Annotated in this window: 62 protein-coding genes (1 of these 62 cut by a window edge); 22 read left to right on the top strand and 40 right to left on the bottom strand. The window is 39.4% G+C overall.

The window, feature by feature from the left end:
* Positions 1-523: the 3' portion of a metallophosphoesterase gene (locus tag BK583_RS05150; RefSeq protein WP_051667609.1), read on the top strand. Its footprint begins 323 nt before the window's first position; only the last 523 of its 846 coding nucleotides appear in the window; its start codon lies beyond the left edge, outside the window; it ends in the stop codon at positions 521-523.
* A gap of 44 nt (positions 524-567) precedes the next feature.
* Here the strand turns inward: BK583_RS05150 and BK583_RS05145 are convergent, their stop codons facing one another.
* The 5 genes from BK583_RS05145 to BK583_RS05125 form a co-directional block, all read right to left on the bottom strand.
* Positions 568-1,209 (bottom strand): type 1 glutamine amidotransferase domain-containing protein, encoded by a 642-nt coding sequence (locus BK583_RS05145; RefSeq protein WP_038486041.1) that lies wholly within the window; start codon positions 1,207-1,209, stop codon positions 568-570.
* A gap of 183 nt (positions 1,210-1,392) precedes the next feature.
* Positions 1,393-2,202: a sugar-phosphatase gene (gene yidA, locus BK583_RS05140; protein WP_055736473.1), complete on the bottom strand. Its 810-nt coding sequence runs from the start codon at positions 2,200-2,202 to the stop codon at positions 1,393-1,395.
* A 32-nt stretch (positions 2,203-2,234) separates the two neighbouring features.
* On the bottom strand, positions 2,235-3,173 hold the full coding sequence (locus BK583_RS05135) for a ribose-phosphate diphosphokinase (protein ID WP_038486043.1): 939 nt from the start codon (positions 3,171-3,173) through the stop codon (positions 2,235-2,237).
* 125 nt (positions 3,174-3,298) lie between these two features.
* A complete protein-coding gene (locus BK583_RS05130; RefSeq protein ID WP_055736474.1) occupies positions 3,299-4,396 on the bottom strand; it encodes a Gfo/Idh/MocA family protein in 1,098 nt (365 codons plus the stop codon).
* A 143-nt stretch (positions 4,397-4,539) separates the two neighbouring features.
* On the bottom strand, positions 4,540-5,169 hold the full coding sequence (locus tag BK583_RS05125) for a D-Ala-D-Ala carboxypeptidase family metallohydrolase (RefSeq protein ID WP_055736475.1): 630 nt from the start codon (positions 5,167-5,169) through the stop codon (positions 4,540-4,542).
* Positions 5,170-5,322: 153 nt separating this feature from the next.
* On the opposite strand from BK583_RS05125, the gene BK583_RS05120 reads away from it, so the two are divergent.
* Positions 5,323-5,652 (top strand): SCP2 sterol-binding domain-containing protein, encoded by a 330-nt coding sequence (locus BK583_RS05120; RefSeq protein WP_055736476.1) that lies wholly within the window; start codon positions 5,323-5,325, stop codon positions 5,650-5,652.
* 51 nt (positions 5,653-5,703) lie between these two features.
* Here BK583_RS05120 and BK583_RS05115 read toward each other — a convergent pair whose 3' ends face one another.
* Both BK583_RS05115 and BK583_RS05110 read right to left on the bottom strand, forming a co-directional pair.
* Positions 5,704-5,886: a CsbD family protein gene (locus BK583_RS05115; RefSeq protein ID WP_055736477.1), complete on the bottom strand. Its 183-nt coding sequence runs from the start codon at positions 5,884-5,886 to the stop codon at positions 5,704-5,706.
* A 63-nt stretch (positions 5,887-5,949) separates the two neighbouring features.
* Positions 5,950-6,912: a Gfo/Idh/MocA family protein gene (locus BK583_RS05110; RefSeq protein WP_055736478.1), complete on the bottom strand. Its 963-nt coding sequence runs from the start codon at positions 6,910-6,912 to the stop codon at positions 5,950-5,952.
* Between the two features lie 166 nt (positions 6,913-7,078).
* Here BK583_RS05110 and BK583_RS05105 point away from each other — a divergent pair, with 166 nt between their 5' ends.
* The 4 genes from BK583_RS05105 to BK583_RS05090 all read left to right on the top strand — a co-directional run bounded on the left by BK583_RS05105 (position 7,079) and on the right by BK583_RS05090 (position 11,532).
* Positions 7,079-7,327 (top strand): YuzB family protein, encoded by a 249-nt coding sequence (locus BK583_RS05105; protein ID WP_038482813.1) that lies wholly within the window; start codon positions 7,079-7,081, stop codon positions 7,325-7,327.
* Positions 7,328-7,459: 132 nt separating this feature from the next.
* Positions 7,460-9,208 carry a LytS/YhcK type 5TM receptor domain-containing protein gene (locus BK583_RS05100; protein WP_055736479.1) on the top strand — a complete coding sequence of 583 codons (1,749 nt, stop codon included), beginning with the start codon at positions 7,460-7,462 and terminating at the stop codon, positions 9,206-9,208.
* The gene (locus BK583_RS05095; protein ID WP_055736480.1) at positions 9,208-9,942 is read left to right on the top strand and encodes a LytR/AlgR family response regulator transcription factor; all 735 of its coding nucleotides are present in this window, start codon (positions 9,208-9,210) and stop codon (positions 9,940-9,942) included. Before BK583_RS05100 ends, BK583_RS05095 begins: the two co-directional genes overlap by 1 nt.
* A 138-nt stretch (positions 9,943-10,080) precedes the next feature.
* A complete protein-coding gene (locus BK583_RS05090) occupies positions 10,081-11,532 on the top strand; it encodes a carbon starvation CstA family protein (protein ID WP_055736481.1) in 1,452 nt (483 codons plus the stop codon).
* A gap of 33 nt (positions 11,533-11,565) precedes the next feature.
* On the opposite strand, the gene BK583_RS05085 is transcribed toward BK583_RS05090, so the two are convergent.
* The 6 genes from BK583_RS05085 to BK583_RS05055 all read right to left on the bottom strand — a co-directional run bounded on the left by BK583_RS05085 (position 11,566) and on the right by BK583_RS05055 (position 20,964).
* Positions 11,566-13,221, bottom strand: a complete 1,656-nt coding sequence (locus tag BK583_RS05085) for an alpha-keto acid decarboxylase family protein (protein ID WP_078440053.1) — start codon at positions 13,219-13,221, stop codon at positions 11,566-11,568.
* A gap of 858 nt (positions 13,222-14,079) precedes the next feature.
* The gene (gene guaA, locus BK583_RS05075; RefSeq protein WP_055736484.1) at positions 14,080-15,627 is read right to left on the bottom strand and encodes a glutamine-hydrolyzing GMP synthase; all 1,548 of its coding nucleotides are present in this window, start codon (positions 15,625-15,627) and stop codon (positions 14,080-14,082) included.
* 205 nt (positions 15,628-15,832) lie between these two features.
* Positions 15,833-18,013, bottom strand: coding sequence for a transglutaminase TgpA family protein (locus tag BK583_RS05070; RefSeq protein WP_055736485.1), 2,181 nt, complete (start codon positions 18,011-18,013; stop codon positions 15,833-15,835).
* Positions 18,003-19,187, bottom strand: coding sequence for a DUF58 domain-containing protein (locus tag BK583_RS05065; RefSeq protein WP_038482832.1), 1,185 nt, complete (start codon positions 19,185-19,187; stop codon positions 18,003-18,005). Before BK583_RS05065 ends, BK583_RS05070 begins: the two co-directional genes overlap by 11 nt.
* Positions 19,184-20,152, bottom strand: coding sequence for an AAA family ATPase (locus tag BK583_RS05060; protein WP_038482835.1), 969 nt, complete (start codon positions 20,150-20,152; stop codon positions 19,184-19,186). The genes BK583_RS05065 and BK583_RS05060 overlap by 4 nt, the downstream gene beginning before the upstream one ends.
* Before the next feature lie 254 nt (positions 20,153-20,406).
* Positions 20,407-20,964, bottom strand: coding sequence for a thioredoxin family protein (locus BK583_RS05055; protein WP_038482838.1), 558 nt, complete (start codon positions 20,962-20,964; stop codon positions 20,407-20,409).
* A 160-nt stretch (positions 20,965-21,124) separates the two neighbouring features.
* Here BK583_RS05055 and BK583_RS05050 point away from each other — a divergent pair, with 160 nt between their 5' ends.
* Together BK583_RS05050 and BK583_RS05045 are read left to right on the top strand one after the other, a co-directional pair.
* Positions 21,125-22,072: a metallophosphoesterase gene (locus BK583_RS05050; RefSeq protein WP_055736486.1), complete on the top strand. Its 948-nt coding sequence runs from the start codon at positions 21,125-21,127 to the stop codon at positions 22,070-22,072.
* An 83-nt stretch (positions 22,073-22,155) separates the two neighbouring features.
* Positions 22,156-22,401 (top strand): hypothetical protein, encoded by a 246-nt coding sequence (locus BK583_RS05045; RefSeq protein WP_051667612.1) that lies wholly within the window; start codon positions 22,156-22,158, stop codon positions 22,399-22,401.
* A gap of 33 nt (positions 22,402-22,434) precedes the next feature.
* Here BK583_RS05045 and BK583_RS05040 read toward each other — a convergent pair whose 3' ends face one another.
* The 8 genes from BK583_RS05040 to BK583_RS05005 all read right to left on the bottom strand — a co-directional run bounded on the left by BK583_RS05040 (position 22,435) and on the right by BK583_RS05005 (position 29,827).
* Positions 22,435-22,686 (bottom strand): hypothetical protein, encoded by a 252-nt coding sequence (locus BK583_RS05040; protein WP_236702404.1) that lies wholly within the window; start codon positions 22,684-22,686, stop codon positions 22,435-22,437.
* Between the two features lie 71 nt (positions 22,687-22,757).
* Positions 22,758-24,734, bottom strand: a complete 1,977-nt coding sequence (locus tag BK583_RS05035) for a penicillin-binding transpeptidase domain-containing protein (protein ID WP_055736488.1) — start codon at positions 24,732-24,734, stop codon at positions 22,758-22,760.
* A 193-nt stretch (positions 24,735-24,927) separates the two neighbouring features.
* On the bottom strand, positions 24,928-25,503 hold the full coding sequence (locus tag BK583_RS05030) for a nitroreductase family protein (RefSeq protein WP_055736489.1): 576 nt from the start codon (positions 25,501-25,503) through the stop codon (positions 24,928-24,930).
* Positions 25,504-25,633: 130 nt separating this feature from the next.
* Positions 25,634-26,425: an ectoine/hydroxyectoine ABC transporter ATP-binding protein EhuA gene (gene ehuA, locus BK583_RS05025; protein WP_038482848.1), complete on the bottom strand. Its 792-nt coding sequence runs from the start codon at positions 26,423-26,425 to the stop codon at positions 25,634-25,636.
* The gene (gene ehuD, locus BK583_RS05020) at positions 26,422-27,105 is read right to left on the bottom strand and encodes an ectoine/hydroxyectoine ABC transporter permease subunit EhuD (protein WP_055736490.1); all 684 of its coding nucleotides are present in this window, start codon (positions 27,103-27,105) and stop codon (positions 26,422-26,424) included. Before ehuD ends, ehuA begins: the two co-directional genes overlap by 4 nt.
* Positions 27,102-27,773 (bottom strand): ectoine/hydroxyectoine ABC transporter permease subunit EhuC, encoded by a 672-nt coding sequence (ehuC, locus tag BK583_RS05015; RefSeq protein ID WP_038482854.1) that lies wholly within the window; start codon positions 27,771-27,773, stop codon positions 27,102-27,104. The genes ehuD and ehuC overlap by 4 nt, the downstream gene beginning before the upstream one ends.
* A 77-nt stretch (positions 27,774-27,850) precedes the next feature.
* The gene (ehuB, locus tag BK583_RS05010; protein ID WP_038482857.1) at positions 27,851-28,705 is read right to left on the bottom strand and encodes an ectoine/hydroxyectoine ABC transporter substrate-binding protein EhuB; all 855 of its coding nucleotides are present in this window, start codon (positions 28,703-28,705) and stop codon (positions 27,851-27,853) included.
* Positions 28,706-29,029: 324 nt separating this feature from the next.
* On the bottom strand, positions 29,030-29,827 hold the full coding sequence (locus BK583_RS05005; protein ID WP_055736491.1) for a DUF6612 family protein: 798 nt from the start codon (positions 29,825-29,827) through the stop codon (positions 29,030-29,032).
* A gap of 235 nt (positions 29,828-30,062) precedes the next feature.
* Here BK583_RS05005 and BK583_RS05000 point away from each other — a divergent pair, with 235 nt between their 5' ends.
* The 6 genes from BK583_RS05000 (at position 30,063) to BK583_RS04980 (ending at position 35,195) form a co-directional block, all read left to right on the top strand.
* Positions 30,063-31,019: a glycosyltransferase family 2 protein gene (locus BK583_RS05000; RefSeq protein ID WP_038482863.1), complete on the top strand. Its 957-nt coding sequence runs from the start codon at positions 30,063-30,065 to the stop codon at positions 31,017-31,019.
* A complete protein-coding gene (locus BK583_RS04995) occupies positions 30,982-31,422 on the top strand; it encodes a GtrA family protein (RefSeq protein WP_078440049.1) in 441 nt (146 codons plus the stop codon). Before BK583_RS05000 ends, BK583_RS04995 begins: the two co-directional genes overlap by 38 nt.
* The gene (locus BK583_RS04990; protein ID WP_055736492.1) at positions 31,412-33,997 is read left to right on the top strand and encodes a YfhO family protein; all 2,586 of its coding nucleotides are present in this window, start codon (positions 31,412-31,414) and stop codon (positions 33,995-33,997) included. Before BK583_RS04995 ends, BK583_RS04990 begins: the two co-directional genes overlap by 11 nt.
* Before the next feature lie 123 nt (positions 33,998-34,120).
* Entirely contained in the window at positions 34,121-34,285 is a 165-nt protein-coding gene (locus tag BK583_RS20645; RefSeq protein WP_158318542.1) for a hypothetical protein, read from the top strand.
* A 91-nt stretch (positions 34,286-34,376) separates the two neighbouring features.
* Positions 34,377-34,556 (top strand): hypothetical protein, encoded by a 180-nt coding sequence (locus BK583_RS04985; RefSeq protein ID WP_038482870.1) that lies wholly within the window; start codon positions 34,377-34,379, stop codon positions 34,554-34,556.
* Positions 34,557-34,655: 99 nt separating this feature from the next.
* Positions 34,656-35,195, top strand: a complete 540-nt coding sequence (locus BK583_RS04980; RefSeq protein ID WP_038482873.1) for a ferritin-like domain-containing protein — start codon at positions 34,656-34,658, stop codon at positions 35,193-35,195.
* A 15-nt stretch (positions 35,196-35,210) separates the two neighbouring features.
* Here the strand turns inward: BK583_RS04980 and fdhD are convergent, their stop codons facing one another.
* From fdhD to fdhF, 3 genes are read right to left on the bottom strand one after another with little or no spacing between them, the layout of a single operon-like run.
* Positions 35,211-36,017 (bottom strand): formate dehydrogenase accessory sulfurtransferase FdhD, encoded by an 807-nt coding sequence (fdhD, locus tag BK583_RS04975; protein ID WP_055736493.1) that lies wholly within the window; start codon positions 36,015-36,017, stop codon positions 35,211-35,213.
* 2 nt (positions 36,018-36,019) lie between these two features.
* Entirely contained in the window at positions 36,020-36,667 is a 648-nt protein-coding gene (locus tag BK583_RS04970; RefSeq protein ID WP_055736494.1) for a helical membrane plugin domain-containing protein, read from the bottom strand.
* Positions 36,660-39,614, bottom strand: coding sequence for a formate dehydrogenase subunit alpha (gene fdhF, locus BK583_RS04965; RefSeq protein ID WP_055736495.1), 2,955 nt, complete (start codon positions 39,612-39,614; stop codon positions 36,660-36,662). Before fdhF ends, BK583_RS04970 begins: the two co-directional genes overlap by 8 nt.
* Positions 39,615-39,775: 161 nt before the next feature.
* Between fdhF and BK583_RS04960 the strand changes: the two genes are divergently transcribed.
* A complete protein-coding gene (locus BK583_RS04960; RefSeq protein WP_055736496.1) occupies positions 39,776-40,585 on the top strand; it encodes a formate/nitrite transporter family protein in 810 nt (269 codons plus the stop codon).
* Positions 40,586-40,601: 16 nt separating this feature from the next.
* Here BK583_RS04960 and moaD read toward each other — a convergent pair whose 3' ends face one another.
* The 5 genes from moaD to moaA are packed head-to-tail and all read right to left on the bottom strand — an operon-like array spanning position 40,602 to position 44,054.
* Positions 40,602-40,841 (bottom strand): molybdopterin converting factor subunit 1, encoded by a 240-nt coding sequence (gene moaD, locus BK583_RS04955; protein WP_055736497.1) that lies wholly within the window; start codon positions 40,839-40,841, stop codon positions 40,602-40,604.
* Positions 40,838-41,284, bottom strand: coding sequence for a molybdenum cofactor biosynthesis protein MoaE (locus BK583_RS04950; protein WP_038482890.1), 447 nt, complete (start codon positions 41,282-41,284; stop codon positions 40,838-40,840). The genes moaD and BK583_RS04950 overlap by 4 nt, the downstream gene beginning before the upstream one ends.
* Entirely contained in the window at positions 41,272-41,790 is a 519-nt protein-coding gene (mobB, locus tag BK583_RS04945) for a molybdopterin-guanine dinucleotide biosynthesis protein B (protein WP_055736498.1), read from the bottom strand. The genes BK583_RS04950 and mobB overlap by 13 nt, the downstream gene beginning before the upstream one ends.
* The gene (locus BK583_RS04940) at positions 41,766-43,037 is read right to left on the bottom strand and encodes a molybdopterin molybdotransferase MoeA (protein ID WP_055736499.1); all 1,272 of its coding nucleotides are present in this window, start codon (positions 43,035-43,037) and stop codon (positions 41,766-41,768) included. Before BK583_RS04940 ends, mobB begins: the two co-directional genes overlap by 25 nt.
* Positions 43,038-43,040: 3 nt before the next feature.
* Positions 43,041-44,054 carry a GTP 3',8-cyclase MoaA gene (gene moaA / locus BK583_RS04935; RefSeq protein WP_055736500.1) on the bottom strand — a complete coding sequence of 338 codons (1,014 nt, stop codon included), beginning with the start codon at positions 44,052-44,054 and terminating at the stop codon, positions 43,041-43,043.
* Between the two features lie 94 nt (positions 44,055-44,148).
* Here moaA and BK583_RS04930 point away from each other — a divergent pair, with 94 nt between their 5' ends.
* Genes BK583_RS04930 through moaC form a run of 3 tightly spaced genes read left to right on the top strand, consistent with a single transcriptional unit; the run spans position 44,149 to position 45,717 of the window.
* The gene (locus BK583_RS04930; protein ID WP_236702405.1) at positions 44,149-44,640 is read left to right on the top strand and encodes a MogA/MoaB family molybdenum cofactor biosynthesis protein; all 492 of its coding nucleotides are present in this window, start codon (positions 44,149-44,151) and stop codon (positions 44,638-44,640) included.
* Entirely contained in the window at positions 44,637-45,203 is a 567-nt protein-coding gene (locus BK583_RS04925; protein ID WP_055736501.1) for a molybdenum cofactor guanylyltransferase, read from the top strand. The genes BK583_RS04930 and BK583_RS04925 overlap by 4 nt, the downstream gene beginning before the upstream one ends.
* A 1-nt stretch (position 45,204) precedes the next feature.
* Positions 45,205-45,717, top strand: a complete 513-nt coding sequence (moaC, locus tag BK583_RS04920) for a cyclic pyranopterin monophosphate synthase MoaC (protein ID WP_038482907.1) — start codon at positions 45,205-45,207, stop codon at positions 45,715-45,717.
* Here the strand turns inward: moaC and BK583_RS04915 are convergent, their stop codons facing one another.
* Positions 45,718-47,157: a 4-hydroxyphenylacetate 3-hydroxylase family protein gene (locus BK583_RS04915; RefSeq protein ID WP_038482910.1), complete on the bottom strand. Its 1,440-nt coding sequence runs from the start codon at positions 47,155-47,157 to the stop codon at positions 45,718-45,720.
* Between the two features lie 156 nt (positions 47,158-47,313).
* Between BK583_RS04915 and BK583_RS04910 the strand changes: the two genes are divergently transcribed.
* Both BK583_RS04910 and BK583_RS04905 read left to right on the top strand, forming a co-directional pair.
* Positions 47,314-48,132, top strand: coding sequence for an alpha/beta fold hydrolase (locus BK583_RS04910; protein ID WP_055736502.1), 819 nt, complete (start codon positions 47,314-47,316; stop codon positions 48,130-48,132).
* Positions 48,133-48,274: 142 nt separating this feature from the next.
* Positions 48,275-48,949, top strand: a complete 675-nt coding sequence (locus tag BK583_RS04905) for a queuosine precursor transporter (protein ID WP_055736503.1) — start codon at positions 48,275-48,277, stop codon at positions 48,947-48,949.
* 28 nt (positions 48,950-48,977) lie between these two features.
* Here BK583_RS04905 and BK583_RS04900 read toward each other — a convergent pair whose 3' ends face one another.
* From BK583_RS04900 to BK583_RS21385, 6 genes are all read right to left on the bottom strand, one after another.
* Positions 48,978-49,331, bottom strand: a complete 354-nt coding sequence (locus BK583_RS04900; protein ID WP_055736504.1) for a hypothetical protein — start codon at positions 49,329-49,331, stop codon at positions 48,978-48,980.
* A 252-nt stretch (positions 49,332-49,583) separates the two neighbouring features.
* On the bottom strand, positions 49,584-49,733 hold the full coding sequence (locus BK583_RS20640; protein WP_160319291.1) for a hypothetical protein: 150 nt from the start codon (positions 49,731-49,733) through the stop codon (positions 49,584-49,586).
* A gap of 473 nt (positions 49,734-50,206) precedes the next feature.
* Positions 50,207-50,719 (bottom strand): YfbU family protein, encoded by a 513-nt coding sequence (locus BK583_RS04895; protein WP_055736505.1) that lies wholly within the window; start codon positions 50,717-50,719, stop codon positions 50,207-50,209.
* Positions 50,720-50,973: 254 nt separating this feature from the next.
* Positions 50,974-51,318, bottom strand: coding sequence for a hypothetical protein (locus BK583_RS04890; protein WP_055736506.1), 345 nt, complete (start codon positions 51,316-51,318; stop codon positions 50,974-50,976).
* Between the two features lie 253 nt (positions 51,319-51,571).
* On the bottom strand, positions 51,572-52,942 hold the full coding sequence (locus BK583_RS04885; RefSeq protein ID WP_055736507.1) for a metallophosphoesterase family protein: 1,371 nt from the start codon (positions 52,940-52,942) through the stop codon (positions 51,572-51,574).
* A gap of 239 nt (positions 52,943-53,181) precedes the next feature.
* Positions 53,182-53,298, bottom strand: coding sequence for a dUTP diphosphatase (locus tag BK583_RS21385; protein WP_367576383.1), 117 nt, complete (start codon positions 53,296-53,298; stop codon positions 53,182-53,184).
* A 1,038-nt stretch (positions 53,299-54,336) separates the two neighbouring features.
* On the opposite strand from BK583_RS21385, the gene BK583_RS04875 reads away from it, so the two are divergent.
* Positions 54,337-54,702 carry a hypothetical protein gene (locus BK583_RS04875; protein WP_055736509.1) on the top strand — a complete coding sequence of 122 codons (366 nt, stop codon included), beginning with the start codon at positions 54,337-54,339 and terminating at the stop codon, positions 54,700-54,702.
* A gap of 135 nt (positions 54,703-54,837) precedes the next feature.
* Positions 54,838-55,197 carry a DUF3021 family protein gene (locus tag BK583_RS04870; RefSeq protein WP_078440047.1) on the top strand — a complete coding sequence of 120 codons (360 nt, stop codon included), beginning with the start codon at positions 54,838-54,840 and terminating at the stop codon, positions 55,195-55,197.
* 182 nt (positions 55,198-55,379) lie between these two features.
* Here the strand turns inward: BK583_RS04870 and BK583_RS21165 are convergent, their stop codons facing one another.
* The 4 genes from BK583_RS21165 to BK583_RS04860 all read right to left on the bottom strand — a co-directional run bounded on the left by BK583_RS21165 (position 55,380) and on the right by BK583_RS04860 (position 57,423).
* Positions 55,380-55,583, bottom strand: coding sequence for a hypothetical protein (locus tag BK583_RS21165; RefSeq protein WP_055736511.1), 204 nt, complete (start codon positions 55,581-55,583; stop codon positions 55,380-55,382).
* Positions 55,571-55,798, bottom strand: coding sequence for an FtsK/SpoIIIE domain-containing protein (locus BK583_RS21160; RefSeq protein ID WP_245804414.1), 228 nt, complete (start codon positions 55,796-55,798; stop codon positions 55,571-55,573). The genes BK583_RS21165 and BK583_RS21160 overlap by 13 nt, the downstream gene beginning before the upstream one ends.
* Positions 55,799-55,811: 13 nt before the next feature.
* Positions 55,812-56,216: a hypothetical protein gene (locus tag BK583_RS21155; RefSeq protein WP_055736513.1), complete on the bottom strand. Its 405-nt coding sequence runs from the start codon at positions 56,214-56,216 to the stop codon at positions 55,812-55,814.
* Between the two features lie 412 nt (positions 56,217-56,628).
* The gene (locus BK583_RS04860; RefSeq protein WP_055736514.1) at positions 56,629-57,423 is read right to left on the bottom strand and encodes a hypothetical protein; all 795 of its coding nucleotides are present in this window, start codon (positions 57,421-57,423) and stop codon (positions 56,629-56,631) included.
* Positions 57,424-57,671 lie beyond the last annotated feature (248 nt).

Raw genomic sequence — 57,671 nt, 5'->3', positions numbered from 1 at the left:
AACCTATTATGTAACCGGTAACCATGAATGGCGCTTAGGTATTGTTGAGGAGTTAGAAGAGACACTTGTTGAGATCGGCGTAACGGTTTTAAGAAACGAAGCATTCACAATAGAGCATGAAGGGTTTTCTTTTCAACTAGTCGGTATAGATGATCCTGATTCTAGAGGAACGGCATCTCCAGAAGAGATTGTAAAGGACTTGTTGAATGAAGCGATTCCATCTAGTGCAACAGATTCATTCACAATACTCTTATCCCACCGACCTGAAGTATTTTCTATCTATCAAGATACACATGCTGATTTGGTGTTTTCAGGTCATGCTCATGGAGGACAAGTTCGACTTCCACTTATCGGTGGTATCCTTGCTCCTGGGCAGGGGCTATTCCCTGACTATAGTGAAGGAATATATGAAGAAAAGAATACAAAAATGATTGTAAGTAGAGGCTTAGGAAACAGCCTTTTCCCCCTTCGTTTATTTAACCGACCTGAAGTCATTCGAATTGATTTACAGCCACCTTCTTAGGTAATCAAAAACACACTCCGATGTTTAACGGAGTGTGTTTTCAGTTAGATAGCTTTGATAAACTGCTTTGCAGTCTCAATGGATGATTGTGGATTTTGACCTGTTACAAGCTTCCCATCAGTATATACATTTTCTTCCCAATCACCTTTCCCTACGAATTGTGCGCCTTCTTTTCTCAGACGGGTTTCTAATAGGAATGGCATTTGATTGACTAATTCAACGCCTTCTTCTTCTGTGTTTGTGAAGGAAGTTACTTTTCGGTTTTCAACAAGGAATTGTCCATTTTCGAGCAATACACCTGTTAAAGCTGCCGGTCCGTGACAAACAGCGCCAATCACTTTATCTGCTTCATAAAAGTCACGTAGTAACTGCTGGAGTTTTGGATTGTCCGCTAAATCAAACATCGCCCCATGCCCACCAGGCATAAAGATACCATCATAATCAGCTGATTGTATGTCATCTAATGAGACGGTTCGTTTCAGCATTTCTGCTAATTCATGCCATTGTTCAGGAATAGTGCCATTCTCTAAGCTGGCATCGTCAATTGGTGACTCGCCACCCTTTGGACTTGCAACTGTTACATGGTAACCGGCTTTAGTAAATTCTTCATACGGCTCTGTAAACTCCGATAACCAAATTCCTGCAAACTGTTCATTATTCATTTTAGCGCCGTTTGTTACGACCATTAGTAGTTGTTTTGTACTCAAGATGACCTCTCCCTTTTCTTATGCTACTCTTCTCTTCCCTTACCGTTTCTTCATTAAACAATAAAAAGAATTCATGCTAAATGTTAAGCCTCTCCTCACCTGCAATTACATAAAAAAAGAGATGCTATTAAGGTTAGAAACCTTAACGAACATCTCTCTCCGTTAATTTAACACGTTCATTCGGATGGCATGTGCAACGCCATCTTCGTTATTTGACTTTGTAATAAAGTCAGCAGCTTCCTTTAATTCGGGGATGGCATTTTCCATTGCTACGCCACAGCCTGCGAATTGTATCATCGACAAGTCATTTCCATTGTCACCAATGCACATCACTTCTTCTCGGGTGATGCCAAGCTTCCTTGCCAGGTGTTTGACCGCATTCCCTTTACTTGCCTCTGGATGGAGAATTTCCAAGAAAAAAGGAGCGCTTTGCACCATTTCATAACGTTCTTTTAACGAATCTGGAATTGCCGCTTTTGTTTCCTCGAGTCGAGATGGTTCATCAATGAACATGACCTTTGGTATGACAATATCGTTATCCAGTTCTTCCTTTGTTCGAAAACTTAAAGGCACTTGTGTAACGTACGATTCGTAAATGGTATAAGGTGAAACATCCTTATCAAATGTGTATAACTTAGCTTGATCAAAGAAATGCATCGGTGTTTGAAGAGCTCTCGCTGTAGCAGACAATTCAAGTAAATCTTCATAATCTAATGTTAGGGAGACAACATTTTCATTTGTATGCGTGTTTTGTACAAGTGAACCGTTGTAGGCAATCACATAATCATCTTCATCCGTCAATTCTAATTCTTTTAAATAACGTGTAACTCCCCCAATAGGTCTCCCTGTACATAAAACAACCGTTACTCCTGCTGCTTTAGCCTCTTGTAACGCAGCTTTTACTGCTGGTGTTACGTGATGTTGATCATTTAACAATGTTCCATCCATATCAATGGCAATTAATTTATACATCTCTCTACTCCACTCCTTATTTACGAGCGAACTTATTGAAACAACGTGCTAACAGATTGTTCCTTATAAATTCGATAGATCGCATCAGCTAGCAAACCGGCCATTGATAAAATGGTCATATTATCAAGCTGTTTTTCTATAGGTAATTCAATCGTATTCGTCACAACAATTTCTTTTATTGGTGCAATGGCTAGCCGCTCGATTGCTGGTCCTGTCAACACTGGATGGGTACAACATGTGTACACATCTTTCGCACCGTTTTCCACCAAAGAATGGGCAGCTAATGTTACCGTTGCTGCTGTATCAATGAGATCATCAATAATAATGGCATCCATTCCTTTTACTTCACCTACGATGTCAATTGCTTGAGCAAACCCTGGTTCAGGTTGACGCTTATCGACAAAAGCAATTGGTGCATCAATATATTCGGCTAGCTTTCTTGCTCTTCCTAAACCTGATGTATTTGGAGCAACGACAACAGGATTCACAAGATTTTTCTTGATATAATGCTGTGCCAGCAGCGGTATTCCTTGCAGTGGATCCACAGGAATATTAAAGAAACCTTGAATTTGGGGAGCATGTAAATCGACTGTAACAACTCGGTCTGCTCCCGCAGTTTCAAGCAGATTCGCAATAAGCTTTGCAGCTATTGGCTCCCGAGAACGGGCTTTTCGATCCTGTCTAGCATACCCAAAGTAAGGGATCACAACATTAATTTCCCCTGCTGAAGCTCGTTTTAATGCATCAATCATAATGAGTAATTCAATCACATGCTCATTTCCGGGCTGAGAAGTTGATTGTAAAATAAATACCTTAGCCCCACGTACACTTTCTTGAATATGAATTTGCACTTCACCGTCACTAAAGCGATTCACTGTGCATTCCCCTATTGTACAACCAAGTTGATCGGCAACTTCTTGCGTTAACAATGGGTTTGATTGAATGGTAAACAGTTTAAATTTATCGTTCATCACATAACTCACGAGACCGCCTCCTACTCGTCCTAAAATCGTCTTAATTGTAGCTTACTTTCGAACGGAATACAAAGTGTTGCACTAAAAAAAGCGTTCCTCTAATAAGAAGAACACTTTCACTCTTAAAAACCTCTTGTCGTCATAGACAATGGCAATAATTCGGGGATGCTACACGTACTTATCATTTGATAATGCTTTTCTTCTCTCGACGAACGTAAAATGCCATGCATCGCTTCAAGCACATGATAAGCTAGTGCATCACTCGCACGATGCGCACGCTTTTCCTTAATTGCCGCAACCATATCGACCACACCCAGACCCCGACTATTTTCTTGAAAACCATACGTAAGCGGTACTTCTTGAAACGCAACCTCCCCTTGTTTCTTGAAGAAGAGAGGCCCTCCAAATGTATTTGGATCTGGCAATATGAGAGAACCTCTTGTGCCGTGTATTTCTAAATTGGGTGTCTGTGATCCCCATACATCAAAGCTCGTAATGAGCGTTCCGATTGTTCCATTCTCAAAGTCTACTATACTAGACAAATGTGTCTCTACCTCTACTTGCATTGTTTCACCAAAACGAGGAAGGGACGTAATTTTACGTTCCTCAAATGCCTTTCCTGTAGAGGATGTAAGTCGCTTGATCGGACCTAGTATGGATACAAGTGCTGTTAAGTAATAAGGACCCATATCGAATAAAGGACCCGCCCCTTCTTTATAAAAGAAGTCCGGGTTCGGATGCCAGCTCTCAGGTCCATGACTCATCATAAATCCATTAGCAGATACTGGTTTACCAATCCACCCATCTTCTATAAGTTTTTTTGCAGTCTGAAGCCCGCCCCCTAAAAAGGTATCTGGAGCAGCACCTAAATAAAGATTTTTTTCTCGAGCTAGTTTTCTAAGCTCATCAGCTTCTTCTAAAGATAAGGCTAACGGCTTTTCACCATATGCATGTTTTCCAGCTTCTAATGCTCGTTTATGAACGGCGTAATGCGCAGATGGAATCGTTAAGTTAATAACAAGCTCAATTCGCTCATCTTGAAAGAAATCGTCCATTGATAAAGCTTCTATTCCTTCGTAATCAGCTGCTTTTTGAGTTGCTTGAGCAATATTTAAATCCGTACAGGCAATAATTTGTATATCATCAAACCGATTATTTAATTGAAAATAGATATCGCTAATATTCCCACAACCAACTACTCCAGCTTTTATAACGCTCACGTAAAATCCACTCCCTTAAAATGCTAACGTTTATTATAGCGCTTTCAAGAACAAACAACAATAACACATATCGTATACACAAAAAAGCACTAGGAGACGCCTGTCCATTAGACATACGTCTCTCTAGTACTTTTCTTCATTGCTTACGGCCAGTAGTAGCCTCCACCCGTTGTTTCTGCTCGACTGTCAACGTGAGTAAACGTCTGATAAATAATAATGCCGCTAAACCCACAAGTCCGTGCAGTATTCGCTTTTCTTGTTGGTGTTGTTGACGATGAGACATCTGCTGCTGACCCATATAGATGTTGACTGTTACTAGCTCCACCTACACTGGAATTATGACTGCGACTACGGAAACCCGAATTAATCGTTAATGGAATATTTCCTAACTTACGCCTCTTTGCCTCAAGTTTATACATCAACCGACGAATATTTTCTTGTACTTGAGTAGCTGATACCGCGCCTCCTGAAAACCTTGATCCATCTCGTGAATGAAACTCACTCCAGTTAAAATGTCTAGTTGAGCCATCAGCAGCTTCAAGGTTGTTTAACGCAGTATGCGTTTGTGGACCTGCCACCCCATCAGCAGATAAATTGTAGCTTGCTTGAAACCGGCGAACAGCTCCTTCTGTTGCTGGTCCAAATTGACCATCAACAGTAATATGAGTTCGGCTTGATGAAGCAGCTGCATAGCCAGCTACCCGAATTTGTAATTCTCGAACGTCATTACCACTCATGCCATTTCTTAATGTTCTCGTCCATTGATATGCCATTTCTTTACCCCTCTTCTTTTTGTTTTCGCAAGCGCCTGCTGTTTTTTAAAGAGAAGTAAATAGAGAAAAATAAAACGAAGTAAAAAACTTTTCACCTTCCTTTCTTTACGATATAATGAATGAATAATCATTCATATAAAAGGGAGTTTTTGCATGACGACAGAAGAAAAGTTATATGCCCTTGCAGATCAAATAAACAATGACCCTGTGCACATTCGTGATCTTAATCGCACGTATCAATTTGAACTAAAACCCGAAGCTCGTTATAGTGTGTTGTTTTCCAATGGGATGGTAACGGTTGAGAAAGAACCTATAAAAAAGGAGGAAGCTTGTACGTTGAAATTGAGCGAAACGAATTTGCACAAGCTATTAGAGGGAAATTGGAATCCTACTGTCGCTTATATGACTGGACAATTAAAAGTAGAAGGCGACGTCCGACACGCTCTAAAACTCCATGAGATCGTCAAACAGTACACAGCGTGAACAAATAAAAACCGACCTCGCTTTATCGAGAGTCGGTTTTTTTAAGAAAACTTATTCGTTTGACTTGTTTTTTATTTCACCTTTAGTATCTTGTACTTCGCCTTTAACTTTATCTTTTTTTCCTTCTGCTTGCATTTTTTTATTATTCGTAAGATCTCCTACTGCATCTTTTACAGCACCTTTTGCTTTATTCCCAACACCTTTTGCTTTATCTCCAGTTCCGTTATCACTCATGAAAAACGCCTCCTTCTTATCTATTTCTCTATATAGACGTTTTTCAAGGTTTCTAAACATGGGTCAAGAAGTCCTCTGTAGACTCCACTGTTGACTCACTTCATCCATTAATGTCATCACGTCCTTTGAAATGCTTATATAGGATTGATCTATTCCACTAACACTCGATTCCATTGCTTTAATTTCATTCATTAAAGCTTCAGCTGAGTGTCCTGCTTTTATAACTTCCGTATTCCCATCATGCCATGTCAATGTAGCTTGTTCAGCACGTGGAAAATCGTCTACTGTGATAAAACCGTTCTCACACGCAATGATTCCTCGCTTTGGCATTTTTCCTCGAAAGGCAAGGGAAATCGTAACAATTTCATCTGTTGATGTCTTTAATACAATGGCTGATTGTTCATCTACGTTTGTTTCAGTTGCTTTCATAGTTGTTAGTACTTGCGTAGGCTGCTCTGAAAGAAAAAAACGAGCAAATGATAACGCGTATGTGCCAATATCTAAAAGCGCACCTCCAGCTAATTCTGGATTATAAAATCGATTACTCGGATCAAAAGGCTTTCGACTTCCAAAAGTTACATTAATCATTTTAACTGGACCTAAACGGTTGCTTGTAATGACATCCCTTAATGCATGATACAAAGGCATATGATAGATGGTCATTGCTTCCATTAAAATAAGGTTGTTCTTTTCAGCAAGCTCAATAAGTTCGTTTAACTCGTCACCATTAATAGTAATCGCTTTTTCACATAGTACATGCTTTCCATTCTGAAGAGCTTCTCTTATGTATTCGTGATGACTCGCATGTGGTGTAGCCACATAGATAATATCGACTTTCGGATCTGTCATCAATGATGTATAGTGACTGTACGCTTTCGTAGCACCGTGTTCACTTGCAAACGCTTCGGCTTTTTCAGCTGAACGAGAAGCCACAGCGTATAATTCTCCATGATAGGCGGTTATTGCATGGGCAAAATCTGCTGCAATTGAACCGAGACCAAGAATTCCCCAGTTGTAAGTATTCATAAACAATCACTCCTTCTTTCAATACAATCATTGTACAGAAGACAATAGAGAACGACTACTAAAACGTATTGATTTCCATACCAAGCTACTAGAATTCTATCTTGTCATCCTATATAATGAACTATTGACTTCTTCATTCAGCATACTAGTCGAAAGGGTGGAACACATGGGCATAATTGTCGTAGAAGTCTGTGATGGAAACCTGATGAATCGAGTAGATCTAGAAAATCTATTGGAGTCAGAGTATCCAGAAGTTGCCGTCATGGATAATGAATGCCTTTCTTTTTGCGGGCTTTGTGCAGTTAGACCGTACGCCATTGTAAATGGTACCCGTATTTTCGGTGCCACCGCAGAAGAGTGCATAGAAAAAATAAAACATCGTATTGAGTTAGAGCTCGCATTGTACGAGCTTTGATTTATAAATAAACGTCACGATCCGTGGCGTTTTTTCACTGCTTTTACGTGATAACCACTTACATAGTTGACTACATTTTTCTTTATAGGCAACACTAAAATGATTTTTACCGAATAAATAGGAGTTAAATTAATGTTTGAATTACTTCTTCTTATGCTGGAGAGACTGGGCCTTATCGTTATGCTTGCTTTTATAGCAACGCGACTTCGCTTTTTTCGAAAGATGGCCTCTTCCATTGAGCTAACTATTAAACAAAAAACAACAGCTATTTTTTTCTTCGGCGTGTTTGGCATTATCGGCACCTATTCTGGCGTAACGTTTCAACCAGAATCTCTTGCCTTAGACCGTATCACTTTCGCCATTCCAGATGACGCAGCCATCGCTAATTTTCGTGTGATTGGCGTTATGCTCGCTGGTTTATTTGGAGGTATGAAGGTCGGTTTAGGTGCAGGCTTGATCGCTGGCATTCATCGAATGATGCTTGGAGGGTTTACAGCGGTAGCATGTGGCGTTGCTTCTATTTTAGCTGGTGTATTAGCTGCTTATTATCGCAAAAAAAATCCCCAAGTGATTTATCAGCCATTTCACATTATGATTCTTGGTGGTTTAGCAGAAGCCATGCAAATGGGACTAATTGCCCTTCTCGCTACACCAACAACAAGAGCCATTGAGCTCGTACAGCTTATTGGGATACCAATGATTATTGCAAATGGAATTGGCTGTGTGTTGTTCTTTCTTATTATTCAAAGTGTGTCAAAAGAAGAACAAAAGGCTGGGGCGCTGCAAGCACAGAAAAGTTTACGAATTGCTGAACAAACACTTTCTTATTTAAAGCATGGCCTTAGTGACCGATCTGCTTATAATGTGTGCGCTATTCTGTTTAAGGAATTAAATGCTTGTGCAGTCGCTATAACGGACCGTAACCTTATTTTGTCCCATATTGGTATAGGTGCCGATCACCACAAAGCAAATATGGTGATTCAAACACAGTTAACATCAGAAGTTATTAAGCAAAAAAGAATGATCATTGCTAGTGACGACGAAATTCATTGCAAAGAGCCTCACTGCCCGTTAGGCGCAGCGGTTATTGCACCGCTTATCATTCGAGATAACGTTGTTGGAACGTTAAAATTTTATTATCATTCCAAAAAAGACATTACATCCCTTGAGACTGAAATGCTTTCTGGCCTAACAAAATTGCTAAGCAGTCAGCTTGAATTAGCCGAAGCAGATCGAGCATACCAGCTGGCAAAAGATGCTGAGGTAAACGCACTTCAAGCGCAAATCAGCCCGCATTTTCTCTTTAATACACTCAATACGGTTATTTCACTTATTCGACTCGACCCTACAAAAGCGAGGACGATGCTACACGCTTTGTCGCAATTTTTACGTCATAACGTTTCTGCTACAACCGTGTCTTTACATTCATTAAAAGAAGAATTACAGCATATACAAGCTTATTTATCAATTGAAGAAGTTCGCTTTGAAGATCGTTTATCCGTTACGTATAACATTGAGGATGAACTACAAGCCGTCGCTATCCCCCCATTAACGCTGCAACCTTTAGTGGAAAACGCTGTCAAACATGGCTTTCGCAATAAGCGTTTCAACTGTGAACTTATGATTCACGTATTTCATCATGGTGAACAGGTTGGACTACGTGTACGTGATAATGGTGAAGGCTTCGACAAAACCATGTTAAACCTACAGGAACATGGACAAAAGACTGATTCAAGCACAGGAATTGGTATCTACAATAGTAACAAACGCTTGCAAATGATGTTCGGAGAATCCGCTTCCCTCCAATTCAGCACGGAAAAAGGAAAAGGGACCACAGTTGAATGTTATATTCCTAAATCAATTAGAAAGGAGAGGGGGTAATGACAATTGCAAAGATACGAACCATCATTGTTGATGATGAAAAGTATGGGCGTGAGGAACTCCATTATTTACTCCAAGTTTTTCCGAACATTGTTATTGTTGGGGAAGCTCAATCCGGTACAGAAGCAATTGCCAAGGTGATGGAATTACAGCCAGATCTGCTCTTTCTTGATATTGAGATGCCGGAAATGAACGGAAAAGAGGTTGCGTCCATCATTAAGCAGATGAAGCAACCACCTTATATTGTATTTGCCACAGCTTATCCTCAGTTCGCTGTTGATGCCTTTCAACTACAAGCAAAAGGCTATCTTGTTAAACCCATTGATGAGGTCCAGCTTGCTGAAACCATTTCACAAGTTGAAAATGCATTCGCTATAAAAAGCACACAGGAAAAAACAAACCCAGCAGCAAAGCTCGCTGTTGATAAAGAGGATACCATTCATTTTCTTGATCCTGAGTCCATTCTTTACGCATATCGAGACGAGAAAAATACAAAAGTCCAAACAAATGTCGCCGCATACGAAAGCAAGTTCACATTAAAAGAATTGGAGCACAGACTCGCTCCTTACGCTTTTTTCCGAGTTCACAGAAGCTATTTAGTGAACACCGCTTACATTTCAGAAATGAATGCATGGTTTAATGGCGCATATCAATTAACGTTAACAGGTGTTTCAGAACAAATACCAGTAAGTCGTAATTATGTTAAACCATTACGAAAAATGATTGAATTATAGAGCCGACACTTTGGCTCTATTTTTCTGCATGTTAAGCGCGGATTTTGACATGTCACGACAAAATCCGCCATCCTCGTGGGGAATCCCTTACAATACTATTATGAAAACGCATTCACTTAGGGTGAAGGGAGAACCTGTATGATTACTTTTTTACTAGCTTTAGTCCTTTTGTTTGTCGGTTATTTTACGTACGGCAAATTCGTAGAACGAGTTTTTCAACCTAAAGCAGATCGTCCAACTCCAGCTTATACACAAGCTGATGGCGTTGATTATTTGCCGATGGGTAAAAATAAAAATGCTTTAATCCAATTAATTAGTATTGCCGGTGTTGGACCTATCTTTGGCCCCATTATGGGAGCACTTTATGGGCCTGTAGCATTCATTTGGATTGTACTAGGCTGTATTTTCGCTGGTGCCGTTCACGATTACTTAACTGGTATGATTTCCATCCGAAACGGTGGTGCTCATTTACCTGAACTGGCAGGTCGCTTCTTAGGAAAAGCGATGAAGCATGTGGTAAACGCTTTCTCTATCTTACTATTACTACTAGTTGGTACCGTGTTCGTTGCATCACCAGCGGACTTACTTTACGATCTTGTAAATGGTTCAGTACCTGTTCTGATGTTTGTTATTCTGATTTTTATTTACTTCTTATTAGCAACGATCTTACCAATTAATAAAATTATCGGAAGTGTTTATCCATATATTGGTGCCTTGTTATTATTTAGTACAGTTGGTATTGGGATTGCCCTCGTTTGGCATCAAGCTCCCATCCCAGAGCTATCGTTTGAAAACACACACCCAGCTGGTACGGCTATTTTTCCACTCTTATTCTTAACCATTTCATGTGGAGCTTTATCCGGTTTTCACGCAACACAGTCACCAATTATTTCGCGGACAACCCAGAACGAGAGTCAGGGTCGCAGAATTTTTTACGGAATGATGATTGCAGAAGGCATGATTGCGATGATATGGGCTGCTGCTGCAATGAGCTTATTTGATAGTCCAATTACACTTAATGAGTTAATTAACACAATTGGTACAGGTGGTATTGTGTCTGAAATTTCAACAGCTATGTTAGGACCCATTGTCGGTACACTGGCTATATTAGGTGTTATTATTCTGCCAATTACTTCTGGCGATACGGCTTTCCGTAGTGCAAGAATGATTATCGCCGACTATATAAAAGTGCCGCAAAAGAAAATGATGAACCGAATTTGGATTGCCTTACCTTTATTCATCATGTCTATTTTCTTAACAACCGTTGACTTCACCATGCTTTGGCAATACTTTAACTGGGCAAATCAATCAACAGCTGTTATTGCACTCTGGATCGGCGCTATGTTCCTATATATTTCTCGTAGAAATTACTGGATTGCTATTTTTCCAGCATGGTTTATGAGCGTAACAGCAACAACATATATTATGAATGCACCAATTGGGTTAAACCTATCCATGCAAACATCTGTCATTATCGGCATCGTGTTCACTATCTTTTTAACGATCTTGTTCTTCAAGGCTGCAAGCAATCGCCGTGGGAATAATCATCCGTTAGAAGATGATGTATCGGATTGGAAGCAAAGCGCATAGTTCAAAAAAAAGAGGAATAAGGGTGATGTACCCTTACTCCTCTTTTTTAAATGCTCTTATTTGCTTTACATAGTCCGGTGCATCCATTGGATCATTGACGACAATCTCCACTACACATAAACAGTCATCCTTTTCAACTTGACGAAGACCATGTTGTAGTTCCGCTGTCGTTTTCGCTTTAACATGTTTAGCACCACCACCGAAGCCTTCAAGTAAAGAGCTGTAGTTCCATGTTGGAATATCGTTATAAACTTGTTCCTTTGTTTCTGTGTTTAAATACCTCTCAATCGTATAACCAGCATTATTTAACACGAAAATGATTGGTTTACAGTCATAGTAGAGCATAGAACTTATTTCTTGAACTGTAAGTTGCATTGACCCATCACCTGTAAATAACAACGTTCTACGATTAGGTTCTGCAATAGTAGCACCAAACGTAGCTGCCGTTGCAAATCCTATTGATTGCCACCCGCCTTGCTTTAAATAACTAACCCCTTTTTTCATTCGAGCTTGGGACATACCGTAGAAAAACGTTCCTGTCTCCACGATAACGATATCTTCTTCTTGGATAAAATCTTGCAAGATTGGATAATAATTAGACGCACGCAAAGCTTTGTCTTCTGTTTCCAACGCTGTAGCATAAGGAAAGGTTATCGGAGAAGCTGCAGTATCGATTGAGGTTTCTAGCTTCCCCATTTCTTTTAATACGTCAGAGGCTTTCACATTCTCATACGTAGCGTGTTCCACCCTTACATAGTGTGGTTGTATATCAATTAACTGCTCTTTCTTTAAAGAAGCTGTATAATTAGCTGTATTTGTATCCGCCCAAACAAGTCCAACACCGATGACGCAATCTGCATGTTCTACTCGATCCCTTACCTCATGGCTCCCAAAATCGCCTGCATACATACCAATGTACTGATCTGAGCTTTCATCCACTGAGCCTTTTCCATATACCATGCTCGCTACAGGAATACGAAGTGATTCTGTTACTTCCTGAATTAGCTTTTCCAATTCAAAACTTTTCACTTTCGTATCAACTAACAAAATAGGCTTTTTACTGTCACTTACTTTTTTTTCAATGTGGCGCATTGCTTGTGCAAACGTTTCTTTGTCTGTTTCAAAGGGTACAATGCCTTCCCCATCTTTCTCAGTAACTAATTCATTCACATAATCATCAGCCACCATTATGTAAACAGGCTTTTGATAATCTTTAGCCATTTGAATCGCTTTTGCCACTTCCGTTTTAGCATTGGAAGGCGTAACCACTGTACTATAAGCTGAAATTTCAGTAAACATCCGTTTGAATACATGAAAGTCACCATTCATTAACGTATGGTGCACGTGCAACCCTTTTTCTTGTTTGTCATAGTCAGGCGCTCCGACAATATGGATGATTGGAATGTTCTCGCAATTCGCACCTGCTATCGCATTTGCAGCACTTAATTCCCCAACACCAAACGTTGTGATAAGGGCTGAAATTCCATGCAGGCGTGCATATCCATCAGCTGCATACCCAGCATTTAATTCATTTCGGTTGTGAATAAATCGTAAGCCATCTGTTCTTTCAAGGGTATCGAGTAAAGCAAAGTTGTAATCACCTGGAACACCGAACACATCTCGAATACCTTCTTTATACAAAGATTCATACAAGTAGTCTCCAACAGTTTGTTGGTTAGCTTTATCCATGATTCGTCTCCCTCCAGTCATCTTACAGAACGTATACCCTAATCTCGCATTTGCACACATGTTATTCCATTCATAAAACAGTTCCTATGACCTAATAAAAAATAGTTATTTTCTCCTTTTTATAGAAGGAATTTAACAATTTATGCAGAATTATCTATATGCAAAACCATTTTTCGACGAAAATACTGCACGCTCTACTTCTTTAGACATACACATCTTCTCGTATTGCCCTGTTCCTCTACCTTCCTTGGTCTTGTATCCCTTACCCTTTAGTCTCTGTTTGTTTGTAATCAATAGGAAAGGAGGTGAGTGCTTATGTAAGAGCACATCCCCCCGCACTAAAATCGCAGTCTGTAGAATTATTTCTACCCTCCTCCAGCTTCACAAACGATGTATGGTGCCAGCCCTCTTCCAGCATTTTCTTACTCGTAATGGTCTCTTCCTCCATGACCAATTCGTAAACTTATTCGATACGTTTTATAAAAAAAGAGCTCTACTAACCACAATACAGCGGTTCTTAGAGCTCTTTTTCATATAATCATTCTGTATTTCCGTTTAACGAAATGATGACGGCTAGCATACATAAGCACATAAGTTTGAGCTTAGGGTAAGAACAAAAACCCTAAAGGCATGAAGATAGTGAAACGACATTAGGCACCTATGGGCATCCAAACAGTAACGTTGAAGTTGCTCATAGATTGAAAGATGTGACAGGGTACAGTTCTCCAACAGAGAATAAAAACACTTACTTAAAATCAATTCACTGTTAGCTTCTGTTTGAAAAACTACAATAAAAGTGTAGTAAAATAAGAAGAGCCAAAAACCCTTGATAGAAAAGGGTTTCTAGCTCTCCTGCGATTATTCCCACTCAATTGTGGATGGTGGCTTGCTCGTTACATCGTAGACGATGCGGTTGACGTGTGCAACTTCATTAACAATACGTGTTGAAATGATCTCTAATACATCCCATGGAATACGTGCCCAATCAGATGTCATCCCATCAATTGAAGTAACCGCACGAATGCCGACTGTGTAATCATACGTACGTGCATCACCCATTACGCCAACACTTCTCATGTTCGGTAGTGCAGTGAAATACTGCCAAATTTCGCGCTCAAGACCAGCTTTTTTAATCTCCTCACGAAGAATTGCATCACTTTCGCGAACAATCGTCAGCTTTTCATCTGTAATTTCACCAAGAACACGAATTCCTAAACCTGGTCCTGGGAACGGCTGACGCCAAACGATTTCGTCTGCAATGCCTAGCTCTGAACCTAGAGCACGCACTTCGTCTTTAAATAAAGCATTTAAAGGCTCAATTAACTCAAACTTCATATCTTCTGGTAATCCACCTACATTATGGTGTGATTTAATCGTTTGAGCTGTATCTGTGCCTGATTCAATAATATCTGTGTAAAGAGTTCCTTGTGCTAAGAAATCCATTTTCTTATCTTTAAGCTTAGCTGCTTCCTCATCAAAAACATAAATAAATTCATTTCCAATAATTTTACGTTTTTGCTCTGGATCCGTTACGCCTCTCAATTTCCCTAAGAAACGGTCTGCTGCATCGATTTTGACAACGTTCATGTTAAAGCCTTCACTAAAGGTTTCCATAACGCTTTCTGCTTCGCCTTTACGTAGCAAGCCGTGGTCAATAAACATACACGTTAATTGATCCCCAATTGCTTTATGAAGAAGCACTGCAACAACAGAAGAATCGACACCACCGCTTAATGCACAAAGCACATGACGGTCGCCTACTTGCTCACGAATCTTCTTAATTTCTTCTTCAATAAAATTCTCCATTGACCATTCGCCTTTTGCTTTACAAATTTCAAAAGCAAAATTCTTTAATAAGTCATTTCCAAATTCAGAGTGACGTACTTCTGGGTGAAACTGTACACCATAGAAGTGTCTTGATTCATCGCTCATTGCGGCTACTGGACAAGAAGGGTTCGATCCATCAACTGTGAATCCTTCTGGAGGCGCAATGATTTTATCACCATGACTCATCCAAACCGTTTGTTCAATTGGCAGACCTTTAAATAAATCCGATTGATTTTCCACTTTTAATATAGCTTTTCCATACTCACGATGAGATGCTTTTTCAACTTTTCCACCAAAGTGATGAGTCATAAGCTGAACACCATAACAAATACCTAAGATTGGAATACCTAACTCATAAATGGCAGGATCACAAGAAGGTGCTCCTTCTACGTATGCACTATTAGGTCCGCCAGAGAAAATAATTCCAATTGGATTCATAGCCTTAATTTCTTCGGCAGTAATTTTGTGTGAATGTAGCTCACTATAAACCCCTAAATCACGAATTCGTCGTGTAATGAGTTGATTGTACTGCCCTCCAAAATCAAGGACAACAATCGTTTCATGATTCGTCACTTGCATCTTATCCACCCTTTACCATATAATCTATCTTTTATTTAAAAAGTTAAGAAGCTTCCCATGCAAACAAAACGGCTACAAAAACAATGAATGATGCTCCATTGAATTGCAGCCCTAACGTTGCGCTAGCTTTCAAACTTTTTTTAGTATGTGCATTCTTTCATACAGTTCATTCAAATTTAATCATAACAAGCAAGTAAACAATCGGTCAAGAAGTGATTTGGTTCAGCATCTTTTTCCAATTTTCATCAAATTTCTTTTTATCAAATCGCTGTGCATTACGGCTATACATATAGCGTTCATACACCTCTACTAAACGAATCATGGTTTGGTCCTCTAACCCTAGCTCACTCTCTACGTTGTGAGCATATTCCTTCAACGTTTGATGGGGTTGTCTATTAATTCCGTATAAACGCAACACCCACATTAAGCGTTCAAATGACGTGGCGTAATCGTCCACCGTATTAGCCGTATGTTGTTTTGCCTTAATATAGCGTATCGCAAACGTTTTTCTAAAAAGAAACACGACAATTGCTACTATCAATACAAATGCTATACTACCAAAAACAAGGAAACCCGTTGGGCCACGCTCTGTTGTCGTTGCTATGTCTGCCACTTCATCTTCTTGAACGTCTTCTTCTGGTCTTTCCTCCTGCTGTTCTTCAGAGTCATTTTGATTTTCTGGGACTGGAATCTCTTCTGTTTCATCTACATTCGAATCCACTTGTTCTTGTTCAAATTCAAATCCAGAAAAACTGGGTGTTGGTTCAAATGAAACCCATCCAGCACTTGGAAAATATACTTCAACCCAAGAATGCGCATTGTTATTGGAAATTAAATATTCCTCGTACTCATCATTTACTTCAACTTGTTGTCCCTCAGTAAACCCTTTTACCCATCGAGTAGGTATATCGAGGGTACGAAGCATAACAGCCATTGCTGTTGAAAAATTATCACAATACCCTCTTTGGGTCTCAAATAAAAATTGATCAACATAATCTTGATTTCCATTCGGTACTGGTACATCTTCTGTTTCATAAGAGAATGATGGGCCACGTAAATAATTCTCAATCGCAATCACTTGATCATAAACGGTGTCTCTACCTTCAGTCAGTTCTTCAGCAAGCTCCCTCACTCTGTCAGGAAGGTCATCTGGTACTTCCGTGTAAAGTTCCCAATTAAGATCTGAGGTTTGATTATCCTCTCGTAAGCCACCGACTTGGAACGTCTGATCATAATACGTTACCTCATATTGATTTGGAGGGGCTTGTCCGTCTACTAACGTTGCTTGGTTGGAAATTGAATGAATAACAATCGGTTCTGTTTCACCTGTGTTCATCAGTTCAAGTTCGCTTGACACTAGCTCGCCAGGATAAAAAAGATGGTTAAACCGTTGCTCCCCTTCACCATAGAATCGTAGCTGCGCTTCTCTTTCTTCACGAATAACAGCCGTTCGCTCTCCCTCTTGTAATGGAGGTGTTTGTAGAGTTTCATTTGTATCGTTAAGAGAGAGTTCCCAACCTGAGCCTGTATACACATTCTTCGTTTCCCCTTTCCAATAAGAGCCTTCCTCTATCCTCGCATAAAAGACCGGGGTATCGTCGTCTACAAAACCTCCACCTAATCTACTATCATCTTCACTATAGCCGATGCGCTGAGTAGGTGGACCACCGCTTGAAAAACCGAGGATCGATTCAAGATACGGTACAGGATCAGACCATTGTGGCTCAGGTTTTGGCATCACAAAGCTAATCGCCGCAGCTGTTAGAATCAAAACGCTGCTCAATGCCATTACCTTACCCAATCGGGCAAAAGAAAAAGCCGTATTCCCTTCACCATTTTTCAATACTCTCAATGTCACAAATAGGATTAGCCCAACAACAAACATTCGCACAATCGATGCATTTCCGTCATAGTCAGTAAATGAGTCAATCGCACCTACATAAATTATACTTAGAATAAGAAACAGCAAGATTTTGCGCGCATGAATAATCCAGTAATGGAGCAAGTAGCTTAATATTGACAATAAGACAATAAATAGAAACGTTCTAAAAAGAGCAGATAATTCGACAACATTTCCTGAAAGAACGAGAATACTGTTTTCAAACAAGTGTCGTGCTAATAAAGTAAACCAAGAATCAGGCGAGCCTGGCTCAGGTGGAAACAACCAAAACAAGGCACCGATAATGATGACGACTCTAAGAAGAAGCGATACGATCATTGGTAAACGTACTAATGTAACAAGAAAAAAGAGGCCTGCAATGGTAATAAAAGCAGGAATATCGCTACCATTCGTTATATAAGGAACTGGGTATAGCCATTCTAGTAGCAAAATAAAACCGAGTGCATACAAAAAAACATCTCGTATTAAAAAGCTTTTAGGCCCCATAAAATTCACCCCTTTTGTGATCCTCAGAATGTTGATATTGGGGGATAAAGACATGCCCACCTGCCTTGCTCACCTCAGCAATTTCTTCTTGTGCTAAGGCTACTGAGGTAACGATAAATACGCGTCGTTGGTGAGAAACATGTTTTCTAATAAGGTCTATCGCCATTTTTGAAAAGCGGGGAGTCACGATAAAACAAATCCCTTGATCGTTTTTTAAAAGAGGGAGCGTTGTCTCATGGTCAGGAACTGGATGAATGAGGGCAAATAAGCGTAAGGAATGCCTCCAATCGTTGAACGTAACAACCGTACGAATCCATTCTTCATTGTACACAGACAACGTAGTATGAATATGATCTTGGATGAAAGCTGCATGAATGGATACAGCTTCTTTTATGCTTTCCTCATATTGAATAGGGTCCCTTAACGCGTCCATCTCTTGTGCCGCATGTACAATTTCTACGTGCTGGTCTTCCTCTGTTTCAAATTCTTTTGTTAACAGTCCATTCACGCCTGCGGACCGCTTCCAATCAATTTTACTTAAACGATCTCCAGAAACATATGGTCGAATACTCGAGAGAACATCATCTTGTAAACCTTTATGGAAATGATCAGCTTTACTCGCATAGGCAAATAACGCTCTTTTATTAGTAATGGCGTAAAAAGTAGGAGATATGACAACTTCTCTATCGGAATGCAACGTTCGTTTAATCGTTATTAATCCAAATAGATCGCTGGCATGCACAATCGCTTCGTTAAAATGATAAACCCCTCTTTGTAAAGCCTTTGCTTCATAAGAGAGTACGAATTGTCTATCGAACGAAAAAGAAAACAGTTGATGGTTTCTTTCCGATATAAATGTTTCAGGTGTGGTGTCAGACAAATGGTAATAAATAAATGGCATCCAGGCAGGCTTTTCTATTATCACTTCAATAGTTAAAGCTTCTCCAACTTCACTATTGTTTTTTGAAACCGTTCGTTTAAGTTTTAGTCCGACAATGGATAAGAATGGTATGATGCTCGAAAAAAGAAAAACGACAACAAGTCCGTAAAATAAAAACCAACTTACAAATCCACCTTGAAACATTGCAAAGCTAAACGACAATAAGAAAATGGCCATTGCAAGAATCCATCTAAAAAGAAAACGGCTCGTTTTGTTTAACGAGGATGTCTTCATTTTACTTTTTCCTTCTTACTAGCTAATGGGACACGAATATGAGCGATGACATCTTCCAGCACTGCTTCTACCTTTTTCTCTTTTAGTAGTGATTCATTGGTTAAACGTAAACGATGTCCAAGTACGGATAGAGCAATATCCTTTATATCATCAGGGCTTACATAATCTCGGCCATTAATAAGGGCATTGGCTTGACTTGCTTTCATAAGCGCAATGGTTGCTCTTGGACTAGCACCTAGCTCAATGTCTCGATTCATTCTCGTAGCATGAATAAGATTAACGATATACGTTTTAACACTTTCATGAATAAAAATATCACGAGCAACCTGTTGCAGCTCAATAACTTGATCTAAATTAATCACATTGGTTATAGCGTCAATCGGATGCTCTCTTTCAACTCGATTAAGCAACTCCAATTCTTCTTCCACAGTGGGATACCCAAGTTGAATTTTGACTAAAAATCGATCAAGCTGTGCCTCCGGTAAAGGAAAGGTTCCTGCATACTCAATTGGGTTTTGTGTTGCAAGTACGAAAAAAGGAGCATGGATATGCATCGTTTCACCATCAACTGTTACATTTCCCTCTTCCAATGCTTCGAGCAAAGCTGATTGTGTTTTAGGTGAAGTTCGATTTATTTCATCGGCAAGTACGACATTCGCCATAATAGGTCCAGGTTTAAATTCAAATAATTGAGTCTTTTGATTGTAAATGGCAGCACCTGTTACGTCGGAAGGTAATAAATCTGGTGTAAATTGAATTCTTTTAAATTCTCCACCGATTGTTTTTGCCATTGCTCGTACAAATACAGTCTTTCCTACACCTGGTACGTCTTCCAGCAGCACGTGACCACCTGCAAGTAAGGCAACTAGTGAAAGTTTAATTTCTTTACGCTTACCAATAATGACTTTTTCAACGTTATCAATAATGGTGTCTATAGTGTTAATATACGAATGGAAAGTGGTCATGAATCCTGTAGTCCCCCTAATACTGCGCTTTTTCATATTGTACCATCTTCATCTTATAGAATAATAGTAGCAGCCTTTCAACAGATTGATTGGATGCTAAAAAGAATGTCATCCAGTAGTAAGAAGGCTTTTCTTTTTTCGAACCTTCTTCACTGAGAAAAAAAGAGCTGCGGCGCGTAAAGAATTAGGCGCACCGCTAAAGGAAAGATTAGGATGGTTAACTTACTCCCCCTCCTATACGTTTTTTCGCACAGTTATAATTGGCGAAAAACTTTCACAAAGTCGTTTTCAATCGTTGTCCACGTAGTCTCCTGTTTAAACAATTGATGCATCTTTGGAATAAATGTCTCCTTAAACGCATGTTCATATTGAGGAGAATTTTTTTCAGGTAACTCCGCCTTATACTTTGAAACGATTTCCTCTACCGTCTCAGCTCTTGGACCCCATTTCGCTACTTCTTCTCCTTTTTCATTTATAAAGATGACAATTGGTATTGAACGTGCAGTTCCATTCGTTAAATAACGATCCATTAATTCTAAATTCTCATCACGAATTAAAAAGCGGCACTCCATGAAGCTATTGTTCGCTAACTTTAGTAAAATTGGGATATTCACCATCGCATCCCCACACCAGTCAGCAGTTAGCACGATAGCTTTAAGTCCTTTCCCTGTAATAGCTTGTGTTACCTTTTCAGCTTCTTGACTTAGGTGAAACGCATGGTAAATCGATACGAACGTCTCTTGATTTACTTTCATTGATTCAACGTATTCTTGAGCAGTCATTCCTGTTTTAAACCATTCTAATAAGTTCACTGTGCATACTCCTTTACCATTCATTATTTGGCTATAGTTTACCACAGATTCAATACGTAGACCGTAAGAATGAACCTAGACAGTTTTTTCTTACAGAATTCGTTATAATTCCTTTTCTTTTCAGACACACTACTGAAAAAAGAGAGGGAGTGGTTACAGAATGGTTCACTTAAAGAAAACGATTGTTATCTTATCCTTTGTTATGCTACTTATTGGGCTTTTCATTCAATCGTCTCACCCCGTTGATGCCAAAAATGATCGCCCTTTTTCCTTTGTATGGATGTCTGATACACAATACTACTCACAAAAGTACCCTTATATCTATGATCAAATGACATCTTGGATTGTTGAGAATTCAAAAGAAGAGAATCTTAAGTATGTTATACATACTGGGGATATTATTGATCGAATGAACAATGAGTTTGAATGGATACAGGCTGATGTTGCCATGAAGAAACTAGATCAAGCAAATATGCCTTACGGAGTGCTAGCTGGCAACCATGATATCGGGCATAATGATCGCAATTATAAGATGTTCAAAACCTATTTTGGTGAAGAACGATTTAAATCCATGAAAGCTTTTAAAGAATCGTATAAAAACAATGAAGCTCATTACGATATAGTAGAAGTAAATCGGCATAAAATTCTTATTTTATATATTGGATTTGGTTGGAATCAGCAGACTATTTCCTGGGCGGATGATGTGTTACAGAAGCACCCTGATCACGCAGTCATCCTAGCGACACACCGATACTTACAAGTGGATGGCCAACGCTCGAAAGATGGAGAAACACTCTTTAAAAAACTTGTCATTCCTAATGAAAATGTCCAGCTTGTCCTTAGCGGACATTACCATGGACATGCACAACGATTTGACCGATTAGATCAAGATGGTGATGGTATAAACGAACGAATGGTTGTTCAACTATTATCCGATTATCAAAGCTATGATAAAGGGGGTAACGGATTTATGAGAATCTTAACGTTCCACCCTGCTACGTCTTCAGTAGCGATTCGTACGTACTCGCCATTTACAGACGAGCATTTACTTGAAGATGAAGAATTCCAAAAAATCCCTATGAGCTTTCATTTTCCATTCACGTTTTAACGGATCGCCCAAATTCCAATCCACGTTCACCTTTTTAAGTGTACAGCCATATTGTGTACTAACCAAGAAAGGTGGTGCTTAATATGAGCTATTATCAAGCTGGTTACGGAAATCCTTGTTGTCCTCCACCACCTTGTGGAGGATATGGTTACGGTCCTGGTCCAGGCGGTTACGGACCTGGATACGGTGGTGGGTACGGTGGCGGCTGGGCTATTGGCATTGTCGTCGTACTATTCATCCTTATCATCATCATTGGTGGGGCTGGCTTCTGGGGTGGCGGCTTTGGTGCTGGTGGTTATGGCCCAGGTCCAGGTGGTAAACCTTGCTAAAAAAAGACATCAGCACATGTGCTGATGTTTTTTTTAGTAATAGTATCCTCCTCCATACGGTGGATACCCATAAGGTGGATAACCGCCGTAACCATACCCATATCCTGGTCCGCCGCCAAAAAGATAAGGTGCAACAAGTGCTCCCCCTAAACCACCAACAAAACCACCTAACAGTGCATTTCCCCCTCCATAAAAGGGCCTTCTACCATAGCCACCGTATCCATAGGGTCTGCGAAAATCCTGAGGCGTTTGCCTCGTATATCTATATGGTGGATGCATGTGCATGAAACCTCCTAGCCAGTTATGAGGTATACTATGCGGAGACAACCAGGCATGTGCTGAGCAAAATGAAAATTTTAGTCAAGAAACGTGTTATACATGTGATCAACTATTGGAAGCACCTCACCGCTTCCAACTCCCTCTTGCATGATCGCTAACAGTAAATTTGATTCATCACTCTCATAACTCACTACCCAACCGAGTGTATCTTCACCTACCTCAGCTGTTCCTGTTTTTGCCGCAATGGCATAATCGTCTCGCTCCAAAGAATGCGCTGTTCCATTGCTGCTAGATACAACATACTTCAATGCTTCATCCACCAATGTCGCAGCCTCAGCCGATACAGGCTCTACCATTACTTGTCCATTCTCTTCTCCTTGCTCCAAGATAGGCTGAATGAGTTGACCTTCATGTATGAATGTTGTAAACATCGCCGCCAGATGAACAGGGTTTGTTAAGATTTCTCCTTGGCCATAACCCGTATCGGCAAGCTGAATCTCTGATTTAAACCCTTCCTCTCCTGTAAGCAGTGATTGTTGAAGAGAATAGGTAAATGCAAACGTTTCGTTAAACCCAAACGCCTCTGCTCCAGCTAGTAGTTCCTCCTCGCCTATTGCAAGCGCCGCTTGGGCAAAATAAATATTATCTGAGTACGCCATTGCATCAAATAAGTCGACTGCTCCATTTGGATCTGTCACACGTCGAACGTGATAACCGCCCCAATCTGAATCTTCTGGCTGCCATTCGTGTCCAAGTTCATCAACCGTTTCATTCGGATCTAACGTACCTGAATCTACACCAATTGCGGCAGTAATAGCTTTCATTGTAGAACCAGGTGAAAAACGATTTGAAAACCGGTTCAACAATGGCTGGTCTTCGTTTTCTTCCAGCTCCTCACGCTGAGCACTAGGCAAACCTAAAGACATTTGGTTTGGATCATAACTAGGTGAACTTACTAACGCTAGCGTTTCTCCTGTTTCAGAATCAAGGGCAACAGCAGTACCCGGCTCCCCGTCTAATTCATTCATTAGTTCTTCTTGTACATCCATTCGTATTGTTAGATAAACATTTTCACCGTCTTCCGCTTCCTGTTCCGCTATCGTTTCTTTTCGTTCACCATCAGGATCAATGATAACGATTTCGCCACCAGGAGTACCGCGTAGCTGTTCTTCCTTTATTAGTTCTAAACCTGTTTGCCCTACGAGAGATTGTTCTGTGTATCCTTCCTCTCTTCGCTCTTCAAGCTGTTCTGCTGTAATAGGACGTATGTAGCCTATCAGGTGCGCTGCTGCTTCACCGAAAGGATAGACCCGTCCTTCACTCATTTGATACGTGAATCCAGGCACGTCCTCATATAACGCTTCAATTGCATCCAATTCAGAGGCTGGCATTTGACCAATTAAGACAAGACTACCTTCTTCCACCCAGCTTTGACTCAACGCTTGCTCAATTGACTCCTCTGAACGTCCTAATCGATCTGCAATTTCTGCTATTTCAGACTCTTCCTCTTCAAAACGATTCGGTACAACCGCTAAATCAATGACTTCACCATTGATTGCTAAGCCTTGCCCCTCATGATCAAAGATTTCTCCACGTTTCTGTTTCGAAGGGTTGTACCTAACTGAATCTTCATCGCTCAAATTAGGAAAGATGAGTTGAGAACCCCACTCTAGTTTCCAATTAGGCTCATCTTCTTGTTCATCCCAAACAAAAGAAAGCTGCTCTTCAAACTCGTACTCGCCAGCAACTGTGGTCATAGAAACGTTCACAGGAATTTGTTCTTCATTTTCTCCTGTAAACTCCTCAGGAACAGTCGCTTCTATAGTAAAGTCATTTATTAGTCCATCATAAATATTTTCATAACGCGCTACAAAATCCTCTTCCGATATAGATTCTTGAACATCGCTTGTTACCATCTGATACATAGAAGCGTAATCACGATTCTCCCAATGGTCGACAAATGACTGAACGGAATCTTCTGGCGTTTCTGTTGAACATGCTGCTAAAAATATGCTAATAATTGAAAAAGTGCTAAATACGGCTGCTTTCTTCAATCCATTCATTCCCCTTTTTTACATTTCAATTTCCTTTTCATTACATTCACTTTACCATACTCCAAATCCGGTTTGAACCGTTTCAATTTGATAAACTTAAAGAGTACGTAAAAAACACGCTAGGCAGACAGATCATTCCGAGCGCATCTTGTCTCGTCTATCATGTCCTACCTCGCGTGCTTTTTATCATTGCTTAATGTGTCGTTACAATTGTTAGTTTATCTTTGATACTGGTACGCTCTTTTGCTTCCGGTACAAAATCCGCATACCCTATCATCAACGTCCCAATAATTTTTTCACCACTTTCCACTCCAATTGCTTCTCGAAATACAGGGTCATAAATCCAATCATTTGTTCTCCAAATCATGCCAATTCCTCTAGCCCATGCTGCTAATTGAAAGTTTTGTATCATGGCACTTACAGCTCCGTAATCTTCATCCCATGTTTTTTGACGTGGATGCTCAGGCATGACAACAACGAGATGAAGCGGAATTTGGTTGAAATAAGCTGCTTTCTTTTTCGCTTTTTCAGGTAAAGTTTGATCCGCACCCAATTGTGATTTTTTATAAGCGTCTATGAACGCTTCTTTGCCTTCTTCAGCAAATAAAATAAACCGCCATGGCTCTGTTAATTTGTGATTTGGTGCCCATTTTGCCACTTCTAGCAGTGAAACGATTTCATCTATTGATACAGCATCAGATTTAAATTTTTTAATGGAACGTCTACCTTTTATAATAGAATCAATAGTTGTTAGGCGATTCGTCATCATGTATTAACCATCCTTTATATCTAGCATTATACGTTTAGTGTAGCGAATGCTTGAATCGAAAGCAAGGAATGATTCTCATTTTCAATTAGAAAATTGTACCGACCACTTACCTATAGAAATGGCGCTAAGCTTACGAATGGAAACGACCTAAAAACGATTTTAACCGTTCGGTTTGTGGATTTTGAATGACTTCATAAGGTGTACCTTGTTCAGCTATCCTTCCTGCATCTAAAAAGAATACCCTATCTGCTACATCAAGTGCGAAATCCATCTCATGGGTAATGAGCATCATTGTTGTTTCTCCTTCAGCTGCAATATCACGGATGACTTCTAATACTTCCCCTACAAGTTCGGGGTCGAGGGCAGCTGTTACCTCATCAAATAACAAAACCTTTGGCTGCATTACAAGTGAACGAGCGATGGCCACACGCTGCTGTTGACCACCAGATAGCTGGGAGGGATACATGTCTATTTTATCTTCAAGCCCTACTTTCATTAACATTTCTCGTGCTCTAGCTTGTGCTTCCTCCTTACTCAACCCTAGCACATGAATGGGCGCCTCTGTGCAGTTTCTCATAATCGTCATATGAGGAAATAGATTGTACTGTTGAAAGACCATTCCAATATTGCCTCTTACTCTACGCAAATGCTTTTCATCTGCAGGAATTAGTTTTCCATCAACCTCTTTATGCCAAAGCATTTCACCATCTACTTCAATCGTACCTTCTGTCGGTTGCTCAAGTGTCATCAACATTCGAATAATCGTTGTTTTCCCAGAGCCTGAAGGACCAATTAAAGCAATTTTTTCTCCTTTTTTCACATCAATATTCAGTTCATTTAAGACAACAGTATCACCAAATGCTTTTTTTATGTTTCGGTAACGCACAATAATATCATGATTTGTTTGTTCATCTGAACTCACGTTTTCATCCCCCTTGTGTCTACTTTATGATTCCCATGTAACTTGCCTACCTTCCGCTCCAAGTACCGAATAAACAAAGCAGATGGATAACTTAAAATAAGAAATAAAAAACCAACAATGGTTATTGGCTCCACAAAGCTATACGTTTGAGAACCGATTGCACGAGCTGTTGACATCATCTCCATCACAAATACACCTAATAATAAAGGGGTCTCTTTAAACAAGACGATTAAATAATTCCCTAGCATCGGAATGACTGGAGGCACAGCTTGAGGGAGAATGATTTTCTTCCACATTTGCGCCTTTGAAAAATTAAGCGCTTTTCCTGCTTCCCATTGACTGTTCGGCACAGCGTTAATGCCAGATCGATAAATTTCTGAAACATATGTAGCATAGTGGATGCCGAGAACAAGGACACCAGTTTGAAAACCAGTTAAAGGAGTTGTATAGAACACAAAAAATAATTGAACAAGAGGCGGCGTGGCGCGAATAAATTCAATGATGCCAGCAATCATTAACGCTAACGGTTTAAACGTCGAGCGCCTTAGTAAAGCAAATACTAAGCCCACTGTTAACGACAAAAAGTATGCAAGAACGGTCACAGAAATCGTGACGGTAATGGCTGATAAGATCTCAGGAAATATTTCCCACGCAAAAGCCCAATCCCATACATCACTCATGAAAGTGTCACCCCTTTAGAGGCACGTTTTTCTAAATACCGAGCGAGTATAATAAGCGGCAACGCAAGTAAGAAATAAGCAACTAATAAATACGTATAAATTTCTACTTGGCTACTAATAGCCGTGTTGCTACCTCTCAACACGTTTGCATTAAAGGTTAGATCGGCAAGTCCAATAAAATAAACGAGAGAAGTCCCTTTTAACAATTCAATTGCATTATTGCCAAAGCCAGGTAACATTAAGCGAAAGGCCTGAGGCAATATAACAAGGCGCAAACGTTGAAAACGCGACATATTAAGGGAGATAGCCGCTTCAGTTTGACCAATATGTATCGAGTTTATTGCGCTTCTTACCACTTCAGAAGCATAAGCTCCGTAATTTAACCCTACCGCTAATGAACCGGCTAGCATTAAGCTCATTGAGATTCCATCAATCAGTTGGGGTAACGCATAATACAAAAAAAACATTTGCACGAGTAGCGACGTACCTCGAAACAGCTCAACAAAGACAGCAGCTACCGTACGAATGGTGGCATATTGAGACGTCCTCATTAACCCTGCAACAATGGCAATAGAATAAGCAATGAGCGCACCATAAAGAAACACCATAACAGTTGTTGTTAGCCCTTGCAGAATGAAGGGAGCAAACGTCATAAAATTTGAAAACATCCATCACACCTCTTTTCTACGAAAAAAAGCATGGGTAACGGTTATGCATCACCATGCTTCCCTCGTACTATTTCCTATTAGCCATTCATCCCACAACGGTCTTCAGTCGTAAGATCATCTGGAGGCAAATTCGCTTCTGTAAATCCAAATTCTTCAATAATAGCTAAAAGCTCGCCTGATTCAATTAATTCTTGTAATCCCTCATTGTAGGCTTCTCTTAATTCATCATCTGCAAATACCGCAGCTCCATAAGCTGTCACAGGCTCACCGTCAATAATGGGTTGTTCAAAATCATCAACAAATTCCACTCCACCCGAAGTATTGTTTTGAGCAGCTGAATTTGCTGTGGCATCGGTGGCAACCATAACATCAGCCATCCCACCTTCAACTGCCGCGATATTGTCAGCAATACTTGACCCCTGCATAAACTGACTCGAATCAATACCTAAATCTTCAAGCATCCCGATTTGATTTGCACCTGACATCACGGCTACTGTTACATCGGGATTCGCTACAATATCTTCATAACTATGCAGATTAAGGGGATTTCCAGTTTGAACAACAATTCCTTCTCCATATTGAATTTCAATATCCCCAAAATTCCCCATTTCACAGCGCTGAGGTTGTACATCCATCGCAGCAGTTGCCATATCAAAGGATCCAGAGTTTACCCCTTCAATTAAAGCGCCAAAATCATTAACAGTTCCTTCGATATCGTCGTAACCAATCCGTTGTAGGACAGCACGAGCAATCTCCGGAGCAGCTCCAGTTACTTCATTATTTTCAATGTCGATGTATCCGTAAGGCTCTTCGTTCGCTACACCAACAGAAATAATCCCCTCACCGTTTCCATCCGTCTCATCACTACTTCCACAAGCAACAAGGGCTACAGATGCCACAGTTAATAAACCGAACATTCCTACTTTTCTCAATATAAATCCCCCTTAAGAACGTTTAACAAAAAACAAGTTGTTTTGGTAAGCTTTTTTATTTCCCAACAACCTCTTTTTCGTTGAACAAGTCTACTATGTTTACCATCATAGCACATTCACAAGTTTGTTAAAAATCAGTTATCCCGCATATTTCTTCTTCTTTTTGCTTATTCTCCCTCTAGCCTCTTTCTCATTAAAATAAATCCGAATAACTTGAAAATAAACGATTTTTCAAAAAAAACGAGGTGTTTTCGTTAAATTTTACCGTATAAGAGTGTGTATGAAACAGAAAAGAGCAAGGAATCTCCCTACTCTTTTACAGTATTACTCTTCTTGTTCTTCCATTTCTTGTTCTAAATCTGCTTGCATTTCTTCCATTTTTTCTTGTGCCTCTTCTAGAGTGATCGCTTGCTCAATAGCCCCTTCATCATAATCAACATCTTCCAGCTGATCAAACTGACTGAATTCGTACACAATCTCTTCGGATATCAGTTGACCGACCTCGGCAATTTCACCTTCCATGGATAATTCACTTCGTTCTTGTGTGAAGTCGTCTTTCTGAATAAGTAATTCAAAATTGAAGTCTTGAAGGTCAACTTCTAACTCTTCCGGGCTTTCACCCATAAAAGCTAATGCAAGGTCTTTTACACCATCATCTGTACCTGAGGCAGATAGACGGTAATGGTCTTCTGTTTCTTCTAAATTAAGCACATCTGTGTGGTTCGCTAAAGTCGTTAATTGATCTTCAGCTGGCTGAAAAGACTCTGGTCCAGAAATGCCACTTTCTTCTGCAGAAAGTTCGATCCATTCCTCTAGCATAGGCTCTTCAGTATAAAACGATCCATCATGCATAAAGGTCATTGGCTGTTGACCTTCTTCCTCGCTTTCTGCTTGTTGCTCCACGATTGAAAAGGTAAACGGGTCGCGCAGAATCTTCGTTGTTGTTACATACTCTTGTCCCTCTTCTCCACTAACCATCGTATCCATTTGGTAGCTCGTTTTTTCAGCCATCTGTTCTTGTGCATTTTGTACGATTGTATCGATTTCCCCTTGATCTGCTTGATCATCTTGACATCCAGCTAGCGCGATCGCTGCAATCAATACAAATGGTGTTTTTTTCACGCTTAGCACCTCGTTTTATTTGACTTCCTCGTCACTCTAACATACGAACAAAGCAGATAACGACGACTTCATCAAATTCCCCTATTTTTATAGACTTTACGTTATTTCAACAGCGTGCCACCTATTTTTTTAGAATCAACCATAATTTACAATATTTCTTTAAACGAACCGTAAGATTCATTTTTAGTCGCGAAGGGTATAATAGTCCATATTACTCATTATGGAGGATTTTAATATGAATAAACCACTTCTTTCTGTTGTTGTTCCTTCATTTAACGAAGAACAAAATGTTGAGCCTTTTTACTTCGCTTTAAAAGAAGTGCTTGACCAAAGCCATTATCGCTTTGAAGTGATTTATATTGATGATGGTAGTTCTGATTCTACTCTTTCTTTACTCCAACGTCTCTCTACTTGGCATCCCCAAGTAAATTATATTTCATTCACACGAAATTTCGGTAAAGAAGCAGCCATTTTAGCCGGATTTCAACATTCAAAAGGGGATTGCGTGATTGTGATTGATGCTGATCTTCAGCATCCAGTCGAAATGATTCACGAGCTTCTTGATGGATACGAAGAAGGGTACGACCAAGTGATTGCGTGTCGAAATCGAAAAGGAGACAATTTCGTTAAAACGGCGCTATCAAAAGTTTATTATAAACTCATTAACAAAGTCGTCGATGTTCAGCTCGAAGATGGGGCTGGCGATTTTCGCTTGTTAAGTCGAAGAGCTGTTGATGCCTTGCTGATTCTAAGTGAAGGGAATCGTTTTTCAAAAGGATTGTTCTCATGGATTGGCTTTGATCAAAAAGTCGTTCATTACGAAAATGTCAGTCGACAAAATGGTGAATCAAAGTGGTCTATACAGAAACTGATTAATTACGGAATTGACGGGATTGTCTCATTTAATTTAAAGCCGCTTCGGATATGTTTCTATATGGGTGGAATGATCTTGTTAGCTGCACTGGCTTACATTTTTGTTATGCTCACACAAATCGTCCGAACAGGTATCGATGTCCCAGGGTATTTCACCATTATTTCAGCAGTCTTATTTCTTGGGGGCATTCAACTATTATCACTTGGCATTATTGGCGAATATATCGGCCGAATTTACAATGAAACTAAAAAAAGACCGCATTATCTAGTGAAGGAATCTAATGCTACAAAAGGAAAACGATATGAGCGCATTCAGTAATTTTTGTCAGAAAATCTACCGAAATCAATTTATGCGCTTCGCTTTTGTTGGAGGGATTAATACACTTGTATTTTATTCCCTCTTCTTGTTATTTCACCAAGTTTTCTCCTTGTTTTACTTAGCTGCTCATATTCTAGCCTTTATTCTCTCAATGGTCGCTTCTTATTTTTTAAATGTCTTTTTTACATTTGGCGTTAAACCATCTATAAAAACGTTCTTACAATTTCCGTTAACGCAAGTTGTGAATTTTTCCGTATCAACGAGTCTCGTCTTTGTATTCGTTGAATTAGTTAAGTTATCTCCTGTCATTGCGCCAATACTTGCGGTATTTTTAACAGTACCTATTACGTTCGTCATTACAGCGAAAATTTTAAAACGAGATGGAGTTTCACATGAATCTTAAAAAAGTCCTCATTCTTGTTAGTCTAAGCTTAGGGGTTGCATTTCTTGCCCACGGGTTCTTTCTGTATCAACTAGTGAATGGGCAATTTATGGTTGGACCGAATGACGGTACAGCTCAAATGCTTCCTTTTAAGCAATTTTTATATAGCCAATTCAGTCAAGGCAACTTCTTTTACTCGCACCAATTTGGTCTTGGCGGAGGGATCTTTAGTCAACTAGCGTATTACTTTTCCACAAGTACCGTTTTTTTTCTCACTTTTTTAGTGGTCTTCATTGGCGAATGGGTTCATTTAGTTCAGAATCCAGATGATATTCTTTTCTGGGCGAATGCCGCAGTTCTTGTAAATAGTCTTCGATTAACACTTGTTATTGTGATTACGACTTTTGTACTGCGCTACTTTAAAATTGCCTTTCCGTTCGCTTTTCTTGGCGCCGTTTTATATGGTGCAAGTGTTATGTATTTTCGCCACGCCTCATTTTGGGAGTTTTTTGCCGATGCCTATTTGTGGTTACCTTTACTCGTTTTTGGGGTAGAGAAGATTATACGAGAGAAAAAACCATGGTGGTTTATTTTTGCGGTTGCCCTTTCCATTATTAATAACTTTTATTTTGCCTATATGAATTTCATTTTCATTGGCATTTATGCGATTTTGCGCTTTTTTATTAAGTTTTCTAAAGAAGAAGTTTCTATTAAACACCAGCTGTATACATACATTCCTGCAACTACGCTCGGTTTTTTTATTGGCTCATTTGCTTTTGTACCAGCTGTATACGGTTTTTTAAACAATCAGAGACCACCATTTGAGCAGTCAATCGAGTGGTTTGATTTTCACGACGAAATCTTTTTTACAAGTCGCTACCTTCTTATTCCGGCTTTGTTTATTTTATTTATCTGTTGTAAAAGTTTATTCCGGTATAAGCCTTTTCTTTTGTTTTCTTTGCTCTCATGCTTATTTATTCTTTTCCATTATAGCCCTATGATTGGAAGTATATTTAACGGATTTTCTGCTCCTCAATATCGCTTTCAATATATGGGATCTTTTGCTCTAGCTGCTACTGTCGCTATTGGTTTGAGTAGATTTTGGCATATCCCTAAAAAAGAAAAAGTACTTGCAATTGGTGTAACGGCTACTGTTTACATAGGCTTGTTCATTAGTGGTTTGATTACGGATCGAAACGCTTTTCTCTCAATCCAAGCGCTAACACTTTTTGGAACGGCTATGGTAACGGTTCTCATAATCGCTCTTCTATTAAATGGTCGACGAAAGTCCTTACTGTATGGACTGGTAGGCATCACGTTAGTCTTACATATCGGCTTAACAAACGCGTATCAGAAAGAATGGTTATACGAACGAGGCGACTTACAAGCCACATCAGCTGAATTCCTACAAAGTCACGCATACGACCATCCATTGCAAATGGACTTACTTACTCACGTTGAGGAAGATGCGCCTTTATCTAGAATTGAATGGGTTGCTGATTTTCGGAATAACACGCCTCTTGTTCAAGACTTTAACGGTGTTAGTGCGTATTCCAGCGTTTTAAACAGTCAATTGTTATTCTTTTATTACACTGATTTGGAGATTGATATGAATCGGGAAAGCGTCAGCAGATATTCAGGTTTCGGTGATCGTGCAAACCTCCATAGCTTGTATCAAGTTTCACATAAACTGATTGATAAAGAAGATCCAGCCCCTGTTCCCTATGGATTTACTGAAGTAAGCGAAAATGAACGCTACCATTTGTTTGAAAATGAACATTTGCTGCCTTTTGCACGAACAACTTCCACTCTTTATGGAAGAGAGCAACTGTCTTCATATAGTGTGCTAGATAAAGAACACGCTATGCTTACTGGTGCCATTGTAGATGAAGAACTCGCTAACGAAGCGTTTCGTTCAACGGTACAAAATCGTATCGACGACACATCGATCACCGCGATTGGCGGGGCGTATCATGATGGTCAATTAACAGTAACAGATGAAATAGGTGGAATTGACATTGAAGTAGGGGAACGACAAGACGACGAAGTTGATGATTATTTATCCTTTTACTTGCTAAATAACTCAGAAACAGCTCCTCTATTCCCATTAACGGTGAATGAGTTTGAAACAGATCGAAAGTCTCGTAAATCAATCTACAAAACGGATATAAATCATCTGACAGTTAGAGTTGAAGCAAGTGAAACGATTTCATTAAGAGTGCCACAAGGGGAATACACATTAACAGAACTAGCACTGTACACAGAGAATTACGATATTCTTCAAGCACAACAACGAGAGTCAACTGACATGCAAATCGATCTTGATGGAAGACATATCAAGATTGATATGAATAACGAGGAAAACGACCAACTATTGATGTTACCTGTCCCCCACGAGAAGGGCTGGGAAGTGAAAAGAAACGGTCAAACAGTTGATGTTGAAAAAGTCAATTATGCATTTCTAGGGGTCAAACTTGAAGAAGGTGAGAATGAAATAAGGTTTTCTTATTTACCACCTTACTTTAAACCAACGTTACTATTAGCAATAGCAGGGTTTCTTCTAACCTTTATTTGGATGTATGCAAGAAGAAAGTGAATTTTCTTCTTGCATTCAAATTAAGTACATGATAATATGGATTTTAAACCCATGGAAATCGACCAATTTCGAATTATTCATAGGATTTTAAAAATTAATACATTATGGAGGTGATACACAATTATGAAACGACTTTATATTAGTTATGTTACGTTGCTTTTAGCTCTCGGTATTGTGCTAATTGCGTTTGGTGTCTTAGATAGCGTTGCACCAACCATTGTTTTCACATTGCTTATTCTTGGTTCAGTCCTCTCTTTACTATTCAAACCTCGTAAAGCGCATAGCTAAAGCCTTTCCCGAGCCTGTTATTTCAACTTTTTGACCTAACTCATTTCGTTCGCTACAATACTCTTAGTAGTTATTACGGCGGAGGTCTAACATGTCCAAAAAATCAAACGAAAACCCACCAAATGAAGCACTCGGAATGATCATCGGATTACTCATTGCAGTCGGCGCTAGCATTATTTTTGATAGTATTCCCATTGGGATTATTGTGGGAATTGTTGTTGGTTCAATGATAAGTTTCTATAGTAGGAAACCAAATAAGAAAAATCAATAGCCGGCTCATGTAAGAGTCGGTTATTTTCATATTTTTTCTTTTGTTGCATAGTATAAGTATGTACCTTATTGAAGACAAATAAATTAGGGAGGTATTCTTTTGTTGTTCAAAAAAAAGAAAGCTCCGTCCTTTGATCAACCTCAGCCGTCCCAGCCATCGTTTCGCCAGTCATCACCGCAAACAACTAGCAGTCCACCTCAAGGTCCTCAAATAAGCCAGCCAAAGCCTTTAAACTCAGACCAACTGCAGCACCTTCAACAGTTCATACAACGTGCCTATCAAGCCGTAACAGACTATGAATACTTATATGAAAAAGTCCCAACAGAACACACCGCCCATACCATCCGAGGCATTATTGAGGATAATAAAAAACACTATCAGACCCTTCTCCACTTGTATCGCAAACAAGCGAATAAAGATCCTGAAGTCACAGAAGCCACATTGAATCGAAATGCTTATACACCAGCTTTAAAAAAAGCATTTGAACAGGAACAGCAGTACACGCATTTATTTGAAGAAGCGGCGCGTTTATCAGACAATCGGCAGCTACGTGACATTTATACATCTATAGCCAGAGATCATCAGCGGCATGCACTATGGTTCCTTTCTTACTTAACCATTTATTCAAGTAAAACCTAAAAGAAGCTCAGGTTGTTAGCCTAAGCTTCTATTTATCCGTTCAGGAACCGTATAGACGTTCATGGATTGATGTCGAATAAACCCCACTGTTGTAATTTCGAGCTCTTCTGCAATTTCAAGAGCTCGGTTGGTGGGTGCTGATTTAGATAAAATCACTTCACATCCAATTTTTGCTACTTTAAGGACGATCTCAGATGATAGCCTACCGCTAAAGATGATAACCTTATCTTCTAGGCTAAGCTTATGACGCAAACAGTAACCATATAATTTATCAAGTGCGTTATGACGACCAATATCGGATCGCATTAATACAATGCCACTTGGCGTCGCTAGTGCTGCATTGTGAACACCACCTGTTTCTTTAAATGTCATCGCCCCTTCTTGAAGTTCATTCATAAGCGCTAGACAATCAGTCGGCGAGAGAACGACATGGCGAGTCTTCATTGTTTTTGTTGTCTTGGCATCTGCTGCAAATATAAAACTTTGACGACTCATGCCACAACAAGATGTTAAATACCGCTTTGTTTGTAGGTGATGATGAAGCGGATTTAACGCTTGCTTCAATGTCACATGAACAAACCCTCTTTTTGCTTCATATCGAAGATCGGTTAGTTCACTGACTGATAAAATAACCCCTTCTGAGACGAGATACCCTACGACCATATCCTCAATGTGATCTGGAGAAGAAATCATCGTCACCACTTCTTCCCCATTGATCTTAACAGTAATCGGTATTTCCGTTGCCACAACGTCTTCTACAACGGATTCTTCACCATCTACAAAGCGAAAAATTGTCCGCTTTGTTTGATTTGAATTCGTCATCTCTATTTCCGTTTCAATAAAAGTGGTAAAGCGAAGGCGAGAGCTCCGGCAGCGATCACATACCATTTTGTTCCTGATGATGATTCAGTTGACTCTTGCATTTGTGGCTGCTGATACGACTCATTTGCAATCGTGGACAATTCCGCTTGCGGTTGGTTTGTTTCGTTTGCTGATTGATCTTCTCCCATTCCTTTTAAAAGGGCTAACAGTGTATTCATACCGTCTAACGTTTTCGGATCTTTTAATGATTTTAACAAGTAGCCAGCGCTAGATTGGTTCTGCTGATGGGTATGTTCGTACTCAGACACATGATTTAGGGCAGAATTGATTTTGAACAGCATGGGCTCTAAATCTGCTAATTTGATTGATCCAAGGGACTGCACAATAACAAGCATGTTTTTTAATGCTTGTGTAATATGGGGATCATCTAGCTTCGTTACAAGTTGATGTAATAAAGAGTTCTTTTGATCTAAAAGAGAGTGAGCAATATTGAGCGCTTCTGTTTGTTCAAGTTTATGAAGAAGAGATAGGACGCTTGTTAAAGCATCCTTATTCTCTAGCAAAGCATTCTCTAGTTCGCGTAGCTCCTTTTCTCGTTCTGCATTAGGATCGACAGGCATTTTTCGAATAACCGTTGCTGCTTTAGCCATTTTTCGCCTTCCTCCTTGCTTCAACTAAATCACCTGGGAAAATATAATCCCGTCTTGCCCATTTTGCCTCAACGTTAACACCCATTTGCGGTTGTGGATTTCCATTACGGTAATTAATGCGTGGCACAGGACTTTCACCTTTAGGTTCAAGAATCTCCATCTTCGCGGATATTTCTTTATACGCTGGTGTATCTGTATCTTTATCTGAATGAGAGCTTGTTAAATAGTTGATTGCCCCCTCTCCACTTGTATTCATAGGTAAATAAACTTCTTTGCCTTTTACTCGATCCGTTACAAGACAGCGAACAATGACATGCCCGTATGGTGATGTGAGCTTCACTTTCGTACCATCCTCAAGCCCTCGTTCTTGAGCTAACTCAGGAGACACTTCAAGGAATTCTTTTGGGGTTTTTCGACTAATCGCTTTTGATTTATAGGTCATATTGCCTTCATGGAAATGCTCAAGTAACCGACCGTTATTAACGTGCAAATCATATTCATCATCAAACGCTAACGGCTTCGTCCACTCTACTGGCCATAATCTTGCCTTGCCACCTGGAAGAGCAAACCCATCTGTGAACAATAGTGGTGTATCCGTTCCATCTTCTTTTACTGGCCATTGCAAACTGTTATACCCTTCTAAACGCTCGTAGCTAACGCCTGCGAATAGAGGTGTTAACGAAGCTGCTTCGGCCATTATTTCACTTGGATGAGTATACGTCCAATTCGCTTCCATTCGATTGGCAACCTCTTGAATAATCTCCCAATCTGGTTTTGAATCACCTAATGGTTCAAGTACCTGATATAAACGTTGAAAACGACGTTCCGTATTTGTGAACGTTCCTTCTTTTTCCAAACTAGGGCTTGCTGGTAAAATAACATCAGCATATTGAGCGGTTTTCGTGAAAAAGATATCTTGGACAACAAAGAATGAAAGCTTCTCAAACCCAGCTTGTACATAGTTAAGATTGGAATCAACAATTCCCATGTCTTCTCCTTTTAAATAGAGAACATTAAGGTTTCCTTCATGCATGGCATCGACCATTTCATGATTGTTTAAGCCAGGTTCAGCAGGCAAATCTACACCCCAACGCTTTTCAAAGCGCGCACGCACATCATCATCTGTTACATACTGATAACCAGGAAAGCGATCAGGCATGCTTCCAAAATCACTTGCTCCTTGAACGTTATTATGACCTCTTAACGGATAAGAACCAGCACCCGGTTTCATATAATTTCCTGTAACAAGCAATAAATTCGATATGGCTGTACTTGTATCAGATCCTCCACCGTGTTGTGTTACTCCCATTGCCCATAAAACAGACGTTGTGTTGGCTTCATAGATCGACGTTGCAACGCCAATAAGCTCTTCTTTGGTGAGATTTGTTACTTCGGCTGCGTAATCCAATGTATAGGAGTCCAAACTTTTTAGATAGTCTTCAACATCTGTCACGTGCTGCTCTAAAAAGGAGACATCGTGCCAACCTTGATCAACAATATATTTTGTCACAGCCGATAACCAGACAAGGTCACTTCCTGGGGCAGGTTGAACGAACAAATCAGCACGGTCCGCTAAATCATGCTTTCGAATATCAGCTACAATTACTTTTTGTCCATGTAACTTCTGCGAACGCTTTACTCTTGTTGCTAGTACAGGGTGAGATTCAGCTGTATTAGAGCCAATCGAGATAATTAATTCTGCATTGGCAATATCCTCTATGCTACCAGAATCGCCACCATAGCCAACTGTACGCCAAAGACCCATTGTTGCTGGCGATTGACAGTAACGAGAACAGTTATCCACATTATTTGTGCCAATAACTCCTCGGGCTAATTTTTGCATTAAGTAGGACTCTTCATTTGTACATTTAGAGGAAGAAATAAAGGCGAGTGCGTCTGGACCTTTCGCTTTAAGTGTTTCATTAAATTTAGACGCTATAAGATCAAGTACTTCTTCCCACTCTGCTTCACGGAATTCTTTACCATCACGGATTAATGGTTTTGTAATTCGTTCTTCGCTATTAACAAAATCCCAGCCAAATTTCCCTTTAATACATGTAGAAATTCCATTTGCTGGGGCTTCAGCTTGAGGTTCTATTTTTAATATTTGGCGATCCTTTGTCCACACATCAAACGAGCAACCAACTCCACAGTATGTACAGACGGTTTTTGTCTTCTTAATTCTTGATTCTCGCATTTGTGCTTCTAGATCGGAAATCGTCATTAGCGATTGATAACCTGTTTCAACATTTTTTGTAATATTAATCATTGGTCGCATCGACTCATCTTGAATACCTGTTAAAAATCCTGCCTCCCCTTCCATGCCTACTTCCATCATGGCATTACATGGACAGACAGTCGAACAATGACCACAGTTCACGCAAGAAGATTCATCAATTGGTGAATCCTTATCCCAAATGACTCTTGGTCTTTCCAGATTCCAATCAATCGAAAGGGTTTCTGTTACTTGTAAATCTTGACAAGCCTCTACACATCGACCACATAAGATACATTGATCAGGATCATAACGATAAAATTGATTGCGCTGCACTTCAGATTGTTTCGAGCTGTGCTCAGTCTCTTGATGTGTTACTTTCATTTCTTTAACAGCATTATGTATCTCACAACCGCCGTTATTGTAATCACAGACTGTGCAATAGAGTTCGTGATTGCCTAAGATCCGATCCATTGCAATAAGTTGTGCTTCATGCACATCATCTGTCCGTGTTTCCACTACATCACCAGGTTTCACTTCTGTTGAACACGAACGCACATACTCGCCATTTACTTTTACAATACACGTGTCACACGTTTCAATTGGCCCTAGGCTAGGATGATAACAGAGACTTGGAATATCTACTGATTCACGATTCAAAGTCTGTAGAACTGAATCGGATTGAACCGTTTTCTTTTTTCCATTTAACGTAACCTCGAAAAATTCAGCCAATTATATACCCTCCCTTTTGACAATAAACAATCCATTCGTTTCAAATGGATTCATTATGTTCACCTTTCCCTTATTCCATATCCAATAAACCTGACTGTTTTCATAGTTTAACGGATTGAAAGGTTGGGTATATTCGGTAACAGATAAAAAGGAGGGGTACGATGTACAAAGACACCTTACATACATTAAATTCACAGGCGAAAAAAAAGTATGGGTTGCTCCAGCATTCACCGATCCGTTATTTATTTGGCGCCATTCTAGCAGGTGCTTATGTCGGAATCGGATCGCTCGTTCTGTTTGCAGTTGGTCAACCTCTTTATGATGCAGGTTCCCCGTTTGTTAGCATCATGACAGGCGCAACATTTGGTGTGGCTCTTGCTCTCGTTTTGTGGGCTGGATCAGAACTCTTCACTGGAAATAACATGATTTTCACCGTATCTTCCTTATCAAAAATCACTAGCTGGCGGCAAACGCTTCTTATTTGGGGTTGGAGTTATATTGGGAATCTTATCGGTGCTCTCGCTTTATCACTTCTCGTGTTAGTATCAGGAATTTTCGCATCTGTCGGGCCCGATGATTACATGATGTCCCTTGCTTCAGATAAAATGAACGCACCAATAATGGAATTGTTTTTTCGAGGAATTCTGTGCAACTGGATCGTCTGTTTAGCCATATGGACATCGTTACGAGCAGAAGGGGATATCGCTAAGCTATTTTTAATTTTTATTTTAATCTTTGCCTTCATCGCAGCTGGTTTTGAGCATAGTGTAGCAAATATGTCGTTACTCGGAATGGCTCTTATGCACGGTGGATCTGAAACCGTTACATTAAATGGCTTTTTCCACAATTTAATTCCTGTATCATTAGGGAACATTATCGGCGGAGGGGTGTTTGTAGCAAGTATTTACTATTTTATCAGTTATACGAAAAAAGAATATCAAGAAGAACATTTCGATAAAAAAAGTAGTTGATGCACAACTACTTTTTTTATCCTCCACTCACTGGCGGGATAAATGCAACGGTATCCTGTTCGACTAGCACCGTATCATTGGTTGCAAATTCTTCATTTACAGCCACCATCATCCCTTGAAGAGTGTCGTTTTCAAGCTCATACACTTCTTCTAAATGTGCCTTGAGCTGAAAAATCGCTTTACCTGCGAATGGTAATGCCAATCGTTGTTGACCAATTTGTTCTTCTAAACCAGCAAAGAATAAAACGGTAATCATAGCGTCGGTCCTCCTTTTGGATAAGCTTGCTGTTCTAATTGATCACCAACCCACTCTGTTCCGTCCTCCCAATGCTCTTTTTTCCAGATTGGCACTAACTCTTTAATTCGTTCTATCGCGTATTCGTTGCCTTCATATGCTGCTTTACGATGAGGTGAGCTAACGGCAATCACGATAGCGATATCACTAATGTCTAATACACCTAGTCGATGAGTAATGGCAATCGTTGTACCTGGCCATCTCTCTTCCACTTCTTTTCCTATCTTATGTAACATTTTGATTGCCATCGATTCATAAGCATGATATTCGAGCCGTATTGTTTTTTTCCCATGGGTAAGCTCTCTGACCGTCCCAATAAACGTCGTTATAGCGCCACAATTCCTATCAAGAACCTGATCAATGGCTGCTTGTACTTGAATTGGTTCTTTTGTTAGTTCATACATGAATGAACCTCCTTCTCTCGATCCAGTAACTCTTTGATAAACAGCAATGCAGCAGGGTCATCACGTTGAAAAAGAGGGTAAGGTACTGCTTCTACTCTAAGTGAAGAAGCAGTAAGCACACAACAAATTGAGTCAAGGGATAAAAGATCTTGATCCTGATCATCACGTAAGCAGACAACTTTTGGAAAAGAAGCTTGCTTCCATCCCTCTATAAGAATAAGATCTGGCTGACAAAGGACCTCTTGCATCTGTACGAGCTGTTTTAAAGAACCATCTCCTACAGTTGTGGCTAGATGGATGGTGCCATCCCCTTCAACTAAGGAAGACGTCGCTCCTTTCTCTAAAAACCGCCGGCTGTCTGTCATCCCATCAGGTTCTCCTCCATGACCATGATGTTTTATTGTCGCTATGTTATAAGAATCACGCTGCAAATAGACAAGCAATGATTCTATAAATGTCGTTTTACCTGCATTCTTATACCCTACAATTTGAAGAACGTTTCCCATGTAGCATCACTTCCTGTATGACTATTAAGGAGCAAAATATCCACATCTGCTCCTTTTTCATACCCTCTTGTACCACCATGTAATAAAATAAGGACATCTGCTTCTGCTAATGACACTACTGAACCAGATTTATCAAGTCCGGAAGGATACACAATATGCTGTCCTGACTGCTCATTTAATTTACCACGAACTAACCGTGTAAAAGGGTTCGGCTTTGGAAAATCTACTCCTAATTTCCCTTTACTGATCGGTAAATGGGCTGGCGCTCGCATTGAACGCCTTAAGAGCGGACGTACAAACAATTCAAAACCAACAAAACAAGCCCCAGGGTTTCCAGAAAGACCAAAAAATAATTTGCCATCTTTAACAGCTGCGGTAGTGACGCTTCCCGGTCTCATTGCGACTTTATTAAACAATGTCTCCGCTTCTAATCGTTTTACTATACCTGGTACCAAATCAAAATCACCAACAGATGCGCCTCCAGTTGTAATAAGACAGTCCACTTCATTGAAATGGTTATGAATCCTTTCCATACATGCATCCATTTCATCTGGTACTTGACCAAGCATAAGTGGCACCCCTCCTGCCCGTAAAACTTGAGCAGCAACCATGTAGGCATTACTGTTCCGAATCTTGCCTGCTTCAAGGGGTTCATTTACTTCCAAAAGCTCACTCCCTGTTGCTAGTATCCCAACCACTGGTCGAGAGGCTACAGAAACTTCAGCTTGTCCAAACGTTGCAAGTTGAGCCACCACACCTGGGTGAATGACCGTACCGGCTTTCGCAATCAAATCAAGTTCCTTTGTATCTTCACCGATGAAGGAAATATTATCATGTTGCTCGACTTTTCGAACAATCTCTATTTCAGTTTTGCTCCGCTCATGAACAAGTTCTAACATGATGACTGCGTCACACCCACTTGGAATCATAGCACCGGTCATAATTCGGACAGCTTCATTTGGACCAACCTCTTCTTTAAATACTTGTCCTGCCCCAATCTCTCCAATAACAGTAAAAAAAGCAGGAGTATCTCTTGAAGCGGTTGCTGTATCAATGGATCGAATGGCGTAACCGTCGTAAGGAGAACGATTAAATGACGGAACTGGATGTGTCGCTCTTAGATCTTTCATTAACACTCTTTCATAACTTTCCACAATGGGGACCGATTCTACTTTTTCCTTCAGTGGATACGCCATTATTCGTTGGACTGCTTCATGTATCGGTATCGGTTTTCTTCTTTCAACCATGCGCTATCCTCCTATATAGGACATTTCAATTTTCTTTCTATTTTTGGAAGACTCGGCTGTCCTTAGTTCGGAATAGCGATCGGATCGCTTTTCCCATACTTCTTTTATCTTAGTAAATAAAAATTCATCGGTTTTACCTACTCGTAAATCCTGTTTTAAATCAATGCCTTCTTCAGAAAATAAACAAGTAAATATCTTACCGTCAGCAGATAAACGCGCTCTTGTACACGTGCCACAAAACGTTTCTGTAACAGACGAAATAAAGCCAACTTGCACATCGGAATCTTCATAACGATAACGACTTGCCACCTCACCAAAGTAATAAGGATCTATAGGCTGTAATGAACCGATCTCAGATACAGCGTCATAGAGCTCTTTTTTAGAGACTACTTTTGAATAATCCCATCCATTCGTTTGACCAACATCCATAAATTCAATAAAACGAAGCATCACACCTCGTTCTTTACAGTACCTAGCCATGGGAATAACTTCCTGCTCGTTTAAGCCTCTTTTGACCACCATATTCACCTTTACGCCTAACCCAGCTTCTAGAGCAGCGTCAATACCTCGCAATACAATCTCTGCTTTTGTTTTGCGGCCGCTCATTTCTTGAAAAACGGCTGTGTCTAGGGCATCTAAACTTACATTTACGCGCTTTAATCCCGCTTTCTTTAAGTCCATTGCGAATTTAGGCAATAGAACCCCGTTAGTAGTTAACGCGATATCGTCAATTCCTGGAATATCATGTAGTTCACGGATGAGCAGGGATGCATTTTTTCTTAAAAGCGGCTCCCCGCCTGTAATTCTAAGTTTATTCACGCCTAATCGAGCAAATTGTTCTGCTGTTCGGACAATCTCTGAAAACGATAATAATTCTTCTTCTTTCATAAAGACATAGTCTTTTCCGAATACTTCTTTCGGCATGCAGTATGTACACCTAAAATTGCATTGATCCATAATCGATATACGTAAGTCTTTCAACGGTCTCGATAATTGATCCGTAATCTTCATGCTCATACTTTACGACTCCTTTCTACTCACTTACTATAGGAGATAAGCAATTGCTAACTAGTCTAACTGGATATGTATATGGAAAGGAAAGGATAACCCTATGATGCACCATTCAAACGACGTTGTTCATGCTACTATTGCCATCGTAACACTTTCAGATACGCGCACAGTGGCAGAAGATAAAAGCGGGCAATTAATTCGTCAATTAATTGATGATCGCCATAAAGTTGGTTCTTATACACTTATACCCGATGATCCTCAGCTCCTAACATCGAATCTCCTTGAATTAGTAGCAGATCCCGAGATTGATGTTATTCTATGTAATGGCGGAACCGGTATGAGTAAACGTGATTATACTTATGCTACCATAAAACCACTCTTAGATAAGGAATTAGTAGGCTTTGGAGAACAATTTCGACAGCAAAGCTATAAAGAGATCGGTGTAAAAGGGCTTTTTAGCAACGCTATTGCAGGCACAATAAACGAGACAGCTCTTTTTGCTTTACCTGGTTCATCCAACGCAGTCAAGCTAGGTATGGAAACCTTTATTCTTCCTATGCTTCCTCATTTACTAGGTGAGCTTCGCAAATGACTGGTGCTGGATTGATTTTGGCTGGCGGCCAATCTAAACGCTATGGCAAGCAAAAATTATTTGAAAACTACCATAACCAACCACTTGTGAATCAGAGTATTCAAGCCTTTAAACAAGCAAATTTGCCTTACTTCATTGTAACAAACGATGAACTAGCAAACGATTTTGAAGGCAAAGGGCCAATTATTGTAGAACAAACAGCTCACTTAGGACCGCTTTCGGCCTTATGTACTGGACTCGAACAAATCCAGTCACTTGGGTATTCCTATGGACATGTTCTAGCTGGAGACCTTCCCTTTATAGAGGCTTCGTTTATTTTAGCAATGAAACGATATGCCGAGTCCTTTCCAGAGCCGACGATTTTATTGCCTGTACAGAATGAACGTGAACAACCTTTACACGCTATCTATCGTTTAGCTTGCTTACCAACGATCCAAGCCTTACTACCTGAACAAACGAGTATGCGTGCTCTCTACAAAGCTCGACACACAAAGCGATTGTCGTTTCCAAATGACGTCCGTTTTTTTAAAAATATTAATAGGCCAACCGATTGGAGAGATTAACATGAATTCCTTTTCCCATTTTAATGAGGAAGGTCGAGCAAAAATGGTAAACGTGTCTCAAAAAGCTGAAACCGAAAGAACAGCAACTGCTCGTACAAAAGTAAGGCTTTCTGCCGCTCTTTACGACGCCATCCATAATCAAGGCCTAAAGAAAGGTGACCCTTTAGCAGTTGCACAAATAGCCGGCATTATGGCGGCAAAGAAAACAGCCGATTGGATCCCCATGTGCCACCCTATTACGATACAAGGAACGGACTTACAGTTTTCTTTTACGAAAGACAACCAAACGAGTGATTATGTGTTAGTCATTTATGCGACAGTAACGGTCAAAAGTAACACTGGCGTTGAAATGGAGGCTCTTACTGCGGTTAGTGCTGCCGCTTTAACCTTTTATGATATGTGTAAAGCAATTGATAAAGGGTTAATAATCGAAGAAACCTTGCTTGTTAAAAAAACAGGAGGGAAGAATGGCGATTTCTACCATCCTTTAGTACAAAAAGAGAGAAGCATTTAATTACTTCTCTCTTTCAAAAAAATCGCTTATCCGCATTTGTAACTCTTCTTTTTTCTTACTATACAGTCCGTTTAAAGAGGATAGTACGCGAACCGGATCTCCATAGAAATAACGCTCATAAAGTAACTGCCTTGTGCCGAACTCTGTCATCGTCATATCCCGAGCGAGCTGAATAAGCTGAAATTTGTCATAGGCGCTTACATATTCTCCTTTTACAAATCGCTCTAAATACGGCGCAATAGAAGAAGCAAAATCTTTTTCACTAGGTGCCGCAATAAAATGACTCGCTCCTAACAGCTGAATGATTTCGATTAAGCGCGGATAAGTCATTTGGTAGTAAGAGGCACACGCTTTTAGGGATTCTAATTTCGGTACCATGATGCCATAGTCATTGACCTCTGCCTGGGCTTCGGAAGAATAAACGAAACCTACCATCGCCTCCAATGCAATAATCATTTCGCCAAGTTTTCCTTGGATATGTTGATGACGCTCAATATCCAGCGTCGTTACAAGCGCTTGAGCAATACCGAGTAACCACTCTGTTTTGACAATTTGTCTATTGATTGCTTGATATAACAGAAACGATTCCATTCCTGTTTTCATAAATAGATCGTTCATTAACCATTCATTTCTGTATAAAAAAACCCGGTTCCAAGGGATCAGAACATGATCAAACACAACGATCGCATCACCTTCTTCAAACTGTGAGCTAAGGGGCGAATCAAATGTGCTTTCCTTTTTGTAAGGAGGACGGTTAATAAAAGTTAAACCTTCTGTGTCGGAAGGAATGGTACAACCAAATAAGTAATCACTATCAATAAACGCCGCTGAAGGAATCACAAGTAGCTCATCCGTCATGCCCCCTTGTGTCGCTAACAATCTTGCCCCATCAACTATAATCCCTTCTTCGGTCTCTTCAATGATTTTAGTCGCAATCGGTTGCTCATTACCTTGACCATCAGGGAAAAAGGGCTTTCTGCTAATAGAAGGGTTCACAAACGTATGTGTAAACGTTAAATCTTCTTCCTTTGCACGCTTATAAATCGCGTCAATATTTTCCCCGAACTGGGGGTCTGCTTCAGAAAAGAACTTCTTTGCACCTGCCATAACGGTGATCATCGTATTCACATAATCAGGAGATCGCCCTAACACTCCTAACGTTTCATTCGCCCATAATTGCGTTGCTTTTCTCCGCTTCACTAGATCGTCTTTTGTGCGAGGAATGTCGTATGAAAAGTTTATTTTTTGATCCTTACCTTGAAGAGTAGAGGCATATTGCTCATCATGAACCATGTCATAAAGCTTCCCTTTTGCTTTAAGTACTGATCGGAATGGTTCCACATCTGTTAAAGGACATTCAACTCGTTTGCCTTCCATCCACACATTGCTTTTAAGGCGTGCCATTCTTTTTAAATACTCCGCACCTGTAACGATACCCATCCTTCACACTCCTTCTTCGTCGCTATAGCCTATGCACATTCGCCTATGACCGTGATTTGTCCTGTTGAACATTCACATCTGTTTTAAAACAAAATAAGCGGGTAAACAAACAACACAATAAACTGGTTGTTTTATAAAAAAGGAGCGAATGTTTACATGGCACATCGAATTGAAGTCGAGCACGGAACCACTCTTTTTGTAGAGGATATTGGTAGCGGTCAACCCGTTATTTTTTTACATGGCTGGCCAGTCAACCATAGAATGTTTGAACACCAGATGGCAACATTACCAGAAAAAGGTTTCCGCTTTATTGGTGTAGATTTAAGAGGCTACGGGCAATCGGATAAACCAGCTTATGGCTATGATTATGACCGTATGGCCGATGACCTTCGTGTCGTCATTGATACACTCGAAATTAAAGATGCCGTATTATGTGGATTCTCAATGGGAGGAGCTATTGCGATACGTTATATGGCAAAGCACGGCGAAAAAGGCATTTCTCGTCTTGCCTTATTAGGCGCAGCAGCACCAGTATTTACGCAACGAGATGATTTTGAATTTGGTTTACCTAAGGATAATGTGGATGACTTAATTTTAGGTGCTTATGCTGACCGCGCTGATATGTTAAAAGACTTTGGTGGGCTATTCTTTGGAAAAGAACCAAGCACCCATTTTAATAGCTGGTTTCATTCACTTGGTATGCAAGCCGGACCGCACGCAACAATTGAATCTGCTCGAACCCTTCGAGACGCCGATTTGCGCGGTGACTTACAAGTTATTTCAGTACCAACTGCCATTTTACACGGTCGAAACGACGAAATTTGCCCGTTTGATTTAGCAGAACAAATGGAAGCAGGTATTGCTAATGCCACCATCATTCCTTTTGAAGAGAGTGGTCATAGCTTGTTCCATGATGAAAGAGAGAAATTCAACGAAACCATCATTCAATTTATTTCAGAACCAGTTAAATCATAAGAACCAAATAAAACCAGTACTGTTGATGTACTGGTTTTTTCGTCTGTACAAATAAGTGGACTTGTGGTAAAGTGTCTTTCGTTCCTATGAAAACACGCAGTTCGTAACCTTCCTGCGTTATCAAAACTAAAGGAGTTAAATTATGTCCACAGAACTATTAGGGCTATTGTTTGCCCTTGCAAATTTTTCGTTCCTGCTCTTATTTTATAAGTTGTTTGGAAAAACAGGTATCATTGCTTGGATTGGCTTTGCAGCCATCTTAGCTAATTTACAAGTCTTGAAGACGATTGAACTGTTCGGCTTTATCGTAACAATGGGGAATGTCATGTATGCGACAACTTTTCTCGCAACAGATCTTCTAAATGAAAAATACGGAAAAGCCCTCGCCAAAAAAGCGGTTTGGCTCGGTTTTTCAACCTTACTCGTTTCAACAATGATCATGCAGTTTGTGCTGTTATTCCCACCTCACGGCGAAGATTTAGCACATACGCACCTTGCTTTTATTTTTGACTTCGCTTTACGCGTTGCTTTAGGAAGCTTAGCTGCTTTTATCATTAGCAATCATATTAATATCTATATCTTTGCTTTCTTTAAAAAGCTTCTACCCAAAATGCTCTGGCTCCGAAATATCGTCTCAAGTATTTTTGGACAAGCGTTGGATACATTGATTTTCTGTGCAATTGCGTTTCTAGGTGTGTATTCGATGGACATCTGGTTTGAAATTGCCCTAACGACGTATCTAATGAAATTTATCGTTTCCGTGCTTGCCATGCCATTTATCTACTGGGCTCGAAGCATCAAGCCATTGCAAGATTAAAAAAAACGACCTGTGATCCAGGTCGTTTTTACATTTCTTTTTGAAAGGCATTTATCATAATCTTGATGTTCACAATGTCTGCCTCATTTTTTTCTTCAATTTCTTCTTTCAATTCAAGTAAAAACGTTTTTTTCGCACGTAACTGATCTAGAGCGGACTGATACTGGTGATACACTTCCCCTTCTTGTTGATCACTCTGTTCAATACTCGCATAAACGGCCTCCATAAAACGATATTCTGATAGTTTATCATTTACATTAATGGTCGATTCATCCTGATCATTTAACACTTCTGGTGTTTCAATTGTATAAATGTCTTTTAATTGTTTTTGTAATGCAACCATATGCTCTTCGCAAAATTTTTGTACTAACTCATCGTTCATATAACCGACTCCTTTCTTTTTACCCTATTCCCAATAAGTATACAGGAAAAACCGTAAAGTAAAGCGGTCTTTAGAAGAAAAAACACCCACTCCTTAAAAGGAAAGTGGTTGTTAAAAAAGTGTGCAGGCACATTACGATACCTCAAACCGCATCACCTGTTTCTATAGATCCTATGTATCTTTGTTCATTGCTCTTACCGTTTAATACTCTACTAAATTCAATTCTCCTGATTCATAAACCATTAAATCGGCTTATGTCCCAGGACGCGTTGGACCATCTGTTAATACAGCAACTGAACTTGCAGGTCCAGTACCTGGTCTTGTAGGGCCACTTAAATCAATAACAGAAGTTGTTGATAAAACAATCCCCATTGCAACTAGCATTGACACTATCTGTTTCAAACCTTCACCCCCTTTTCATCAATTCCTCTTTCCTGAATCTTTCGTAACGTTGCAAAGAAAATACATACTCTACTTCTTAACATATCAAGCAGCGTCTTGTACTAAGCTATTTCTTTTGAACAGTAAAACAACGTTCATTCTTTAGTATAATGGTTTAGCGAAACACTCTACGGGGTAATTAAATGAGTAGTTACATACGATGCAACCCTGTTACCCCAAGCAGGATCGTGTAATGACCCATCGGCTTTATTAGCCCCCTTGAGACCTCGCTGAAAAGCGGGGTTTTGTTTATTCTCTTATTGTTCATGTATTTCCAGGTATCTACTTTCATTCTCTTCACCGTAATTTAACCTGCCAATATTCTAAACGCTCCTGTAACTGCTCTTGCCTAAAAAAGCCCTTTTCCACCTTACCCCCTCCTCTTTAACACACAAAAAGAGAACCGCCTTTAAAGGTTATCCTCTTTTTAGGTGTTATGCAGCTAGGATTTCTTTAATGTCACTTTCATTTAGTTTACCGAAATCAGCATGAGCTGATTTTTTCTCGTACACTTTTAGCATACTTTCATAAATGTCCAACATTGGATAATGACTATTAAACGAATTTTCGTTTTCTAAATTATCCTTTATCTCTTGAAATCTGTCTAAACCTTTTACGTAGTACTCTGCATAACCTAGCAAATCATTCTCCGATTCTTCATTACCATCAAATCCAGAAAACCTTACTTTGCTCTCACCATTGTTAAGCTTTTGAGAAGAAAAAATTAGATTTCTATACATATTTAAAATCTTTAATACTAGTTCACATCTTTCTAGTGGCATTTCATCAAGCAAATTAGCATTTGGAGGATCGGCATAATGTCTAGTGTAACCCAACTCCAAAGCCTCTCTATAACGAGCATAATTGCTTTCATTAGAAGGATCTAATTTTTCTAGAATTAGATATTGATTAATCAAATTCAATCTCTCTTTTTTACTTAATTGCATGTAATCCCCCCTCTTCTATTAAATTTAATTCGACACAAAAAGGAAAATACCTCCATTTTACTGTCTATTTCTTTATACACCTTGCTCCTTACGCACAAAACACTCTTACCTCTGTCTTTTATATCTTCTGGACAAATACGCATTTAACGCAATCTTTTTCACGTCATCAACTCACTACCAATTAATAGCATATGATAGAGTACGCCGTAAGTCTTGGAATATAAAAAAAGACCTGCTTTTAACAGGTCAAAAAATTAAAGCTGTCTTGGAAGTCGAATACTCGTAAATCCTCCTCGACTTACTCTGTAGTTAGCATAAATACGCTTATCAATGTCTGGCAAATAGAAGATAATTTGGGTCACAGTTTCACCTTCTACTACGACTTCTTCAGATACTCCAACTATTTCGGCATGTACTTCATTATACTGATTACCGGTTTTCTTCCCAAACTGATCTGTTGGCAAATATAAACCCGGTTCAAAAGATAAAACATAGCGTTGATCATCAAGTTCATTCGAATAGAAAGTTTCCTCATGTACAGCTTCCTCGAACTCGAAAATGTACTTGACGTCTGGTGTAAAACTGAATTTTTCTACCATATCTGTTCCTCCTCAGATAAATTATGTTACACATAGAAAAGAGAAGGTCATTCTAAAAAAACAAAAAAACATAATAAAAAGCGTATTCGGCTATTAAGCTCATACACGCTTCTTTTTGGTTTTTAACAGCTTGCGTAAGCAAGACCACTGGGGTTATGGGTTTTTCCACTTGCGTTACGTGATATTATAGGACACTCTTCTGCTAAAGTGTTTCCACCGACCGAGCTAACCCCGATCTTACTGAGATGCTCTGTTAATAACTAATCACTTTATCCGATCCCTGTCCGAAGCGACTCAAATGCATCCTCCGATTGCTCGTGTTAACAGTGAAAACATTCCAACTATCTTCAGTTATCTCCCCACTATCCCTAGGTCTAGGATCTCTAGTCAAACCTGTAGAACTATCTGCTGTTGCTGAATGTAGAACGTTAATGTATCGAATTTCATCATGCACATAATCCTCATCTAAGTGATAGTGACCTCCTATATGTGCGATGTGGTTTCCTTTTCGACCAGTAAAATCAACAGTTACGTCAACACCATGATCTCCTTCAGTAACAGCTGAACGATATCGGATTCCAAGTTTAAAAGCTCTAATAATTCCTCTGAAAGCAAATGCATTGGTAGCTTTTCCAACACCATCAGAACCTGTAATAGGAACATGTGACATTGTAACTACAGTCCAGTTTGAGGGGCTCTGCTTATTCTGAAAATTCAGGGCAGTATGTGCTAACCACTGTATTTGACGATTTCTCAAAGCATGAAAGGAGATATTATGATATTTAGGAGACCCGTTATTATTAGAGATATGAGCAACGTCGGCTGTATTTAAAAAGATTACTCTAAGCTTCATATCATCAAAATCTTTATAATAATAACCCCCATTTTTCTCAGCGCTATTAAAGACAAAATTTTCTTCAAATGGTTTGACCATCTTCTGATGCCATTCAGTAGGGCTCATTATGTCGGCCAACTTAGGATTTGCGGTGTTATCTGTATACCAAGGTCCATAATCATGGTTACCTTTTAAGATTGCTACAGGTACTTTCGATTTCATAAAGGCTTTTACATTATCGTACAACTCTCTTTTGTAAACTGATGGTGAATCTTTACCGTTTATAATATCGCCACCATGTACCACAAAGTCCAATAAGCCATACTTCGTAAAATCTATGATGTTATTAACGTGTTGCAACCCATTCATTCCATAAGAACCATTTGAATTACGGATATAGTGAGTATCACTTATAAACCCAAAAGATTTTGTGTTAGTATTTTGTATCGTTGCTACTTTTTCATACAGGTTAAACAGTTCATCTTCAAGAAAGGCACTTACCCCTTCATTGTGCTTTAATTCCACCCATCCTCTAAAACTCCCATTGGTATGTAAGTTACCAACAAAGATTCGTTTCATGTATGAATAATTCAAGATGAATTGTTTTCGAGTTCCAGACCCTGATGTATTTTGAAAAACATCAATTGTCACGAATCCACCGTCTTTCCATGGTGTATTAATCAGCTTATCTCCTGTTGATTCGTAAAAACCCGCTGCAAGCGTAAAGATATCAATTCCTGAATTAGTTAAATACTTTCTGTTCCCATTATCTTCTGTGAGTTTATACATTATTGACCTCCTATTAATAAAATCATTCAAAACAACCTTAATTAACCTCAAGATCTCCTCCTCTCCACATCCCTTTCAGGTTCTTGTCCACTCGCTTTTCGCCACTCTCAGCTTGAATCTTCCATCACCACGATCACAACGTCCGTGCTACATTTAGACCTCCGGCTCAAGAGCAGGGCCCTCTCTCTGCTCCTTTACAGCATAAGACCTTTTGAGTTCAGTCAATAATAGCAGTTTACTTACCGTTCATGGTCGATTTTGTTCTTGTCTAAATAGGCTTGTTCAATCTCTTCGGAACTAAAACTCAATGATTCGCTTAACCCTAAAAATAAAGCTAATAAGTAATGGTACCCCACCCCTATAGATCCATTTGTTTTTTCTAAAAGAGAAGAATGTTTTGTATTATCATGAATCACTCCAGCTTTTCTATTTATTTAAATTATCTAAAAATAATAATCAGACATAGGTTCTTCTTATTTGAGTAAATACTTCTTAGGGGTGAGAAGGTGAAGTGTATGGTAGTAACACTAAAATCCTGCGAAAAGCGTTGGGAATGTCTAGATGAAGGGCCTACCGATCCGATCAGGGGTGCAAGAAATCACCAGGCGAAGGGCCAAGACAAAAACAGAAGCAAAGCAAAAGGTACAAAATGAGATTAATCACGTAAGAAGACTTTGATGAAGTGGCTCACGAATGGATACAAGCATATGGTGCTACAGGTAAAATACGAGGATCGGTAAGAATTAAAGAAAAAGACTTAAATGTCTTTTAAATACATAGCCAAGGTTCCGATTAAGAAACAATTTAATTGAGCATAATCATTGAACAGACGCTATCATATCACGAAAACAGAAACCCATTAAAGAGATCAAATCGAATCCAATAGAAGAAAAGTATATTGATACGAATGAACTTAAAGAGTTTTTCGAATCGCTTTCTGACGCCTTCAAAGACAAGTGAATTAGTACATGTTGTTAATATGGACGAAAAAGTGATGAACATATTAAAGAAGCTTGTGACCGCAAATGATAGGCGTAAATTAAACTTACGCGTGTATTACGAAGATTTTCGCGATAAAGATTTTCTTTTCTGTAGAGCTATCGGCTATCCTTATATCACCAAAACGGTGCCCAATAGAATGGACAGGCTCATACAATCAACAAATATCAAGAAGAGAGCAAATATATCGAAACAACGATGAAAGTTTATACACATGTTACTAACAAAATGAAAAAAGATGAGCCCACAAAAGTTACAAACCTTTACGGGAACATCCTTGGGACAATCATATGGAACGCTATAATTTATTAATCTTATAGTGTATAGTTATTTTATCTATTGTAAGATTGCCAATGAAATGTTACTAAAAATATGTATGAAAGAGGGTTACTAATATGCATTTTGAAACTACCTTCACACCAAAGCAAGTAGCTGAATTCTTTTCTACTGGAAAATTCAATCATACGTATCAATTTCTTGATAAAAATGTTGAATGGAATATTGTTGGTGATAAAGTATTGGTGGGGAAGAAAGCTGTAATGGATGAATGTAGACTCACCTCTAATTATTTTGAAAGTGTTACAACAAATTTCAAACTATTAAATGTAATTCAAGAAGAAAATTACGTTGTCATAAATGGAACTGCTGAATTTATTAGAGATAATAAGCTGTTGTCTTACATAGCCGCCTCGGACATTTACAGTTTTGATGATCAGAATATGCTAAAAAGAATTGATTCTTATTGCATTAAAATACAGTAAGATTAATTATAAAAAAAGATTGAGGAGGATTTTTATGAAGGATTTAATTATAAAAGGTAGGAATTCAAGCAGTTTTATTTATGGTCATTTTAATGATCTGCCCGCAACTCCAAAAGGCAGATACGTTGGTAAGGTATGCTAATACAAATTTTGTTAAGAGGTCTTTTACCTTTTATAATTATGAATGTCATCGCTATTGTTTTGTATTATCAAAACAAAACACACGATGCAAAAGGCACGTTTATAGCTAGCTTCATCGTTTTAATTCTAGGTATTGCTTCACTTATTTATAATATTGAAGAATGGAGTATCTTACGAAAAACAGTACTACATTTCTTTATCATGTTATTAACTATCTATCCAATATTAATAGTAAGTGGTTGGTTTACGTTAATTAGTATGAAGGATTACTTCGTGGTATTTTTACTATTTTTGGGCTTCGGTACTGTCTCGTGGCTGATTTTCTTTATACTGTTTAAATTCACTTCTAATTAGAGGGGTGTAGGCTGTGTATTAGCTCAATACTAAGTAACCTATATTGTCTATTAAAGTACCAAAGCTCTAGAAGCCTTGGTACTAATAATATGCGGTTGAGAGAACTCCGAGTTTAACTTCACTAACCTTCGCTTAGCACATCTCCACTCGCTGAATGGCGTTTACGTCGCGTATATAAAACGTTAACCAAGCGCCTCACCTATTCTTGCTATATGAGACAAGATCACTTCACACTGATTTTTGATTTGCCTTGAATCCTTATCCTTTTCAATTCCCGGTGCCAACTCTGCTGCTTCACCAATAATGACAAAGTGCCTAGCCTTTCTACCTGCTTCCTGTACGTTTTCATAGCCACCAGTCTTTAGATGATCTATTACCTCATCCATTTGTACGTGATTGCCTGTAGCTTTTCTAGTGCCTCCTCTGCGTCACTCGCAATACCCTGTATTTGCTGACATTTGCTGTAACGGCTAAAGGTTAGGCCGCCTTTGAGATCGATCAGAGTAAACAGAGCATTGTCAGGTTGATTAGAGATGAGTGTCGTTATGGCAGTCTTTAAATAGATCGATTTACCGTATCTCGTTGTCCCCGCAATAATCATGTGCATGATCTTGTCAAAGTCGTGCTTCTTTTTCCCTGCTTACACCGATTGGCACCGTCCACCCTTTACAGTTGTTTTCGTAGGGCAGATAATCGGTTAATGGCTGATTATAAACTTTAACCTTTAATGTGGTGTCATAGCTTAACAACACCTCTTTTTTGTATGTCTCTCCGTTCGCGATTCTTCTGATGTTCTGCTTTAACCCTTTGTTCACATCCACGTTTTTTATGTTAGCTAACTTAAATCCTTCCTTGGATCCATTGAGACTTGATTCAATCGCTTCTTCTTTCTTATTAAAATCTGTGAGGTAAGTCCTTCCGGTAATCGGTAAACGTATTCGGTATGATCCTCTGCCTTTTTTGTCCGCAATAACTTTGGCGTATCCTCTTTTTGATTGTATTTGATGTAAAAACCACACTTTCGGAATATCCGGTCTAGCCTCTGTTTATCAGTATGGCCCTCTTTAAGATACTCGACACCTAGCCATGCTGCACCACCTAACAACAGCTCTACGATCATCTTTGCGACCTAAGAATCTGGTTATATGGTGGTGGTGTTTGTGGCTTCTTCGGTGTTACCACCTCGACCTTTTTAATCGGTTTAAAGGGCACAATTATGGTCATGCCCCAAAAATTTATTTTCTTTTTACCCACTTAACTACTAACATTATAATTAGAGAGATTATAATGGCTATAACGCCAAAATATAAGACAAGTTGAAACGTGACTCTTGTCGGATCTACAGGTTCAAACAAGGTAAGCCCTCCCTAAAAAAGATATAGTGGTCTCGGTGACCACTATATCATAGTCTTAGCAATGAGATCTACATTACTATCTTACTACTTCAGCCGAGGCCGATGGAATAAAATCAGCATGTAATGTTAAGTCAACTAGTCTTGTAAAGGTTGCGGCACCAAAAGGGTCATTAAGCTCGAAAGTCCCTTGTACAATTGAATTTCTATTGTTATTTACAACAACTCTTGTACTCCCAGAGCCAGAACCAGGTGCTACATCTACAACGCCTTGATGATCATACACATTTGCGTAAAAATTATTGGAGGAATTAACTGCATTTGACCAATAGGCGGCGGTCTGTGTTTGCGCATTATTAATCCAAAGTACACTAAAAGTGTGAATATAGTTAGAGAAGTAACCATCGTTGTAAGGGTCTGGTTCAGTAATAGCTAAAGGGCTGACTTCATTTTCAACTCTTTCTGTGGACAAGGATGCGCTTAAAGAGCTTCCATCATTAAAAACGTAGGTTACGTCATCTGTTTCTCCTGCTTCTGCATTTAATTCCGCACCTTCAAATAGATCATTAAATTCATCGTCGTCAGTCCAGACTTTATACGCCTCTGTATGCTTAGAAAGCTCTGGATTTTGATCAACTAGTTCTGCTATGCGGTTAAGATCATCGTTAGATTTATCTTCATTTAGAGTTAGTGTTTGGATATTTGAGACTTCCTTAAAACCTTCTTCAAATTTTTCTTCCACTTTGACACTTTCTAAAAGAGTTTTGAATTCCTCTTCCTCGTTGATTGTGCTTGCAAAAGCTGAATTACTAGTAGTGCTTAGTGCGGATAGTGCGAATAATGAACTGAACGTAAAGATTAAAGCCTTTTTCATTGTTCGTTCTCTCCTTTAATTAATAGATTTTGAAAAGGTGGTGATAATTACCAATTCGTCTTCAATGCTAGTAAAGATTAGTGGAAATATCAACCATATTATTAATATCAAGAATATTAAGACTTATAAGCCATTGATATAACAAATTATACTACTGGAAGCTTTTTGAAGAAGCAAGCTACCGAGGAAGATATCATTGAATCAGAAAAGCTACTTGAAGAGCGTAGACAACAACTAAATGAACAAAA

The organism is Shouchella oshimensis, assembly GCF_002019765.1.
Classification (GTDB): Bacteria; Bacillota; Bacilli; order Bacillales; family Bacillaceae_D; genus Shouchella; species Shouchella oshimensis.
The sequence above is the reverse complement of the archived record's forward strand: the minus strand, read 5'-3'. Positions and strand labels throughout refer to the sequence as shown.

Bases quoted from the DNA above. Each gene is read 5' to 3' on its own strand.
- BK583_RS05070 (WP_055736485.1), bottom strand. From the start codon at position 18,013: ATGGGGCCTAAAAGCTTTTTAATACGAGATGTTTTTTTGTATGCACTC.
- BK583_RS04925 (WP_055736501.1), top strand. From the start codon at position 44,637: ATGACTGGTGCTGGATTGATTTTGGCTGGCGGCCAATCTAAACGCTAT.
- BK583_RS05125 (WP_055736475.1), bottom strand. From the start codon at position 5,169: ATGGCATATCAATGGACGAGAACATTAAGAAATGGCATGAGTGGTAAT.
- BK583_RS04910 (WP_055736502.1), top strand. From the start codon at position 47,314: ATGGCACATCGAATTGAAGTCGAGCACGGAACCACTCTTTTTGTAGAG.
- BK583_RS05030 (WP_055736489.1), bottom strand. From the start codon at position 25,503: ATGATGACGAATCGCCTAACAACTATTGATTCTATTATAAAAGGTAGA.
- BK583_RS04905 (WP_055736503.1), top strand. From the start codon at position 48,275: ATGTCCACAGAACTATTAGGGCTATTGTTTGCCCTTGCAAATTTTTCG.
- BK583_RS05115 (WP_055736477.1), bottom strand. From the start codon at position 5,886: ATGAGTGATAACGGAACTGGAGATAAAGCAAAAGGTGTTGGGAATAAA.
- BK583_RS05110 (WP_055736478.1), bottom strand. From the start codon at position 6,912: ATGAATACTTACAACTGGGGAATTCTTGGTCTCGGTTCAATTGCAGCA.
- BK583_RS05105 (WP_038482813.1), top strand. From the start codon at position 7,079: ATGGGCATAATTGTCGTAGAAGTCTGTGATGGAAACCTGATGAATCGA.
- moaA (WP_055736500.1), bottom strand. From the start codon at position 44,054: ATGAGCATGAAGATTACGGATCAATTATCGAGACCGTTGAAAGACTTA.
- BK583_RS05120 (WP_055736476.1), top strand. From the start codon at position 5,323: ATGACGACAGAAGAAAAGTTATATGCCCTTGCAGATCAAATAAACAAT.
- moaC (WP_038482907.1), top strand. From the start codon at position 45,205: ATGAATTCCTTTTCCCATTTTAATGAGGAAGGTCGAGCAAAAATGGTA.
- BK583_RS04915 (WP_038482910.1), bottom strand. From the start codon at position 47,157: ATGGGTATCGTTACAGGTGCGGAGTATTTAAAAAGAATGGCACGCCTT.
- yidA (WP_055736473.1), bottom strand. From the start codon at position 2,202: ATGTATAAATTAATTGCCATTGATATGGATGGAACATTGTTAAATGAT.
- BK583_RS21160 (WP_245804414.1), bottom strand. From the start codon at position 55,798: ATGATTATTGCGGGGACAACGAGATACGGTAAATCGATCTATTTAAAG.
- BK583_RS05135 (WP_038486043.1), bottom strand. From the start codon at position 3,173: ATGAACGATAAATTTAAACTGTTTACCATTCAATCAAACCCATTGTTA.
- BK583_RS05100 (WP_055736479.1), top strand. From the start codon at position 7,460: ATGTTTGAATTACTTCTTCTTATGCTGGAGAGACTGGGCCTTATCGTT.
- BK583_RS04940 (WP_055736499.1), bottom strand. From the start codon at position 43,037: ATGGTTGAAAGAAGAAAACCGATACCGATACATGAAGCAGTCCAACGA.
- ehuD (WP_055736490.1), bottom strand. From the start codon at position 27,105: ATGAGTGATGTATGGGATTGGGCTTTTGCGTGGGAAATATTTCCTGAG.
- BK583_RS05065 (WP_038482832.1), bottom strand. From the start codon at position 19,187: ATGAAGACATCCTCGTTAAACAAAACGAGCCGTTTTCTTTTTAGATGG.
- BK583_RS05045 (WP_051667612.1), top strand. From the start codon at position 22,156: ATGAGCTATTATCAAGCTGGTTACGGAAATCCTTGTTGTCCTCCACCA.
- BK583_RS04985 (WP_038482870.1), top strand. From the start codon at position 34,377: ATGTCCAAAAAATCAAACGAAAACCCACCAAATGAAGCACTCGGAATG.
- BK583_RS04860 (WP_055736514.1), bottom strand. From the start codon at position 57,423: ATGAAAAAGGCTTTAATCTTTACGTTCAGTTCATTATTCGCACTATCC.
- BK583_RS05090 (WP_055736481.1), top strand. From the start codon at position 10,081: ATGATTACTTTTTTACTAGCTTTAGTCCTTTTGTTTGTCGGTTATTTT.
- BK583_RS04885 (WP_055736507.1), bottom strand. From the start codon at position 52,942: ATGTATAAACTCACAGAAGATAATGGGAACAGAAAGTATTTAACTAAT.
- guaA (WP_055736484.1), bottom strand. From the start codon at position 15,627: ATGCAAGTGACGAATCATGAAACGATTGTTGTCCTTGATTTTGGAGGG.
- BK583_RS04995 (WP_078440049.1), top strand. From the start codon at position 30,982: ATGCTACAAAAGGAAAACGATATGAGCGCATTCAGTAATTTTTGTCAG.
- BK583_RS04870 (WP_078440047.1), top strand. From the start codon at position 54,838: ATGCTAATACAAATTTTGTTAAGAGGTCTTTTACCTTTTATAATTATG.
- mobB (WP_055736498.1), bottom strand. From the start codon at position 41,790: ATGGGAAACGTTCTTCAAATTGTAGGGTATAAGAATGCAGGTAAAACG.
- BK583_RS04930 (WP_236702405.1), top strand. From the start codon at position 44,149: ATGATGCACCATTCAAACGACGTTGTTCATGCTACTATTGCCATCGTA.
- ehuC (WP_038482854.1), bottom strand. From the start codon at position 27,773: ATGTTTTCAAATTTTATGACGTTTGCTCCCTTCATTCTGCAAGGGCTA.
- BK583_RS05000 (WP_038482863.1), top strand. From the start codon at position 30,063: ATGAATAAACCACTTCTTTCTGTTGTTGTTCCTTCATTTAACGAAGAA.
- BK583_RS21165 (WP_055736511.1), bottom strand. From the start codon at position 55,583: ATGGATGAGGTAATAGATCATCTAAAGACTGGTGGCTATGAAAACGTA.
- BK583_RS05085 (WP_078440053.1), bottom strand. From the start codon at position 13,221: ATGGATAAAGCTAACCAACAAACTGTTGGAGACTACTTGTATGAATCT.
- BK583_RS04875 (WP_055736509.1), top strand. From the start codon at position 54,337: ATGCATTTTGAAACTACCTTCACACCAAAGCAAGTAGCTGAATTCTTT.
- BK583_RS04990 (WP_055736492.1), top strand. From the start codon at position 31,412: ATGAATCTTAAAAAAGTCCTCATTCTTGTTAGTCTAAGCTTAGGGGTT.
- BK583_RS05060 (WP_038482835.1), bottom strand. From the start codon at position 20,152: ATGACCACTTTCCATTCGTATATTAACACTATAGACACCATTATTGAT.
- BK583_RS04890 (WP_055736506.1), bottom strand. From the start codon at position 51,318: ATGGTAGAAAAATTCAGTTTTACACCAGACGTCAAGTACATTTTCGAG.
- BK583_RS05040 (WP_236702404.1), bottom strand. From the start codon at position 22,686: ATGCACATGCATCCACCATATAGATATACGAGGCAAACGCCTCAGGAT.
- BK583_RS05145 (WP_038486041.1), bottom strand. From the start codon at position 1,209: ATGGTCGTAACAAACGGCGCTAAAATGAATAATGAACAGTTTGCAGGA.
- BK583_RS05095 (WP_055736480.1), top strand. From the start codon at position 9,208: ATGACAATTGCAAAGATACGAACCATCATTGTTGATGATGAAAAGTAT.
- BK583_RS05050 (WP_055736486.1), top strand. From the start codon at position 21,125: ATGGTTCACTTAAAGAAAACGATTGTTATCTTATCCTTTGTTATGCTA.
- moaD (WP_055736497.1), bottom strand. From the start codon at position 40,841: ATGATTACCGTTTTATTCTTTGCTGGTTTAGAAGAACAAATTGGTCAA.
- BK583_RS04950 (WP_038482890.1), bottom strand. From the start codon at position 41,284: ATGTATGAACTAACAAAAGAACCAATTCAAGTACAAGCAGCCATTGAT.
- BK583_RS04895 (WP_055736505.1), bottom strand. From the start codon at position 50,719: ATGCAATTAAGTAAAAAAGAGAGATTGAATTTGATTAATCAATATCTA.
- BK583_RS04970 (WP_055736494.1), bottom strand. From the start codon at position 36,667: ATGGCTAAAGCAGCAACGGTTATTCGAAAAATGCCTGTCGATCCTAAT.
- BK583_RS20645 (WP_158318542.1), top strand. From the start codon at position 34,121: ATGAAACGACTTTATATTAGTTATGTTACGTTGCTTTTAGCTCTCGGT.
- BK583_RS04960 (WP_055736496.1), top strand. From the start codon at position 39,776: ATGTACAAAGACACCTTACATACATTAAATTCACAGGCGAAAAAAAAG.
- BK583_RS04900 (WP_055736504.1), bottom strand. From the start codon at position 49,331: ATGAACGATGAGTTAGTACAAAAATTTTGCGAAGAGCATATGGTTGCA.
- fdhD (WP_055736493.1), bottom strand. From the start codon at position 36,017: ATGACGAATTCAAATCAAACAAAGCGGACAATTTTTCGCTTTGTAGAT.